The sequence below is a fragment of the Streptosporangium nanhuense genome (assembly GCF_059358815.1).
The window spans coordinates 170,641-215,507 of record NZ_JCADBG010000018.1 but is presented as its reverse complement, the minus strand read 5'-3'; the positions used below and the strand labels follow the sequence as shown (position 1 = coordinate 215,507).

At 70.7% G+C, this 44,867-nt stretch carries 40 protein-coding genes (1 of these 40 running past the window's edge); 24 read left to right on the top strand and 16 right to left on the bottom strand.

The window, feature by feature from the left end; genetic code table 11:
* A partial coding sequence (locus tag AC5L38_RS30960; RefSeq protein ID WP_495246331.1) for a DUF4240 domain-containing protein occupies positions 1-483 on the top strand: 483 nt, incomplete at its 5' end.
* A gap of 1,046 nt (positions 484-1,529) precedes the next feature.
* On the opposite strand, the gene AC5L38_RS30955 is transcribed toward AC5L38_RS30960, so the two are convergent.
* Positions 1,530-2,000 carry a DUF5946 family protein gene (locus AC5L38_RS30955; protein WP_495246330.1) on the bottom strand — a complete coding sequence of 157 codons (471 nt, stop codon included), beginning with the start codon at positions 1,998-2,000 and terminating at the stop codon, positions 1,530-1,532.
* 539 nt (positions 2,001-2,539) lie between these two features.
* Between AC5L38_RS30955 and AC5L38_RS30950 the strand changes: the two genes are divergently transcribed.
* The 10 genes from AC5L38_RS30950 (at position 2,540) to AC5L38_RS30905 (ending at position 12,189) form a co-directional block, all read left to right on the top strand.
* Positions 2,540-3,676: a hypothetical protein gene (locus tag AC5L38_RS30950; protein ID WP_495246329.1), complete on the top strand. Its 1,137-nt coding sequence runs from the start codon at positions 2,540-2,542 to the stop codon at positions 3,674-3,676.
* A gap of 41 nt (positions 3,677-3,717) precedes the next feature.
* Positions 3,718-5,652 carry a glycosyltransferase family 2 protein gene (locus AC5L38_RS30945; RefSeq protein ID WP_495246328.1) on the top strand — a complete coding sequence of 645 codons (1,935 nt, stop codon included), beginning with the start codon at positions 3,718-3,720 and terminating at the stop codon, positions 5,650-5,652.
* Positions 5,653-5,721: 69 nt separating this feature from the next.
* On the top strand, positions 5,722-6,804 hold the full coding sequence (locus AC5L38_RS30940) for an energy-coupling factor ABC transporter permease (protein ID WP_495246327.1): 1,083 nt from the start codon (positions 5,722-5,724) through the stop codon (positions 6,802-6,804).
* Complete coding sequence (gene cbiQ, locus AC5L38_RS30935; RefSeq protein WP_495246326.1) at positions 6,804-7,568, top strand: cobalt ECF transporter T component CbiQ; 765 nt, start codon at positions 6,804-6,806, stop codon at positions 7,566-7,568. Before AC5L38_RS30940 ends, cbiQ begins: the two co-directional genes overlap by 1 nt.
* Complete coding sequence (locus tag AC5L38_RS30930; protein WP_495246325.1) at positions 7,565-8,344, top strand: energy-coupling factor ABC transporter ATP-binding protein; 780 nt, start codon at positions 7,565-7,567, stop codon at positions 8,342-8,344. The genes cbiQ and AC5L38_RS30930 overlap by 4 nt, the downstream gene beginning before the upstream one ends.
* A 111-nt stretch (positions 8,345-8,455) precedes the next feature.
* The gene (locus AC5L38_RS30925; protein ID WP_495246324.1) at positions 8,456-8,800 is read left to right on the top strand and encodes an STAS domain-containing protein; all 345 of its coding nucleotides are present in this window, start codon (positions 8,456-8,458) and stop codon (positions 8,798-8,800) included.
* 78 nt (positions 8,801-8,878) lie between these two features.
* Positions 8,879-9,652, top strand: a complete 774-nt coding sequence (locus AC5L38_RS30920) for an SDR family NAD(P)-dependent oxidoreductase (RefSeq protein ID WP_495246323.1) — start codon at positions 8,879-8,881, stop codon at positions 9,650-9,652.
* Positions 9,653-9,662: 10 nt separating this feature from the next.
* Positions 9,663-10,427 carry a crotonase/enoyl-CoA hydratase family protein gene (locus tag AC5L38_RS30915; RefSeq protein WP_362678315.1) on the top strand — a complete coding sequence of 255 codons (765 nt, stop codon included), beginning with the start codon at positions 9,663-9,665 and terminating at the stop codon, positions 10,425-10,427.
* Between the two features lie 155 nt (positions 10,428-10,582).
* Positions 10,583-11,233, top strand: a complete 651-nt coding sequence (locus tag AC5L38_RS30910) for a rhomboid family intramembrane serine protease (RefSeq protein WP_495246322.1) — start codon at positions 10,583-10,585, stop codon at positions 11,231-11,233.
* A 548-nt stretch (positions 11,234-11,781) separates the two neighbouring features.
* Entirely contained in the window at positions 11,782-12,189 is a 408-nt protein-coding gene (locus AC5L38_RS30905; protein ID WP_495246321.1) for a BlaI/MecI/CopY family transcriptional regulator, read from the top strand.
* Between the two features lie 158 nt (positions 12,190-12,347).
* Here the strand turns inward: AC5L38_RS30905 and serC are convergent, their stop codons facing one another.
* Together serC and AC5L38_RS30895 are read right to left on the bottom strand one after the other, a co-directional pair.
* Positions 12,348-13,457, bottom strand: a complete 1,110-nt coding sequence (gene serC / locus AC5L38_RS30900; protein WP_495246320.1) for a phosphoserine transaminase — start codon at positions 13,455-13,457, stop codon at positions 12,348-12,350.
* A gap of 193 nt (positions 13,458-13,650) precedes the next feature.
* Entirely contained in the window at positions 13,651-14,757 is a 1,107-nt protein-coding gene (locus AC5L38_RS30895; RefSeq protein ID WP_495246319.1) for a citrate synthase 2, read from the bottom strand.
* Positions 14,758-14,953: 196 nt separating this feature from the next.
* Between AC5L38_RS30895 and pdxH the strand changes: the two genes are divergently transcribed.
* From pdxH to AC5L38_RS30870, 5 genes are all read left to right on the top strand, one after another.
* On the top strand, positions 14,954-15,580 hold the full coding sequence (gene pdxH / locus AC5L38_RS30890; protein ID WP_495246318.1) for a pyridoxamine 5'-phosphate oxidase: 627 nt from the start codon (positions 14,954-14,956) through the stop codon (positions 15,578-15,580).
* A 57-nt stretch (positions 15,581-15,637) separates the two neighbouring features.
* The gene (locus AC5L38_RS30885; RefSeq protein ID WP_495246317.1) at positions 15,638-16,885 is read left to right on the top strand and encodes an MFS transporter; all 1,248 of its coding nucleotides are present in this window, start codon (positions 15,638-15,640) and stop codon (positions 16,883-16,885) included.
* Positions 16,886-17,044: 159 nt separating this feature from the next.
* Positions 17,045-17,749 (top strand): iron-dependent transcriptional repressor DtxR, encoded by a 705-nt coding sequence (locus tag AC5L38_RS30880; RefSeq protein ID WP_389917202.1) that lies wholly within the window; start codon positions 17,045-17,047, stop codon positions 17,747-17,749.
* A gap of 117 nt (positions 17,750-17,866) precedes the next feature.
* Positions 17,867-20,092 (top strand): ATP-binding SpoIIE family protein phosphatase, encoded by a 2,226-nt coding sequence (locus AC5L38_RS30875; protein ID WP_495246316.1) that lies wholly within the window; start codon positions 17,867-17,869, stop codon positions 20,090-20,092.
* Positions 20,093-20,144: 52 nt separating this feature from the next.
* Positions 20,145-20,918: an alpha/beta fold hydrolase gene (locus AC5L38_RS30870; RefSeq protein ID WP_495246315.1), complete on the top strand. Its 774-nt coding sequence runs from the start codon at positions 20,145-20,147 to the stop codon at positions 20,916-20,918.
* 110 nt (positions 20,919-21,028) lie between these two features.
* On the opposite strand, the gene AC5L38_RS30865 is transcribed toward AC5L38_RS30870, so the two are convergent.
* Positions 21,029-21,190, bottom strand: a complete 162-nt coding sequence (locus AC5L38_RS30865; RefSeq protein WP_495246314.1) for a hypothetical protein — start codon at positions 21,188-21,190, stop codon at positions 21,029-21,031.
* Between the two features lie 227 nt (positions 21,191-21,417).
* On the opposite strand from AC5L38_RS30865, the gene AC5L38_RS30860 reads away from it, so the two are divergent.
* The gene (locus AC5L38_RS30860; RefSeq protein ID WP_495246313.1) at positions 21,418-21,831 is read left to right on the top strand and encodes a hypothetical protein; all 414 of its coding nucleotides are present in this window, start codon (positions 21,418-21,420) and stop codon (positions 21,829-21,831) included.
* Positions 21,832-22,045: 214 nt separating this feature from the next.
* Here AC5L38_RS30860 and AC5L38_RS30855 read toward each other — a convergent pair whose 3' ends face one another.
* Complete coding sequence (locus tag AC5L38_RS30855) at positions 22,046-23,191, bottom strand: acyl-CoA dehydrogenase family protein (RefSeq protein ID WP_495246312.1); 1,146 nt, start codon at positions 23,189-23,191, stop codon at positions 22,046-22,048.
* Between the two features lie 423 nt (positions 23,192-23,614).
* Here AC5L38_RS30855 and AC5L38_RS30850 point away from each other — a divergent pair, with 423 nt between their 5' ends.
* The 4 genes from AC5L38_RS30850 (at position 23,615) to AC5L38_RS30835 (ending at position 29,203) form a co-directional block, all read left to right on the top strand.
* Positions 23,615-24,880, top strand: a complete 1,266-nt coding sequence (locus AC5L38_RS30850; RefSeq protein WP_495246311.1) for a hypothetical protein — start codon at positions 23,615-23,617, stop codon at positions 24,878-24,880.
* 12 nt (positions 24,881-24,892) lie between these two features.
* On the top strand, positions 24,893-25,726 hold the full coding sequence (locus tag AC5L38_RS30845; protein ID WP_495246310.1) for a class F sortase: 834 nt from the start codon (positions 24,893-24,895) through the stop codon (positions 25,724-25,726).
* Between the two features lie 1,309 nt (positions 25,727-27,035).
* A complete protein-coding gene (locus AC5L38_RS30840) occupies positions 27,036-28,310 on the top strand; it encodes a glycerophosphodiester phosphodiesterase family protein (RefSeq protein WP_495246309.1) in 1,275 nt (424 codons plus the stop codon).
* A 98-nt stretch (positions 28,311-28,408) separates the two neighbouring features.
* Entirely contained in the window at positions 28,409-29,203 is a 795-nt protein-coding gene (locus AC5L38_RS30835) for a class I SAM-dependent methyltransferase (protein WP_495246308.1), read from the top strand.
* A gap of 35 nt (positions 29,204-29,238) precedes the next feature.
* On the opposite strand, the gene AC5L38_RS30830 is transcribed toward AC5L38_RS30835, so the two are convergent.
* The 6 genes from AC5L38_RS30830 to AC5L38_RS30805 form a co-directional block, all read right to left on the bottom strand.
* A complete protein-coding gene (locus tag AC5L38_RS30830) occupies positions 29,239-31,341 on the bottom strand; it encodes a xanthine dehydrogenase family protein molybdopterin-binding subunit (protein WP_495246307.1) in 2,103 nt (700 codons plus the stop codon).
* Positions 31,338-32,420 (bottom strand): FAD binding domain-containing protein, encoded by a 1,083-nt coding sequence (locus AC5L38_RS30825; protein WP_495246306.1) that lies wholly within the window; start codon positions 32,418-32,420, stop codon positions 31,338-31,340. The genes AC5L38_RS30830 and AC5L38_RS30825 overlap by 4 nt, the downstream gene beginning before the upstream one ends.
* The gene (locus AC5L38_RS30820; RefSeq protein ID WP_495246305.1) at positions 32,417-33,007 is read right to left on the bottom strand and encodes a 2Fe-2S iron-sulfur cluster-binding protein; all 591 of its coding nucleotides are present in this window, start codon (positions 33,005-33,007) and stop codon (positions 32,417-32,419) included. The genes AC5L38_RS30825 and AC5L38_RS30820 overlap by 4 nt, the downstream gene beginning before the upstream one ends.
* A gap of 230 nt (positions 33,008-33,237) precedes the next feature.
* The gene (locus tag AC5L38_RS30815) at positions 33,238-34,263 is read right to left on the bottom strand and encodes an ABC transporter permease (RefSeq protein WP_495246304.1); all 1,026 of its coding nucleotides are present in this window, start codon (positions 34,261-34,263) and stop codon (positions 33,238-33,240) included.
* An 83-nt stretch (positions 34,264-34,346) separates the two neighbouring features.
* Positions 34,347-35,972 carry a sugar ABC transporter ATP-binding protein gene (locus tag AC5L38_RS30810; RefSeq protein ID WP_495246303.1) on the bottom strand — a complete coding sequence of 542 codons (1,626 nt, stop codon included), beginning with the start codon at positions 35,970-35,972 and terminating at the stop codon, positions 34,347-34,349.
* Entirely contained in the window at positions 35,969-36,643 is a 675-nt protein-coding gene (locus AC5L38_RS30805; protein WP_495246302.1) for a DUF2291 family protein, read from the bottom strand. The genes AC5L38_RS30810 and AC5L38_RS30805 overlap by 4 nt, the downstream gene beginning before the upstream one ends.
* Positions 36,644-37,481: 838 nt before the next feature.
* Here AC5L38_RS30805 and AC5L38_RS30800 point away from each other — a divergent pair.
* From AC5L38_RS30800 to AC5L38_RS30790, 3 genes are all read left to right on the top strand, one after another.
* Positions 37,482-38,399 carry a hypothetical protein gene (locus AC5L38_RS30800; RefSeq protein WP_495246301.1) on the top strand — a complete coding sequence of 306 codons (918 nt, stop codon included), beginning with the start codon at positions 37,482-37,484 and terminating at the stop codon, positions 38,397-38,399.
* A gap of 13 nt (positions 38,400-38,412) precedes the next feature.
* Positions 38,413-39,264 carry a class F sortase gene (locus AC5L38_RS30795; RefSeq protein WP_495246300.1) on the top strand — a complete coding sequence of 284 codons (852 nt, stop codon included), beginning with the start codon at positions 38,413-38,415 and terminating at the stop codon, positions 39,262-39,264.
* A gap of 182 nt (positions 39,265-39,446) precedes the next feature.
* Entirely contained in the window at positions 39,447-40,592 is a 1,146-nt protein-coding gene (locus AC5L38_RS30790; protein WP_495246299.1) for an acetyl-CoA C-acetyltransferase, read from the top strand.
* A gap of 134 nt (positions 40,593-40,726) precedes the next feature.
* Here AC5L38_RS30790 and AC5L38_RS30785 read toward each other — a convergent pair whose 3' ends face one another.
* From AC5L38_RS30785 to AC5L38_RS30765, 5 genes are all read right to left on the bottom strand, one after another.
* Entirely contained in the window at positions 40,727-40,927 is a 201-nt protein-coding gene (locus tag AC5L38_RS30785; protein WP_495246298.1) for a hypothetical protein, read from the bottom strand.
* Between the two features lie 380 nt (positions 40,928-41,307).
* Positions 41,308-42,717 carry a sensor histidine kinase gene (locus tag AC5L38_RS30780; protein ID WP_495246297.1) on the bottom strand — a complete coding sequence of 470 codons (1,410 nt, stop codon included), beginning with the start codon at positions 42,715-42,717 and terminating at the stop codon, positions 41,308-41,310.
* A complete protein-coding gene (locus tag AC5L38_RS30775) occupies positions 42,717-43,403 on the bottom strand; it encodes a response regulator transcription factor (RefSeq protein ID WP_495246296.1) in 687 nt (228 codons plus the stop codon). The genes AC5L38_RS30780 and AC5L38_RS30775 overlap by 1 nt, the downstream gene beginning before the upstream one ends.
* A gap of 154 nt (positions 43,404-43,557) precedes the next feature.
* The gene (locus AC5L38_RS30770; protein ID WP_495246295.1) at positions 43,558-44,067 is read right to left on the bottom strand and encodes a hypothetical protein; all 510 of its coding nucleotides are present in this window, start codon (positions 44,065-44,067) and stop codon (positions 43,558-43,560) included.
* A gap of 207 nt (positions 44,068-44,274) precedes the next feature.
* On the bottom strand, positions 44,275-44,867 hold the 3' portion of the coding sequence (locus AC5L38_RS30765) for a class I SAM-dependent methyltransferase (RefSeq protein ID WP_350970973.1). The gene runs 118 nt beyond the window's last position; only the last 593 of its 711 coding nucleotides appear in the window; its start codon lies off the right edge, out of view; it ends in the stop codon at positions 44,275-44,277.

The following is a 44,867-nucleotide window of genomic DNA, read 5'->3' as shown; positions in this document are numbered from 1 at the left end:
ATCGAACCTGCGTCTGGTCTCTCCCACGACCTAACCTTCTCCTTAGGTCAGGTCTCCACGCTAGAAGGGGAAGCCCACCTCACTCTTCCCCTGGGATCAGATGATGGCTTCCTATACTTCCGCTATTGGCTCGTCGGCCTCGGGCGCGGAACCTTCGAACGTGTGGTCGCCGAACCCGACACTCTGATAGAGGTCCCCGAGATCCTCCATCTCTGGAAGGTCATCCGGCAACGAGCAGGCAAGAAACGACTGTGGACCGATGACGAGTGGCCCGAATTTGAGTTGTTGGCTTACGTCGCGTGGGAGCCCTACGAGAAGCGCACCGGTCTGGATCTGACCACCCTGTACGACAAGGCGCACGCACGTACCGACCTGGATGATGACGGCTACGAAATACGCGGCGAGCAGTGGGTGATCGACAGCGAAGAAGAGCTAACGCGCAGATTTCCGCGTATCGCGCGTTACCTGGCGGGAAGCCCCTGAGGGATCCGGTGCAGAGACCAATGCCTCCGGCGGGGGCACTCCGGCTCCGAGACGATCGCCAGGGGCAAGAGCCGGGTTCGTAGGTGGCTGGGTGCCGGATCTTCCCGTCGCCGTCGTCCCAGGACAAGCCGAGCAGACCGGGGCCAGGGCGCCAAGGTCGTTCGTCCGGTAGGGCGCTCCACCTTGGCGCCCTGGCCCCGGCCCGCTCCCCCGAGGGTGGGACGACGGCGACGGGAAGGTCCAGCGGGCAGGGTGTGGGCGTCCACGCGGGGTTCTCAGGCCGTGCCCGTTGCGTGCCACTGGCCTTCTTCATGGTCGTCCCGCGTGCCACCTGGATTGCCTCGCCCAGAGTCTCCTCGATGGCCTTGTCACGGTCCTGGCCGGCGTGCTGGTAGATCAGCGCCGCCCGCGTGGAGGAGTGCCCCATCCGGGACATCAGCTCTTTGAGGCCCGCCCCGGTAGAGGCCGCGAGGGTGTTGCCTATGTGGCGAAGATCATGAAAGTGAAGGCTGGGAAGTCCGACAGCCTTACGGTCCTGTCCCACGTCCGGCGGAACCCGGAGTGCTTCAACGGCCCGCCGTCGGGACCGGTGAACACACGCCCGTACTCTCCCGGCTCGGCGAACATCTCCAGACGCACCCGCGGCTCAGGAACGGCCTCCGGAGGGATGGAGGCCACCCGTCGGCCGGCTCGCGACTCGGGGGAGTCGTCCGTCACCTTCCCGCCGCCGATCTCGATCAGGGCGCCGGCGACCCGAAGCACTCCCGCATCAAGCGGCGCCGCGCCGCGCCGCCGTACACCGGCCCAGCGTCCGCCTGCCGTCCGGGTATGCGGCCCGGGGGCCGGTCCCGGTCGGCAGCGGCTCGGGCCGCCCGCCGTACACCCACTCGCCGTACCGGGCGAACCCGCCGACCACAGCGCCACGCCGTCGCACAGAACCGACCGCATCGTCGTCGGCAGTGTCTCGAGAGGGGTTCACGTGTCGCTCTCCTGCGGGAGGTCGTTTTGTGTTTTCTGGGGTTGATGGTCACAGCTAGGGTCGAGGATCAGGTCTGGACGGATCTCCAGGACTCCACAGTCGCTTCGGCGATGGTTTCGATGCGGCGCCCGTACGCCAGATGGCCGTCAGAAACGAAGCTGCCGTCGCTGAACGGCAACCCGCAGAACGTGGCGCGGAAGTGCCCGGGAGGTCCGCCCGACGGGAGCGGCGCGTACGCCGCGAATGGCCTCATGTCGTAGCTCGACCGTGCTCCGTGCTTGTTCCGTGCCACCTGGTGAGCCGCTACGCGAAGCAGCGCGTCAATGCCCTTGTCCACGTAGAGCTGCAGCTGGCGGAACTGACCGTCGAGGTACTTCTCATGAGCTCTGGAAGGATGCTGCAGGAGATACGCGCAGACCACAGGCGCGTGCCACCTGTACATCTGAGGATCGGCCTGCTCTTCGGCCAGGATTCCATGGTAGTAGTCCGCGCACACGCCCAGCGGGCCGGCAATCGCACCGCAGTCACACTGATCCATGCTGGGACTATCTGTCATGGCCTGCAACGTAGGCGGCCGGCAACAGCCTTGTCGACGGCATTTCAGCGCTACCTCGCTGACAACGGGAGAGGAGCGCTCTATCGCAACCGCTCGTCGGCTCGCGTGTGAAAGGTCAGATCAACCAATATCCGGTGAACTGGCCTTTCGCCGTTCGGGGGATGTTGTGATCTTCCGTGCCCCTGGTGACTACTTTGTCCCGGTTCTAACGAGTGTGCTGTCGGATTGGCGCCGCCCGTTGGAGGAGTGCCCCATCCGGGACGTCAAACGCGGGCGACACATCCTCCCGGAGCTTGCGCCATCTGTGGTCAAATGACTACTATGCGTAAAAAAAATCTTGAAGGGGTCCGTGGGCGAGGGGTGTCCGGGATCCCGTCGGTGCTCGCGGGTGCGGTGGCGGCGAGTGCGGTGGCGGGCCGAGCGTCCGACGGGGTGTCCGGCCACGGCGTGGCCGCCCGGGCGGGTTCCGGCGGCGTTCCACGACGGTAGGGGGATGTGCGGTGGCCGGGAGGCTTCGGCGCGTGATCGTCGCGTTTCTCGTGGTGGGCGGCATCGCGCCGGTGACCGGGGGCGGGGCTTCCGGTGCGTCCGGGCTGGCCCCCGATCCGGACTTCTCCCTGACGGTGAGTCCGGCACGCCTGGTCGTCGGTCCGGAGGAGATCGGCGAACCCCGGTCGTTCCAGGTGGTCAACAGGGGGCGGTCGCCGGTCGACATGGTCGTCGACAAGGCGGGTTTCACGGTGGGCGGGACCGGCGAGATGGCCTTCGAGCGCGACGCCCCCGGCTCCGCCCCCGGCTCCGCCGCCGGCTGGCTGAGGGTCACGCCGCCGAACTTCCGTCTCGCGCCCGGTGCGGAGCGGCGCGTCACCGTGCGGATCGACCCCCCGCCCCGGCCCGAGCACGGCGGGCACCAGGTGGCTCTGCTCTTCGCCGTCCCCGCGGGCTCCGGCGGGGGCGACATCAAGCTCGACCGGGTGATCGGGGTGCCGATCTATCTCACGGTTCCGGGGCCGATCGACACTTCCGTGAAGGTCGGTGCCCTCACCACTCCCGGCGGCTTCACGACGGGCGGTCCCGTCGACTTCACCGTCACCGTCGACAACGTCGGGACCGTCCACCGCGACTTCCTCGCCCCGCGGAGCCTGACGGTCGGGGTGAACGGCCACGACGTGCCGTTCCCCGACTTCATCCTGCCCCGCGGGGTCGGCAGGAGCGTCACCGCCAGGTGGACGAACCCGCCGTTCATGTGCGTCTGCCGGGCGACGGTGTCGGTTCCCGGGGGCGGCGGGACCTCCCGGCGGAGCGTCACGTTCGTCATCTTCCCGCTGCATTTCCTCGGGGCGCTGACGGCGGTCGCGGCGGTCCTGTACGTCCTCGCCTGGCTGTCGCGCCGCAGACGCCGGACGGCACGCGCGCCTGAGGCGGTCCGGGTGCCGGGCGGTCGTGACGACCCCGCTCGGGAAGGTCGACACGGCGGCGACCCTGCCCGGGTCGGTGACGAGGTCCGGCGAGGTCCGGCGAGATCCGGCGCGGTCTGCGGTGCCCCGCAAGGCGTACGAAACGGTTGCTTCGCTCCCTATGTGGTCTCTCGACCCCGCAGATCGGGGAGGCAACCCTGTGGATTCGCCCCGTACGGACCGCTGTTCGTCACATACTGAGACGCTAGATAAGCGGAAAGTGACCGACGAGGGGCGCGGCGGTGACAGTAACGATCCTCCAGCGAGTCCGCACGGAGCGGGGCGGCTGCGATATCACGAGCACGGAGCGGGGCGGCCGTGACATCACGAGCGAGGAGGCGATCCGGTCCGACGTCGACGTCACCGTGATCGTCCCTCTCCACAACTGCGGGCCCTATCTCGACAGGTGCCTGACCTCGCTGCTGATCCAGCGCGTCGCCCTGGAGGTGGTGGTCGTCGACGACGGTTCCACCGACGGCGGCGCCGCGCTGCTCGACCTGTACGCCTCCTGCCACCGCGGGGTGATCCGCGTCGTCAGGCAGGAGGCGTCCGGCGGCGCGGGGCGCCCGCGCAACGTCGGTCTCTCCCACGCGCGCGGCAGATACGTCTTCTTCTGCGACGCGGACGACTACCTCGGCCCCCAGGCGCTGGAGCGGATGCTCGCGATGGCCGACCGCAACGGTTCGGACATCGTGCTCGGGAAGATCGTCGGGCATGACCGCAAGGTGCCGATCTCGATGTTCAAGGAGAACGCCGAGCGGGTGCCGCTCGGCGACAGCGCGGTCTACAACAGCCTGAGCTGCTTCAAGCTGTTCCGCAGGGAGATGCTGGAGCGGCACGCCATCCGTTTCGACGAGACGCTCCTGGTGGGGGAGGACGTCGTCTTCACCACCCACGCCTACTGCCACGCGGAAGTGATCTCGGTGGTCGCCGACTACGACTGCTACCACCTGGTCGCCCGGCCGGACGGCACCAGCATCATGCAGCGGGAGGGGAGCCGCGACCCGGTCTCCTGGCTGCGGATGATCAGGCGGCCGATCGAGCTGATGCTCGCCCACGTGCGTCCCGGGGATCTCCGTGACCACCTCCTGCGGCGTCACTTCCGGATGGATGCCTTCGGCAACCTCGGCAGGCCCTTCCTGGAGGCCGGGGAGGTCGAGCGCAAGGAGATCGCCGCCGAGGTGGCCGACATGTGCGAGCGGTGGCTGACCGACGGGGTCCGCGAGCGGCTCCCCGCGATCGACCGGAGCCGGCTCGCCGCGCTGCAGGACATCGACCGCCTGGTGCGGCTGGCGCACATCGAGTCGGCCTCGGTCCGCAGGGAGCTCACCGAGCTCCGCTGGGAGCGGGAGCGGGAGGGGCGGCTGGCGATCTCGGGCAAGGTGGCGCTGAGCACGCTGGAGCGCTACGACCGCCCGGAGATCGCCGGCGGGGACCTCGTCCTGGTGCTGCGGCGCCGGCACGTCGACCCCGGCCCGTCCGACGAGGTCGTGGTCCCGGTGACCGGCGACTGCGCGGGGTTCACCGGGATCGTCGACGTCACCACCCTGTCCCCCGGCATCTGGGACGTCCACGTGAGCGTCGCCTTCGAGGGCGTTCCCCGGCTCGCGCGCCTGGGCGCCGACGGGGAGGGGCTGATCGCGCCCCCCGCGCCGCGCGTGGTCGGCGACGTCGTCGCCCTCCCGTACTTCACCCACCCGTACGGCAACCTCAGCCTCGACATCGGCGGGTACGTCGTCGCGGTGCCGGGCAGCGCCAGGCTGGTGCGCGCCCGCTGGGCGGCCGGGCACCGGCTGGTGCTCGACGGCGAGGTCAGCGTGGGTGCGGCGGTCCCGGCGGCCGAAGCGGTGCGTTACCTGGTCTGGCGGGAGCGCGAGTCGAGCCGGGAGCGGCGCGAGCCGGTCACGGTCGGCGCGGGCGGCACGTTCACCGCCTCACAGGCGATGGGGAGGCTGGGGCCCGGCACCTGGGACGCCTACCTGGAGCTCGACCTGGGCGGGCCGCCCGCACGCTTCAGGATCGAGGCGGTGCCGGAGGTGATCGAGCATCCGCGCACGTGGTGGCGCGGCGCGATCCGGTGGAGCGTCAGACCCTACGCCACGGCGGGGAAGGGCCGGCTCAGCACGGTGGTCCGCACTCTCGGCCCCAGAACTTTCATCAGACGTATCGTTCGTTAATGCCACATTCTTGCAACTACAAGCCCATGGCCTAAAGTGAGGGGCAAATCCGCACTTCGGAGGCTTGTTGTGCACGTACCCGATGGCTTTTTCAACGCCGCCGTCTCGGTGTCCGCGGGAGTGGTGGCCGCGGCAGGTGTGGCCGTCTGCCTGCGCGGCGCCCGCCGCGAGCTCGACGACCGCACCGCTCCGATGGCCGGGCTGGTCGCAGCCTTCATCTTCGCGGTCCAGATGCTCAACTTCCCGGTCGCCGCGGGCACCAGCGGCCACCTCCTCGGGGGCGCGCTCGCCGCGATACTCGTCGGCCCGTACACAGCGGTGTTGTGCGTGGCCGTGGTCCTGCTGGTGCAGGGGTTCTTCTTCGCCGACGGCGGGCTGACCGCGCTGGGCGTCAACATCACGCTGATGGGCCTGGTCGCCGTGCTGGTCGGGTGGGGCGTCTTCCGCCTGATCACCCGGAGCGTGCGGAACAGGGGGGCCGTGGTGGCGGCCGCGTTCGTCGCGGCGCTGGTCTCGGTGCCCGCCTCGGCGCTGGCGTTCACCCTGCTGTTCTGGGTCGGCGGAACCGCGCCCATCGAGATCGGCACGGTCGCCGCGGCCATGGGCGGCGTGCACCTGCTCATCGGAGTGGGGGAGGGCCTGATCACCGCGGTCACCGTCAGCACCGTGCTGGCGGTCCGGCCCGACCTGGTCTACGGTGCCCGCGAACTCGTCGCGCCGCTGGTCCTGCGCGGCGCGGGCGGCGACGTGACCGTCACCCCCGAAGCCTCGAAGCCGGTCACGCCGGTCGCCGCCCGCCGTCCCGGCTGGTTCCTGCCCGCCGGGATCGCGGTGGCGGCGCTGCTGGCGGGCGTGGTGAGCTTCTACGCCTCCTCCTCGCCCGACGGCCTGGAGTCGGTCGCCGAGGACAAGGGCTTCATCGGGCAGGCGGCCGACCACGCGCTGGGCGAGCAGCCGCTCGCCGACTACGGGGACGTGGGCGGCATCCCGGTCGGCGTGGCCGGGGTGATCGGCGTCGGGGTGACCCTCGCCGTCGGCGGCGGGGTGTTCTACGCCGTGCGCCGCCGCGGCGACGGCGGGGACGGCGGGGACGGCGGGGACGGCGCTGACGTCCTCGTCAAGGACGACAGCGGCAAGAAGGGCCTCGACTAGTGGGATCGGGCCACCATCACCAGCTCTACCGGCCGGGCGACACGCTCGCGCACCGGTTGCCGCCCCAGTGCAAGCTGGTGGCGGTGGCCGGGTTCGCCCTGGTGGTGGTCGCCACGCCGCGCGAGTGGTTCTGGGCCTTCGGGCTGTACGCCGTGCTCCTGGCCGCCGTGGCGGCCCTCGCGCGCGTCCCGGTGGGGTTCGTGCTGCGGCGGATGGTGGTGGAGATCCCGTTCGTGGTGTTCGCGCTGGCCATCCCGTTCATCGGGTTCGGCGAGAGGGTGACCTTCATGGGCCTCTCGCTCAGCGTGGCGGGCCTGTGGGCCGCCTGGAACATCCTGGCCAAGGCGACCCTGGGCGTGGTCGCGAGCGTGCTGCTGGCGGCCACCACCGAGCCGCGGCTGATCCTGCTGGGCGCCCAGCGTCTGAGGCTGCCGCCGCTGCTGGTGCAGATCGCCATGTTCATGCTCCGCTACATGGACGTGATCCTGGACGAGATGCGCCGGATGCGGGTGGCGAGGGAGTCGCGCGGGTTCGTGGCCAGGGACGTGCGGCACATCCCGGTGATCGCCAGGTCGGCGGGGGCGCTGTTCATCCGCTCGTACGAGCGGGGCGAGCGGGTGCACCTGGCGATGCTCAGCAGGGGCTACACCGGCTCGATGCCGGTCATCCAGGATCTCTCCGCCGCTTCGCGGCAGTGGCTCGCCGCCGGTATGTTGCCGGGTGCGGCACTCGCCGTGCTACTCGGGAGCTGGGGGTTCGCATGACCGTGCCGTCCTTGCCGACCGCGCCGACCCCGGCCGCGTCTCCGCCGCCGCCCTCCCTCGAGGTGAGCCGCCTGGCGTACGCGTACCCCGACGGCACGCAGGCGCTGTTCGGCGTGGACCTGCGGGTGGAGCGCGGCGAGCGGGTCGCGCTGCTCGGGCCGAACGGCGCGGGCAAGACCACGCTGGTGATGCACCTCAACGGCATCCTGACCGCCGGGCACGGCACGGTGGCCGTGGCGGGGCTGCCGGTCGGCAAGGGGTCGCTCATGGAGATCCGCAGGCGGGTCGGGCTCGTCTTCCAGGACCCCGACGACCAGCTCTTCATGCCGACCGTCCGCGAGGACGTGGCCTTCGGCCCGGCCAACATGGGGGTCACGGGCGAGGCGCTGCGGCGCCGGGTCGAGGACGCGCTGGAGCGCGTGGGCATGCTGGAGACGATCGACCGGCCGCCGCACCACCTGTCCTTCGGCCAGCGCCGCCGGGTCGCGGTGGCGACCGTGCTGGCCATGGAGCCGGAGATCCTGGTCCTGGACGAGCCGTCGTCCAACCTGGACCCGGCCTCCCGGCGCGAGCTCGCCGAGATCCTGCGGGGGCTCGACGTGACCGTCCTGATGGTCACCCACGACCTGCCGTACGCGCTGGAGTTGTGCGAGCGCTCGCTCATCCTCTCCGGGGGCGTCATCGCCGCGGACGGGCCGACCCGCGAGATCCTCGCCGACGCGAGCCTTCTCGCCGCCCACCGGCTCGAACTGCCGTACGGTTTCGCCGCTCCCTGATTCCGGAATCCTCTGCCCCGGACGCGAACTTGCTGTGAACAGTCGCGCATGACCTCGCGTGGAGTGACGGCGAAGTAAAGTAGGTCTGCCCTTCGGGCGCGAGGAGGACTGATGAAGCTACGGCTGGCTCGCCGCGCCGTCGGGGACGCCGTGGTGGTGGCTGTCGAGGGCGAGCTCGACCTGTTCACCGCTCCCTTCCTGCGAGACGAGGTCCGTGACGCGATCAAGCTGGACGGCGCGCGGCTGGTCCTGGACCTCACAGCCCTGTCCTTCATGGACTCCAGCGGCCTCTCCGTGCTGATCGAGGCGTGGCGGCTGGCCACCAGCGAGGGCGGCGGGGTCTCGCTGGCGGCCCCCCAGGCGCCGGTGGCCCGGATCCTGCGCACGACGGGGCTCGACCGGCGGATCAAGGTCTACCCCGACGTGAGCAGCGCCGTCGGGGAGATCCAGCCGTGACGGCTGTGCACGCTGGTAACGGAGAGTTTTAGCCACCCCCAGTAGAACTTCATTCGGTCCGCGCGTTAAAGTCCGCTCATGGACCTGAACGGAGCAGCAGCAATCATCTCGGGCGGTGCCAGCGGCCTCGGCGAGGCCACGGCCCGCGACCTCGCCGCGCACGGCGCCACCGTCGTCATCGCCGACCTCAACGAGGAGCGCGGCAAGTCACTGGCCGACGAGCTCGGCGGCGTCTTCGTCAAGACCGACGTGTCGGACGAGGCGCAGGTGCAGGCGGCTGTGGACGCGGCCGTGGCGACCGGCAGGCCGCTGCGCGTCGTGGTGAACAGCGCGGGCATCGGCTGGGCCAGCCGGACCGTCGGCCGTGACGGCTCGCCGCACGACCTGGCCTCGTACCGCAAGGTCATCGAGGTCAACCTGATCGGCACCTTCAACCTCATGCGCATCGGCGCCGCCGCGATCGCGAAGACGGAGCCGGCCGACGGGGACGGCCAGCGCGGTGTGGTGATCAACACCGCCTCGGTGGCGGCGCTGGAGGGGCAGACCGGCCAGGTCGCCTACTCGGCCTCCAAGGGCGGCATCGTCGGCATGACCGTCCCGGCCGCGCGCGATCTCGCCGCCATCGGCGTGCGCGTCAACACCATCTGCCCCGGCATCATCGACACCCCGATCTACGGTTTCTCGGCCAACGCCGACGAGTTCAAGGCCAAGCTCGTGGCCCCGGTGGTCTTCCCCAAGCGCATGGGACAGGCCTCCGAGTTCGCGCACCTGGTCCGCTCGCTGATCGAGAACGACTACATCAACGCCGAGACGATCCGTTTCGACGGCGGCATCCGCTTCCAGCCCAAGTAGGAGTCACCCGGTGTCTGACGAGGTTCTGGTCGAAGTCGACGGCGGCGTGGCCGTCATCACGATCAACCGCCCCAAGGCCAGGAACGCCGTCAACGGCGCGGTCGCGCGGGGCGTCGCCGGTGCGCTGGACGAGCTGGAGGAGCGCAAGGACGTGGCGGCCTACGTCCTCACCGGCGCCGGCGGCACGTTCTGCTCGGGCATGGACCTGAAGGGGTTCCTGACCGGGGACTTCCCGGTCGTGGAGGGCAGGGGGTTCGGCGGCATCGCCGAGGCGCCGCCGAGGAAGCCGCTCATCGCCGCCGTCGAGGGCTACGCCCTGGCCGGAGGCTGCGAGCTGGCGCTGGCCTGCGACATCATCATCGCCTCCGAGGACGCCAAGTTCGGGCTTCCCGAGCCCAAGCGGGGGCTGGTCGCGGGGGCGGGCGGCGTGATGCGGCTGCCGAGGCGCATCCCGTACCACATCGCCATGGAGATCGCCCTGACCGGCGACCACTTCCCCGCCTCCCGGCTGTACGAGCTCGGCCTGGTCAACCACGTCACGCCCGCGGGCGAGGCGCTGGCCACGGCCGTCGAGCTCGCGAAGCGGATCGCCGCGAACGCCCCGCTGGCGCTCGCCGCGACCAAGCGCGTGATCGTCGAGTCGGCGGACTGGAGCCGCGACGAGATGTTCACGAAACAAGGGGAGATCATCAGCCCGGTGTTCAGTTCCAAGGACGCCATGGAGGGGGCGGCGGCCTTCGCCGAGAAGCGCGCCCCCCGGTGGAAGGGCGAGTAGCCCCTTTTAGGGAAAGCGAGAATTCGGCGGGCCGGGCGCGATCCAAGGGGTCGCGCCCGGCGCGTTCACGGCCAGGAGTGCGTACGGTAAAGGTGTGGACGGGTGCGGCGGGGGCACTTGACATCCACGCCACCGCTCCAAGGCCAGGAGAGTGCATGAACGACCACCCGACCGGTATGTCCCCCACCGGCCGATCCTCCGGTGATCTTCTGAAGCGCAGGGCGGGGAACCTGGCCGCGGGCGCGCTGGGTGCCGCGATCATCAACGTTCTCATGGTCGGTGCCATGTGGGTGATCGAGGTCGCCGACTACGTCCTGCCGGGCGAGTTCGACGTCTACGGCATCCGCGCCTGGGATCCCGAGGGTCTGGGCGGCATCTTCCTCGCCCCCTTCCTGCACGCCGGGTTCGGCCATCTGATGGCCAACTCGCTGCCCCTGCTGATCCTCGGCTTCCTCGCCGCGCTGCGCGGGATCGGCCGGTTCCTGGCCGCCAGCCTGATCATCGTCCTGGTCAGCGGTCTGGGCGTCTGGTTCACGAGCTCGCCGTTCGCCGTCACGGTCGGCGCCAGCGGCCTGGTCTTCGGCTACTTCGGATTCGTCGTCGCCCGCGGCCTGTTCGACCGTCGCGCCCTCGACATCGTGATCGGTGTCGGCGTGGCGATCGCCTACTACTCGATCATCTGGGGCGTGCTCCCCGGCGAGGAGGGCATCTCCTGGCAGGGCCACCTGTTCGGGCTGGTCGGTGGTGTCATCGCGGCCTGGGTGGTGCGCCGCAGGCGCCGCCGGGCCGTCACCCCCGCCTACTGAGGCATCCGCTCCCGGCCGTTTCCGGCCGGGAGCTTTTTCTCTTCGAACCTCCCGGCCGCCGAGCCTCGCTCACCGGAGCCGACGCCGGGCTTTTCCCGCCGCGCTTTTCCCGGCCGCCGGGCCTCGCGGAGCCCCGCCGTTCGCCGGTGTGACGCTTTTCCCGCCCCTCGTCGCCGGAACGTGGGGGGCTTCACCCGGAGATGGGGGCTGCATGGGGCTGTGGGCGCTATGTAGCGCTTCGTGGCGTAGCTGAATGACCCGGGGGCCGGGTCGGCCGGGATGTGGCCTCCAGGGGCGAATGAGGCCGATCCGGGACGCCGTCCAGCTGCGGGGGCCAGGGGCGGCGTGTTTCGGCCGGACGCCTTTTCCCGGCGCTTTCTTCCGTGATCGCGCAGCAGAAGATTCTGCTGGAATTGACCAGCTATGGCCGCATCGGTTGATTTAAGTGACAATATGACAAAATTTCATGTGTGAACCTGCCTGGCCGCGTGCCCGTACATGTTCCAGGGCCATCACAGCCGGGCGCGACCCTCGAAAGGTGGCCGCGGGTGAACCTGGGATCCCTGGAACGCGCGATCATGGACGTGCTGTGGGGCTGCAAGCAGCCGCTGCTGGTTCGCCAGGTGCAGGACATGCTGAACCAGGACGCGGAACGGAGCCTGGCCTACACCACGGTGCAGACCGTCGCCGAGCGTCTCGTCAGGAAGGGCCTGCTGGAGAGGGCACCCGTGCGCAACGCCTTCCGCTACACCGCCAGCCGCTCACGGGACGAGCACGTGGCCGGGTTGATGCTCGCGGCCCTGGCCGGTAGCCCGGATCGCGCTCCCGTGCTCTCGCGGTTCGCGGAGGGGGTGGATCCGGACGACGCCCTGCGTCTTCTGCACGAGCTGGCGCGGCGCGCGGGGGAGCGGGCGCACACCCCGGGGACGGGCGGGACCCCGAGCACGCTGCCCTAGGTTCCCGCCCCGGAGGCCGGGAGGCCGGCTTCCGGGGCGGGAACGGGGATCGCGGCCGTTCCCGCCGGTCGGGTGAGGACGGGTTCCCGGCTCCCGCGAGGGGAGCGAGGGCCGTGGCGGTGAGGACGGATTCCGGCTCCCGGGAGGGAGCCTGAGGACTACAGGCGCTCGACGACGTAGTCGACGCAGGTGGTCAGGGCCTCGACGTCGTCGGGGTCGATGGAGGGGAACATCGCGACGCGCAGCTGGTTGCGGCCGAGCTTGCGGTAGGGCTCGGTGTCGACGATGCCGTTGGCCCGCAGCACCTTGGCGATCGCGGAGGCGTCGACGCCGTCGGCGAAGTCGATCGTGCCGACCACGTTGGAGCGGAACTCCGGAGCCGCGAACGGGGTGGTGTAGGAGGTCTTCTCCGCCCAGGTGTAGAGGCGCTGGGCCGAGTCGGCCGTGCGGGCGGTCGTCCAGGCCAGGCCGCCGTTGCCGTTCATCCACTCGATCTGCTCGGCGAGCAGGAAGAGCGTGGCGACCGACGGGGTGTTGTACGTCTGGTCCTTGGAGGAGTTGTCGATCGCCACCGGGAGGCTGAAGAACTCGGGGACGTAGCGCCCGCCGGCGGCGATCTCGTCGACCCTGGCCAGCGCGGCCGGGGACATCAGGGCGATCCAGAGGCCGCCGTCGGAGGCGAAGCTCTTCTGCGGGGCGAAATAGTAGACGTCGAACTCGCTCGCCTCGACGGGCAGGCCGCCCGCGCCGGAGGTGGCGTCGACCAGCACGAGCGAGCCCTCCTCGCCCACGCGCCTGATCGGCATCGCGACGCCGGTCGAGGTCTCGTTGTGGGTGAGCGCGTAGACGTCGACGCCCTCCTCCGGCCGGGCCTCGGGGTGGCTGCCGACCTCCGACTTGATCACGGTCGGGTCGCCCAGCCACGGGGCCTTGGCCGCCACGGAGGCGAACTTGGAGGAGAACTCGCCGAAGTGCAGGTGCTGGGACCTGTCGCGGATCAGCCCGAAGGCGGCGATGTCCCAGAACGCGGTGGTGCCGCCGTTGCCCAGGACGACCTCGTACCCCTCGGGGAGGGAGAACAGCTCGGAGAGCCCCGCGCGCACGCGCCCGACCAGCGACTTGACCGGCTTCTGGCGGTGGGAGGTGCCCAGGAGACTGGATCCGGAGGCCGCGAGAGCCGACAGCTGCTCGGGGCGCACCTTCGAGGGCCCGCAGCCGAAACGGCCGTCGGCGGGCTTGATGTCAGAGGGAATCACGATGTCAGCCACCTGACCAGCCTACTGAGCCCGGGGATCGATCCTGGAAGGGGTCCGGATTTTGAGACGAGCCGTGGGAGGGATTTGGGCAGGGCCGGGTGATCGCGGGGGCCGGGCGGGGCGGGCCGGGGGAGGGGCACGGGGGGCCGGAACCGGCAACGGCTGCCGCGCGAGACGCCGCGCGACAGCCGTACAGGAAGGTGGTTCAGAGGGAGTGGACGACCTCGGTGGCTCCGGGGACGTCCTGAACCGAACGCTGGGACGGGCCCACGTAGTCTGCGCTGGGGCGGACGAGCCTGCCCGTGCGCTTCTGCTCCAGGATGTGGGCGGCCCAGCCCGCGGTGCGGGCGCAGGTGAACATCGAGGTGAACATGGACGAGGGAACCTGGGCGAAGTCCAGGATGACCGCGGCCCAGTACTCGACGTTGGTGGCGAGCACCCGGTCGGGCTTGCGGGCGTGCAGTTCCTCCAGCGCGGCCTTCTCCAGCGCCGCGGCGACCTCGTAACGCGGTGCGTCGAGCTCCTTGGCGGTGCGGCGGAGCACGCGTGCCCGGGGGTCCTCGGCACGGTAGACGCGGTGACCGAAGCCCATCAGGCGCTGGCCCTTGTCGAGCTCCGACTGGACGTACTTCTTGGCGTCGCCGACCTGCTCGACGCCTTCGATCATGTGCAGCACGCGCGCGGGCGCACCGCCGTGGAGCGGCCCGGACATGGCGCCGACCGCACCGCTCAGCGCCGCGGCGACATCGGCTCCGGTGGAGGCGATGACCCTGGCGGTGAAGGTGGAGGCGTTCATGCCGTGCTCGGCGGCGGACGTCCAGTAGGCGTCGATGGCCTTGACGTGCTTGGGGTCGGGCTCGCCCTGCCAGCGGATCATGAACCGCTCGACGATGCTCTCACCCTTGTTGATCTCGCTCTGGGGGACCATCGGCTTCCCCAGGCCGCGCGAGGACTGCGCGACGAAGCTCAGGGCGTTCACACTGGCCAGGGCCAGGTCGGCGCGGGCCTGCGCGTCGTCGATGTCGAGCAGCGGCTTGAAGCCGTACGCGGGGGCCAGCATGGCCACCGCGCTCTGCACGTCGACGCGGATGTCACCGGAGTGGACGGGGATGGGGAAGGGCTCCGCCGGGGCCAGGCCCGGCTGGAACTCGTTGTCGACAAGCAGGCCCCACACGTGTCCGAAAGAGACGCGGCCGACCAGCTCTTCGATGTCGACGCCCCGGTAGCGAAGGGCGCCCCCTTCTTTGTCCGGTTCCGCGATCTCCGTCTCGAAAGCTACAACGCCTTCGAGCCCGGGTTTGAAGTCGGACATTCTCGGCTGCCTCCCTTTCTTGAAGTCAAAGCCTTGATGTCGAGATACCGGCGGGTCATATTCAACCCCCTGGGCCGAGACGGTGTGCCGCCGGACCCGCCGGAACGCGATCGCCCCAGGTGGGGGGCGCCGCGCGGGCTTCCGGCTCGGCACGCGAGAATACCGTCCCGTGGATGCCACATCGCGACCGCCTTCGATGGCGGGCCTTCGACGTACGTACCAGGGGCTGCCCCTGATCGAGGCAGACCTCGCCGCCGACCCCTTCTCGCAGTTCGCCCTCTGGTTCGGCGACGCCGTGGACGCCGGGCTTCCCGAGCCGAACGCGACCGTGCTGGCGACCGCCTCGGCGGGCGGGCGGCCGACGGCCAGGACCGTGCTGCTCAAGGGCTACGACGAGAACGGGTTCGTCTTCTACACCAACTACGAGTCGCGCAAGGGCCGGGACCTGGCGGAGAACCCGCGGGCCGCCCTGCTGTTCCCCTGGCACTCCATCCGCCGCCAGGTGCGGGTGGAGGGCACGGTGGTGCGGCTGCCGCGCGAGGAGTCGGCCGCCTACTTCAAATCCCGGCCCTACGGGTCGCGGATCGGCGCGTGGGCGTCGCGGCAGTCGGCCGTCGTGCACTCCAGGGACGAGCTGGACGCCCGCTACGAGGAGCTGGCGGAGCGCTGGCCGGAGGATCCGCCGGTCCCCGATTTCTGGGGCGGGCTGCGCGTGGTGCCGTCCGAGGTGGAGTTCTGGCAGGGACGCACCGACCGCATGCATGACCGCCTCCGTTACCGGCGCTCCGGCGCCACCTGGGTCGTCGAACGTCTGGCTCCCTGAGGAGCCTGCCCCCTCTTTACTGATATATCCATGTATGTCTGGTAGAGAGGTAACGGGGTGGGTTTCGGGGATTTCGTCCGCAGGCACGCGGCTGACACGCGCCCACTCGCCATTCCCGCCTACCGGCGGCTGTGGGCCGGGCAGGGCGTGTCGTTCATCGGGTTCCAGCTCACCTCCGTGGCCGTCAGCGCCCAGATCTACGACATCACGAAGTCGTCGTTCTGGGTCGGCATGCTCGGCCCCGCCAACCTGATCCCCCTGGTCGTCTTCGGGCTGTGGGGAGGCGCGATCGCCGACGCGGTCGACCGTCGCAGGCTTCTCATGATCGGCGCGCTGATCGCCTGGAGCGGGACGCTCGCGCTCCTGGTCCAGGCCGCCCTGGGCTCGACCAGCGTCGGCCTGCTGCTGGCCACCGTGGCCGTGCACGCCACCGGGTTCGCCATCACCGGGCCGACCAGGGGCGCGATCATCCCCAGGCTGGTCCCCGCCGACCTGATCCCCGCGGCCAACACCCTCAACTTCCTGGTGGGCGGCCTCGGCACCGTCATCGGCCCCCTGGTCGCCGGGGTCGTGCTCGCCCAGAGCGGCTTCGCCACCGCCTACCTGATCGACGCGCTGCTGTTCGGCGCCGGTTTCTACGCCGCGGTACGGCTTCCCAGGCTCGAACCGGTCGGCGAGGTGACCCGCCCGGGACTGCGGTCGGTCGTGGACGGCCTGCGCTACGTCTCCGGGCACCCGGTCGTGCTGATGTCGTTCGTCGTCGATCTCATCGCCATGGCGTTCGCGCTGCCCAGGGCGCTGTTCCCGGAGATCGTGGCCGAACGGTTCGGCGGCTCCCCGGTCGCCTTCGGGTGGCTGTCGGCCAGCGTCGCCATCGGCTCGGTGCTCGGCGGCGTGCTGTCGGGCTGGGTGGGCCGGGTGCGGCGCCAGGGACTGGCGCTCACGTACGTGATCGCCGCGTGGGGGCTCACCGTCGCCGCGGCCGGACTGGCCGGCCAGCTGTGGCTGATGGTCGCCCTGCTGGCGTTCGGCGGGGCCGCCGACCTGATCTCCGCGGTGTGGCGGCAGACGATCCTGCAGACCCACGCGCCCGACGACATGCGGGGCAGGATGCAGGGGGTCTTCATGGTCGTCGTCGCGGGAGGCCCCAGGCTGGGAGATCTGCGGGCGGGGGCCACCGCCTCCTGGTTCGGCGCCACCGGCGCCTGGGTGGGCGGCGGGATCGCCTGCGCGGTGGCCGTGGTCGCCGTGGGACTGGCCGTCCCCGCCTTCAGAAAATATCGTCCGCTCGCGCGGAGCGTTTGAGCAGCTAGGGAAGGATTTGGCGTCCTGGCGCGTTGCCGACCTTTGTCATCGTGGGCTGTTCTCCCAATAGGGTCGTCTTCTCAAACTTCCAAGGTCCCGCGCCGCCCTCCCGGGAACACCGCGCGATGGACGTAGCATCGAGAGAGGACGGGAGGAACCTTGACCGCACACGGCCTGATCGACACGACGGAGATGTACCTTCGTACGATCTTCGAACTGGAGGAGGAGGGCATCGTCCCCCTGCGCGCCCGCATCGCCGAGCGCCTCCAGCAGAGCGGCCCCACCGTCAGCCAGACGGTCGCACGGATGGAGCGCGACGGGCTGGTCCGCGTCGAGGGCGACCGCCACCTGACCATGACCGACCTGGGGCGCACGCTCGCCATCCGCGTCATGCGCAAGCACCGCCTCGCCGAGTGCCTGCTCACCCAGGTCATCGGCCTGCCCTGGGAAGAGGTGCACATAGAGGCGTGCCGCTGGGAGCACGTCATGTCCGACTCCGTGGAGTCCCGGCTCGTCAGCCTTCTCAACAACCCCACCGAGGACCCGCACGGCAATCCGATCCCCGGCCTCGAGGAACTCGGCGTCGTCGGCGCTCCCGGCGGGAGGCCGGAGTCGCTGCCGTCGATGGCGGCGATGGCCGGACCCAGAGATATACCCGTTGTCGTGCGGCGAATTAGCGAACAAGTGCAAAGCGATCCGGCTGTGATGCTTAAACTCAAGCAAGTTGGGATACAACCCGGACGCGAGGTGACGCTCGCGGCGAGCGACGACGGTGTGCGGGTGACAGGTGACGACGAGGCGGACAATTTTCTTGCGGATCTCCCGCGAGAGATTGCCGCGCACGTTTTCGTCTCCACACGCTGACCGAGGCCCCTTAGCTCGGTTGGATCCCGTTCGGGAGTCCCTCCGCTCCCAGGCCGAGACTGCAGGAGCAACCGTGGTTCGCTTTGCACACACCCGCCCACGACGGGCGGTCACCGGATGAAGCGGTGGGGGGATGTTTCCCAGGACGCCGCTGATCACCTTACGGCCGGTTCCGTCCTGGATCACGCTGAGATGGCGGTGGTCGTCACCGACAGGTTCAGCAACCTTCTCTACTGGAACCCGTTCGCGGAAAGGCTGTTCGGGCGCCCCGGCACCTCGGGGCCCCGTGACCAGTCCCTCTCCCTGGGCATCATGGAGAAGGATCACCCGCTCGCCGTCGAGCTCTCCAAGCACGTCCTCAAGGGCGGAGTCTGGGAGGGCACGTTCGACGTCAGGCGCGGGGACGGGACGATCATCTACGTACGCGCGCAGGCCGTGCCGCTGCGGCATCCCTCGGGAGCGGTGACGGGCATCGTCATCACCGCCCGCGAGGCGATGCGCAGCAACGAGCGGGAGAAGGACCGCTTCGGCCTGCTGGAGCGGATCGGCGAGCGCCTCGCCGGGTCGCTCTACGTCGAGGAGACGCTCAAGCGCGTCGCCGAGATGCTCGTCCCGCAGTTCGCCGACCACTGCTTCATCGAGCTGATGGAGGAGGGGCGGCTGACCCGGAGGGTCTCCACCCACGTCCAGGGCTGGAGCCCGCCGCCCAACACCTGGGCGCCGCTGGGGGCGGAGATCCGCTACCCGGTGGGGCACTACGCCGAGATCGCGCTGCGCCGCCAGGAGACGATCCTCGTCGAGGACTTCTCCCAGACCAACTACCCCAGCCCCGGTGAGGCCAACACCCGCCTGGCCGCCGAGATCGGCATGACCTCGGCCATCGTGGCGCCTTTGTGCGTGCGCGGCGAGACCCTCGGGCTGATGTATCTGGGGCTGTCCAACCTGACCGACCGGCGCAGCCCGCACTACGACGCCTTCGACCGCGACTTCGTGGGGGCCATCGCCACCCGGGTCGCCCTCGCCGTCGACAACGCCCTGCTGTTCGAGGAGGAGCGGCACACCGCCGAGTCCTTCCAGAAGCACCTGCTGCCCCGCGCGCTGCCGCAGCTCGACGGGCTGGACATCGCGGTCCGCTACTACCCGGCCGCACCCCTGGCCAGCCACGGGCAGGGCATCCAGACCCAGGTCGGCGGCGACTGGTACGACGTCATCCCGCTGTCGGCGGGCCGGGTCGGCATCGTCATCGGCGACGTCGAGGGCAGGGGGGCCAAGGCCGCGGCGGTCATGGGGCAGCTGCGGGCGGCCCTGCGGGCCTTCGCCCAGGACGACAAGCCGCCCGCGGAGATCCTCGCCAGGCTCGACGAGTGGACGCGCATCATCGCCACCCCCGAGCAGGACGAGAGCGGCACCGACATCAGCGTCCCGCCCATCGTCACCTGCCAGTACCTGGTCTACGACGCCTGGTCGCGGCAGCTGTCGTTCGCCAACGCCGGTCACGCCCCCCCGCTGCTGCTCATCGGCGACACCTGCACCGAGCTCGACATCCACGAGGTCGGCCAGCCGCTGGGGGTGCGGGCCAAGGGCATGCACGCCGACCTGGTCTACAAGGAGGAGACGCGGACGCTGCCCCCCGGGGCCGCGTTGCTCCTCTACACCGACGGGCTCGTCGACCGCCGCCCCATCCGCGACGCCGACGGCAGGCCGCCCAACGTCGAGGAGACGCTGGCGCAGCTCTGCGGCAAGCTCATCGAGATCAGTGACGCCTCCGTCGAGCGCATCGCCGACGCCGCCACCGTCGCGGTGCCCGGCGAGATCGACGACGACATGGCCATCCTCGTGCTCAGGTCCGCCTCCGAGGACCTGGCCGTCGAGGAGCGCACCTTCCCCGCCCAGCCGATCATGGTCGGGGAGGCGCGCCGGATGGCGTCGGAGGCGTTCGTCGGCTGGAACGTCCCCGAGGAGCGCGCCGAGCTCGCCTGCCTGCTGGTCTCCGAGGTCGTCACCAACGTCGTGCTGCACGCCGCCAGCGCCAGCATCCCGCGCAGGGAGCTGACGATGGACGGCCCTCCGCTGCCGTTCGACGAGTCCTGGGACGTCCCCGGCTTCGAGGACGAGGTCGTCAACGAGAAGGAGTTCACGCTCAGGCTCCGCCGGGGCCGGGAGTCGGTCTGGGTCGAGGTCTTCGACCAGGATCTCCGGCTGCCGCGCATCCGCAGCGCGGGGGAGAACGACGAGGGCGGGCGGGGCCTCTACCTCGTCGACCAGCTCGCCAAGCGCTGGGGTTCACGCCCGACCAAGGAGGGCAAGGCCGTCTGGTTCGAGATCCCCACCAGATCGCGCTGAACCACCCGCCGCAAGGCTGGAACACGTCCCCGATCGGTGGTTGACTCGGGGCATGGAGCTGGCGTTCGAACGGCGCGGGACGGGTCCCTCCCTGGTCCTGCTTCACGGTATTGGGCATCACTGGCAGGCATGGCTGCCAGTGCTCGACCGCCTCGCCGCCGAGCGAGACGTGATCGCCGTCGACTTCCCCGGCTTCGGCGTCTCGCCGCCGCTGCCGTCCGGCACGCCGTACACGGCCGAGAGCCTGGCGGACGCGATCGAGTCCTTCTTCGCGGTGCTCGACCTGCGCGACCCTCACGTGGCGGGCAGCTCCCTGGGCGGTTACGTCGCCCTCGAACTGGCCTCGCGCGGGGTGGTCCGCTCGGCCGCCGCCCTCTCTCCCGCCGGGTTCTGGAACCGCAGCGAGCTCGTGTACGCGCGAGCCGTCCTCCGCTTCACCAGGGCCTCCGCCCGCCGGATGTCTCCCGAGAAGGCCGCCGCGATGGCCGAAGATCCGCTGAGCCGCGCTCTCAGCGGCGGCGTCATGACGGCCCATCCGTCGAGGGTCACGCCCGAGGCGATGCTCGCGTCCCTCCAGGCGCTCAAGGACGCCTCAGGTTTCGACGAGACCCTCGCCTCGTTCGCGGGGCTGATGCCTCCCGCGCCGCCGAAGGCGCCGGTCACGATCGCCTGGGGCGAGCACGACCGGCTGCTCCTGCGCCGGCAGGCCGTGCGGGCGGCCAGGTGGTCGGGGCAGCGGGTGAAGCTCCTCAAGGGCTGCGGGCACCTGCCGATGACCGACGACCCCGAGCTGGTCGCGAGGGTGCTGCTGGAGGCGTCCCGGTAGGGGGCCGCCGTACGGTCGGGCCTGCGGGTGGCGTCCCGGCAGGGGGCGTCGTACGGGGGCGGACGGCCGGGTGTGGCCGGTCCGGGGCGTCCGGGGTCGCGCGGAAGGGGTCAGCGGATGGTCTGTCCCCAGACGGCGAGCATCACGATGACGAACGCGACCATGACGCCGACGTAGGCGATCGGGCCGAAGCGGAAGGCGCGGCGCACCCGGTTCAGGCCCCAGGCGAACAGGAACGCCAGGAAGATCAGCAGAATCAGCCCGCTGTCCATCGTCACCACCTCGGGGGAGTCTCCGTTGACCAGTATGCGTCGGCGAGGCCGCCCGTGCGGCCGGTGAACGCAATCCCCAACCCATGGGATCGTTACCTTTCGTGAACAGAACATCGAAGGTAACGCGTGCCCTGCTGGTGGCAGCCCTGGGCGCAGGCCTCTCCGCATGTTCGGGCGGGAGCATCGCACCCGGGCCGTCCGGCACGCCGGCCGTCGCCACCGTTACGGTGACAGCGTCCCCGTCCGCCGTGGCCTCCGCCACGCTTTCCCCGTCCGCTTCCGCTTCCCCCTCGCCGTCCTCGTCCCCGTCCGCTTCCGCGGACGCCCTCGGCACGGCGTCGCCGTCCCCGAGCGTTCCCGGGGGCCGGGGCGTCGACACCACGGTGAGCGGGCAGATCGCCCTGCGCGGGGTGGACGCGATCACCGTGACCTCCGAGAGCGACCAGGAGGTGAAGGCCCTCCTGCTGCCGTTCACGGTCGTGCGCGACGCGCGGGGGCTGGTCTGCGACGGGGGCGCGGCCCCGAACAGCTGCTCGGTGGAGGAGCTGCAGAAGGCGATCAAGAAGGGGGGTGTCCTTTTCGCCAAGGTGACGATCAAGGACGGGGTGGCCGTCCAGATCGAGGACATCGGCGAGAAGTGACGACCCCGGCCGGTTGGCGGTAACCGCCGTCCCGCGGGCGCGTGGACGGCGGTTTTCCGGTGGGGACGCACCGGCGGAGGGGGCTCTCGGAAGCCGCGCCTGGGTCTTTCCCGGAAGCCCGTGAGTCCTTCTCGGAGCGCGCGGGCGTTCCCCGGAAACCTGTGTGGTTCCCGAAGGGCCGGTGTGCCTCTCAGAAACCGAACCGGTGTGCCTCTCAGAAGCCGAAGGAGCGGCCGATGATCTCTTTCATGATCTCGGTGGTGCCGCCGTAGATGGTCTGGACGCGGCTGTCGACCCAGGCCTTGGCCACGGGGTACTCCATCATGTAGCCGTAGCCGCCGTGCAGTTGGAGGCAGCGGTCGATGACCTTGGTCTGCAGCTCCGTGGTCCACCACTTCGCCTTGGCGGCGTCCACGGCGGTGAGCTCCCCGGCGTTGAGGGCCAGGATGCACTTGTCCACGTAGAGGCGGGCGATGTCCACCTCGGTGTCCAGCTCGGCCAGGACGAACCGGGTGTTCTGGAAGCTGCCGATGTTCCGGCCGAAGGCCGTGCGGCTCTTGCAGTACTCGATGGTCGTCCGCAGGACCGTCTCCGCCGCCGCCACGGCCATCACCGCGATCGACAGGCGTTCCTGCGGCAGGTTGGCCATGAGCTGGAAGAAGCCCTGCCCCTCCTCGGGGCCCAGCAGGTTGGCCGCGGGGACCCTGACGTTGTCGAAGAACAGCTCCGCCGTGTCCTGGGCGTGCATGCCGATCTTCTCCAGGTTGCGGCCCCGGCTGAAGCCCTCCATGCCCCGCTCGACGACCAGCAGCGAGATCCCCCGGGCGCCCGCCGCCGGGTCGGTCTTCGTGACCGCGACGACCAGGTCGGAGTTGATGCCGTTGGTGATGAAGGTCTTCTGGCCGTTGACCACGTAGTCGTCGCCCTCGCGCACGGCGGTCGTCCTGATGCCCTGCAGGTCGCTGCCCGCGCCGGGCTCGCTCATCGCGACGGCCGTGATCAGCTCGCCGGAGGTGAACCCGGGCAGCCAGCGGGCCTTCTGCTCGTCGCTGGTGAGGTCCACGAAGTACGGCGCCATGACGTCGTTGTGCAGCGAGTAGCCCAGGCCGGACGCGCCGATCGCGATGACCTCCTCGACGATCACCGCGTTGTAGCGGAAGTCCGTGATCCCGGCCCCGCCGAACTCCTCGGGCACCCCGAAGCCGAACATCCCGATCTCCCCGGCCTTCTTCCACACCTCGCGGGGGACGATGCCGTCCTTCTCCCACCGGTCGTGGTGGGGCGCCACCTCGCGGGCCAGGAACTCGCGCACGGTCTCTCGGAAGAGCTGGTGCTCCTCCTCGAAGAGGTCTCGCTGCATGGTGTGCCTCCTAGGGACTCGTGGCCACGCGTGACGGCTCGTGACACAGAATACGATTCTGTTACCAGCAGGTACACCCGACCCCTTGGCGTTCGTACGTCTTGCGGAGGTATGTGGAGGTACATCCAGATCACAAGTGCGCCACGGTCTTCGGATCCACCCGCGATCTCGCTGCGGCGAAGACGGTAGAAACCGTACGATCTACCCTCGGTGTGCTATGGGTATGCCCGTTGACGGCAGCCTTCGTGATCGGAGTGTGTGGTGGTTCGGTGGCGATCTGGGCTCCGTAGGTCTCTCACGGTTTCGGCCCTGTGCCTTTTCGGCGGTGCGCTGGTCGCGCTGCCCACCGGTGCGTCCGGTGCCAGCAATGCCGAACTCGTGGTCGACTACAGCTGTACCGGGGGGATCGCCCTGGGAACCAGCGTGGTGAACCTCCGGACCAAGGTGTCGATTCCCACGACGCTCACGGTCGGGCAACCGCTCAACATCGGCTGGGCCCTCAACTACAAGAACGGCGACCCGACCAGGTTCGGCTCGCCGGGCTACTTCGGTCCCGGGGGCAAGGTCCTGGTCACCGGGAACGTGCAGCTCTCCGGGAGCTGGACCGGCGTCCTCCAGCCCAAGGGCCTCGTCGAGCAGCCGGGCAAGCTGCAGCCGGGGGACATCCTGAAGCTCCCCGACGGGATCTCCGACTCCGCTCACACCGACCGGGCGGGCACGCTCAAGGTCTCCCCCCGGAGGCTGTTCGTGGACTTCACGCCTCCGGCCGGCGAGGTCATGGTCAACAACGACGACCCCCGAGTGGGCTACCACGCGGCGGCCGACTGGTACGAGCTGAACGACCAGGCGCTGAGCATCGGCGACTACGGTCGTGACCTGCACCGTACGGACAGGGTCAACTCCTTCGCCACCTTCAAGTTCACCGGCACCGGGATCGAGTACATCGCCCGGCGCAGCAAGGAGGCGGGGCAGGTCGGGTTCAAGATCGACGGCGTGGACGCCACGCCGTCCTCCGTCGACGCCTCGAAGGAGGCCGACGGCACGCCGACGAACGCCGCCCACGACGGCGGGCTCACGCTGTGGAAGTTCAACGGCCTCAAGTACGGTGAGCACACCCTCCAGGTCACGAACCTGGAGGCAGGCAAGTTCGCGCAGGTCGACGCCTTCCGGGTGATCACGAGGGAGCTGGCGAACCCGCCGGCCGACTACAGGGCCGTCTGCACGCTCGTCAGCGCGCCGGTCTCGGTGGACGTCACCATCTCCGAGCCGGGCGGATCCGGCTCGCCCAGCCCGACGATCACCGACACCCCGGACCCCTCCTTCACCCCCACCGTCACCCCTTCCGTCACCCCCAGCGTCACCCCCACGCCCACGGTCACCCCGAGCTCGAACGGCAACCAGAACGGTGGCCAGAACGGGACGAACAGCACCACCAGGAGCACGACCACCTCGACGCCCAAACCGACCCTGACCGCCACCGTCACCGTCACCCCCACCAGGCCCACCCCCACCGCGCCGCAGGTGATCATCACGCCCAGCGGCGGGGCGCAGACCGGTGAGGCTCCGGGGGGAGGCTCCGGGCTGGGGCTTCTGAGCGCGGGCACGGCGATGGTGACGGGAAGCGCACTGGGCGGTGTGGTCTTGATGAGGCGGCGTGCGGCACACGCTCGCGGCCAGAGGGACAGCTGAAGGAGGCGCCGGATGTACCAAGGACCCGTGCAGGGCGGTCCCGACCCCTACCAGGGGCGGGGCCCGGCTCCCAAGCCCAAGGGAAGCATGCTGATGGCCGGGCTCCTCGTGGCCGGTTCGCTCGGCGGGGTGGCCGCGATCATGGCGGGCCTGCTCGCGTACCTGTCCCCGGTGCCGGACGACGCGCCGTACGGCCCGCCCGTACCGCAGGCGGCCGACAGCAACATCCAGATCCAGCAGGTCCCGGCCGCGGGCCAGCAGCCGGTGGGGGTGACGCCGTCATCGGTGGGGCCGGGCGGCCTGGACGCTCCCCTGACGGCCGCCGCGCCCACGGCCGCGCCGCCGCTGCCGGTGATCATGCCTCCGGAGCCGTTGAAGAGCGACGGTGTGAGGCCGCGGCGGCTGGCCATCCCGAAGATCGGCGTGCTGGCCCCGCTGATGGCGCTCAGCGTCGACGCCAAGCGGGAGATCCAGACGCCTCCGCTGAGCAGGCCCAACCAGGCGGGCTGGTACAAGCACGGCCCGATTCCCGGGCAGCAGGGGCCCTCGGTGGTTCTCGGACACGTGAACACCAAGAAGGGCGCGGCCGTCTTCAGCAGGCTGAAGGAGATCAGGCGGGGGGACAAGATCAAGGTCTCCCGTTCCGACGGAAGCCTCGCGGAGTTCACGGTCGACGGTGTGGAACAGGTCAGCAAGGCGGCCTTCCCGTCGAAGCGGGTGTACGGCAACACCGGTGAGGCGACCCTGCGGTTGATCACCTGCGGTGGTGTCTACAACAGCAGGACCGGTCACTACACCGACAACATCATCGTCTACGCGACCCTGTCGAAGACCCGTCGCGCCTGATCGCGCGTAGTACCCGATGAACGTGCAGGTCACGGCCTTCGTCGCCCGTCTCTGATCGTTAGCCTCCCCGGCAATCCGGGTAGGGATTCGTTCAACAGGAGACAACCCCCCGAATGATCAGAAGGCGGGGGTGTGCCCAGGTGAGCATCGTGCGGGCCGGGGTCGTAGCCGTACTCATAGGGGTGGCCGCTCTCGGCGCCGTCCAGCACCCGAAGTCGGGGAACGAGCGATCCACGGGCTGGGGTGCCAAGCGTCCCGCGCACTCGACGCCGAAGCACGCCGGGGGCTGGACGACCAAGAACTGGGGCAACGGGGGGCGGACGGCCGAGCGCTCGGAGACGAGGATCGAGCGCGGGGGAAACTGGGGACTCGGGCGGCCGAGGCATTCGGGCGGCGGGCGGCACAGGGCCGGGGAGGCCGGCCGGCGGGGGCCGGAGCGGGAACGCCACGGGAACCGCTGGTTCGGCCGGCGTGATCCGGGGGGCGGGCGCGGCGAGAGGTGGGGGTCCGGGCGTCACCGGGATCGGGACCTCGGACGGTCGGGGTCGGACGCCGGGAGCGATGACGACCGGGACCGTGCGTGGCCGTACAGGGGAGCCCGGTCGGAGGAGCGCGGGAGCGGATGGGGATTCGGGCGTTCGGGGGACCGGGAGTCCGGACGGCCGGAGAGACCGGGATTCGAGCGGTACGAGGAGGAGTTCGGGTTCAGGCGGGGCGTTCCGGGCGGTGCGCGCGGCTGGGGCCGGGACCAGGACCGGTACCGGGAGCTCGGGGGGAGAGGCCCGGAGGCCGGGTGGCACGGGGACCACAGGGACCACGGGTTCGGACGGTACGGGTCCGACGCCCGGCGCCACAGGGAGCGGGCCAGGCCCGGCGCGCGGCACCATCGTCACGGGCACGAATACAGGCGCGGGCACGGATACAGGAACGGGCACAGACACGGGCACGGATACAGGAACGGGCACGGATACAGGAACGGGCACGGGTCCCGGCATGGGTGAGGGGCTCCGCGAGCCGGTCCGCCGCCCGAGGCCGGCGCGGCGATTCGAGACAGGGACCGGAACCGGGGGGCGCGTGGCCGTCCGTTGACCCCGGTTTCCCTTTCCCGCACCGAGGAGTGAGCGATCGATCGCTCACTCTTTTTTGATCGACGACATCGGGAAACACTTAGGGAAATGTCCCAAGAGACGGTCATATGGTGTTATCTCAGTGATAATCGCTTCTGATCGTTAATCGCATCTCCGGTACGGGTATAGCCGTTTATGCGAATGTGTCTCCCCCGCTGAACCGGAGCGAGGGGTGTACACAGGTGAGCAAGGCGCGGGCCGGTGTGCTGGCCGTATTCATAGGTATCGCCGCGATCGGCGCCCTCCACCACGCCGATTCGACGGGCACCCGATCCGTGAGCCCCTCGGACGAACGATCCGGTGGTTCGACGGCCGGGCGGCACGCGGATCCCACGGGCGGCCGGGCCGCGAGTTCCACGGACACCTCCGCGGACAGTTCCACGGACAGGCGGGTCGCGAGGTCCGCGGCTGAGCGTCTCGCGAACCCCGAGGCCAGGCATTTCGGCCGCCACGAGATCGGGCCGATCGTCATCGCGCACCGTGGGGCGAGCGCGTTCCGGCCCGAGCACACGCTTCTGGCCTACACGGTCGCCATCTCGATGGGCACCGACTACATCGAGCCCGACCTCGTCTCGACCAAGGACCACGTGCTGGTCGCCCGGCACGAGAACGAGCTCTCGGCGACGACCGACATCGCCAGGCACCCCGAGTTCGCCGACCGCAGGACGTCCAAAGTCATCAACGGCATCCGGCACACCGGCTGGTTCACTGAGGACTTCACGCTGGAGGAGCTGCGTACCCTCCGCGCCAGGGAGCGCTTCCCCAAGGAACGGCGGGACAACACGGCGTACGACGGGACGGAGCGGATCCCGACGCTCGACGAGGTGATCCAGCTCGCGCAGAAGCACGGGGTGGGCGTCTACGCCGAGACCAAGTTCCCCACCTACTTCTCCTCGATCGGGCTGCCGCTCGAGGAGCCGCTGCTGGAGGCCTTCGCGCGCCACGGCTGGGACGACGAGCGGGACCCGGCCTTCATCCAGTCCTTCGAACCCGGGAACCTCAAGCGGTTGCGTCCTCTCACCCGGCTGCGGCTCATCCAGTTCGTCGGCGCGACCGGCGCCCCGTACGACCTCGCGAGCGCGGGTGACTCGCGCACCTACGACGACATGGTCACGCCGGAGGGGCTGCGGGAGATCGCCGCGTACGCCGACGGCATCGGGGTGGTCACCAAGCGGATCGGCCCCGGCGATCCCGGAGGTCTCGACGGGAGGCCGGTGTCGCCCGCGGAGCTCGTCAGGAACGCCCAGCGGGAAGGGCTCCTGGTCCACGCCACGACGGTTCGCAAGCTCGCCGCGCGGCTCCGGGCGGAGCTCAGGGGCGACGCCTCCGGCGGGCGGGCCGACGAAGAGGTGAGGAAGTGGCTGCAGCGCCTGTACCGGCTCAGGGTGGACGGAGTGATCGCCGACGACCCCGGCCTGGCGCGCGCCGTACGGGACCGGCTGCGCACCGGAGGCTGACGCACGCCGACCGGCCGCCGCGGGTGCCACCGGGGCCGGCGCCGCGCGGACGGCCGCCCGGTCCCGGCGATGCGGGGACCCCGGACTACCGTGGGTCTGTGAACGGTTCCTCTCCTTTCCGGGACGTCGATCCCGAGGTTCTGGCGACGCGGGCCTCCTCGTTCGGCAGCGAGGCGGAGGCGTACGCGCGGGAGCGGCCCGACTACCCCGGCGCGGCCGTGCTGTGGGCCCTGGAGCCGGTACGCGGGCGCGAACCGCTGCGTGTCCTCGACCTGGCGGCGGGGACCGGGAAACTGACCACCGTGCTGTCGCGGTACGTCGCCGACGTCGCCGACCTCCTCGCGGTGGAACCCGACCCCGCCATGCTCGGCGAGCTCCGCCGCCTGCTGCCCGGCGTCCGGACGGCGGCGGGTACGGCGGAGGAGATCCCGCTGCCGGACGGGTCGGTCGACGCGATCCTCGTCGGGCAGGCACTGCACTGGTTCGACCTCGATCGGGCACTGCCCGAGATGGCGCGGGTGCTGGCCCCGGGCGGGGTGCTGGCGGGCCTGTGGAACCTCGACGACGACGAGGTTCCCTGGGTGAACGGGCTGAAGGAGGTCTCGAAGAGCTCGGTGTCGTTCCGCCGCTGGCGGCCCGAGTCGATTCTCGGGCAGGGGCCGCTCTTCCCGGTGATCGAGCACACCCGGTTCCCGCACAGCCAGCGCCGCACCGTGGAGTCGATGGTGGCGACGATCCGCACGCACTCGCACGTGCTGACCCTCCCCGAGGCCGAGCGGACCGAACTGTCGGACCGGGTCGCCGGTTACCTGCGCTCCGTCCCCGAGACCGCGAGCGGCGAGTTCGATCTCCCGATCGTCACCGCCGCGGTCCGCGCCGTCCGCCCGGTCTGAGGAGAGCGGGACGAGTCCTGGGCGAAGGTGTCCCGTCACCCGGCGCGCATGGCCGCCCGTACCCGCTCAAGGGTGATCGGCAGGTCGCGCTGCCGGAAGCCGGTCGCGTGGAAGACGGCGTTGGCGATCGCCGCTGCGGTGCCGACGATCCCGATCTCACCGATGCCCTTGGCACCGACCGGGTTGAGCTCGTCGTCCTGCTCGTCGATCCAGTGGGCCTCGATCCCGCGGACGTCGGCGTTCGCCGCGATGTGGTACCCGGCCAGGTCGTGGTTGACGAAGTCGCCGAACCTGGGGTCCAGCACCAGTGCCTCGTGCAGGGCCATGGAGATCCCCATCGTCATGCCGCCGAGGAACTGCGAGTTCGCCGTCCTGGCGTTGATGATCCGGCCGGCCGCGAAGATCCCCAGCAGCCGCCCGACACGCACCTGCCCGCTGTCGATGTTCACCATGACCTCGGCGAACTGCGCCCCGAACGAGTGGCGTGCGAGACGCTTCCACGCGGCGAGGTCCTCGGCGGTGTCCGCCCGTGCCTCCAGGCCCTCCGGGGGGACCAGGCCGGACCGCTCGTCGAGATCCTTGACCAGCGCCCGGCAGGCCTTGCTCACCGCCCAGCTCCAGGAGGCGGTGCCCATGGACCCCCCGGCGAGCGCGGCGGGGCCGAAGACGCTGCGGCCCACCCTGACCGTGACCCGGTCCATCGGCACGCCGAGCTCGTCGGCGGCCACCTGGGTGAGCGCGGTGCGGGCGCCGGTGCCGATGTCGGCCGCGGCGATCTCGACCACGAACCTGCCCGTGGGCTCGGCGTAGGCGGCCGCGGTGGACGCCCTGGTGTAGACGGGGTAGGTCGACGCCGCGACGCCGGTCCCGACGAGCCACCGGCCTTCCTCGCGGACGCCCGGCGTGGGGTCGCGGTCGGCCCAGCCGAAGCGCGCCGCCCCCTCACGCAGGCAGGCGACCAGGTTACGGCTGCTGAACGGGAGTCCCGACCCGGGGTCGACCGAGGGCTCGTTGACGATCCGCAGCTCGACGGGGTCCATCCCGAGGGCGTACGCCAGCTCGTCCATCGCCGACTCCAGGGCGAACATCCCCGGAGCCTCGCCGGGGGCGCGCATCCAGGAGGGAGTCGGCACGTCCAGCCGCAGCAGCCGGTGGGCGGTGTGGCTGTTGGGCGCCGCGTACATCATGCGGCTGGGCGTGACCGTCTGCTCGGTGAACTCGACGAGCTTCGAGCTCTGCTGGAGCGCGTCGTGCCACACCGCGGTCAGCCTGCCGTCGCGCTCGGCCCCCAGGCGTACGCGCTGCACGGTGGGCGTCCGGTAACTGACGAGCGGGAACATCTGCTGCCGGGTCATCGCCACCTTGACCGGTCGCCTGACGGCGCGGGCGGCCAGTGCCGCCAGCACGGTCGGCGGGCGGGGCGCCCCCTTCGACCCGAAACCGCCGCCGACGTGGTCCGCGACGACGCTCACCGCGCTCTCGGGCAGGCCGAACAGCCGGGCGATCGCGGTCGCCGACCCCCACGGGGCCTGGTCGGCGTTGTAGAGCGTCAGGGTCTCGCCCTCCCAGAACGCGATCGTGGCGTGCGGCTCCATCGGGCTGGCGTGCTCGGCCGGGGTCGTGTAGGCGGCGTCCACGCCGACCGGCGCCGCCGCCAGGGCGCTCTCGGCGTCGCCCCGGTCGACGGTCCCCGCGAAACCCGCGTTGACCTTCTCTGGGGAGGAGATCCGCGGGTTGCCGGTATCCAGCACGACCTCGTACTCCTCCTCCTCGTAGTCCACGCGCACCGCCGACGCCGCCTCGCGGGCACCCTCCAGGGTCTTCGCGACCACGGCCGCGACGATCTGCCCCCGGTAGGCGACGTCGGCCGACTGCAGGACGGCCAGCTCGGCGTCCTGCACGGGGCGCAGCCGGGAGACGTTGCCGCTGTCCAGCACGGCGACCACCCCCGGCATGGCCAGCGCGGCGGCGCCGTCGACGGAGCGGACCCGCCCCCGGACGATCGTGGACTGCACCGGCCAGACGTAGAGGGCGTCCGGTACGGGGTACTCGTACGCGTAGCGGGCCACGCCGGTGACCTTGTCGCGTCCCTCGATCCTGACCGGTGTCCCGCCCACCACCTTGTCGAGCGTGGTCATCCTCGCTCCTCCTCGCCGAAGTCCCCGGTGAAGTCGCCGGTGAAGTTCCTGGTGGAGCCCCCGCCGGGATCCCCGTTGAGGTCCCCGCCGGGACCCCCGGTGAGGTCGCGGACGCTCGCCGCGATCAGGTCCCCGGCCAGATCGATCTTGAACTCGTTCTGCGGGAGGGGACGCGCCGCCGCGAACTCCGCCTCCGCGGCGGCCAGCAGCAGCGCCCTGGTCGGCCTGTGGCCGGCCAGCATCCCCTCGGCGTCCCGGGCCCGCCACGGCACGGGGGCCACCCCGCCCAGCGCCAGCCGGATCTCCCGCAGCGAACCGCCGGCATCCGTCGCGACCACCGCCGCGACCGAGACCACCGCGAACGCGTAGGACCAGCGGTCGCGGACCTTGCGGTACAGCATGGCCGCGCCGTCCGGGGGCGGGGGCAGCTCGACCCCGGTGATCAGGTCGCCGGGCTCCAGCACCGTCTCCCGCTCCGGGGTGTCGCCGGGCAGCAGGTAGAAGCGGGAGAGGGGCACCGCCCGCTCGCCGCCCCCCGCGAGCCTGATGTGCACCACGGCGTCGAGGGCGGCCATCGCCACCGCCATGTCGGAGGGATTGGTGGCCACGCAGGAGGCGGAGGTGCCGATCACCCCCAGGTCGCGGTGGGCGCCGCCGATCGCCGAGCAGCCGGTGCCGGGCTCGCGCTTGTTGCACGGCCTGGTGACGTCCTGGAAGTACAGGCAGCGCGTGCGCTGCAGCAGGTTCCCGCCGGTGGTGGCCATCGACCGCAGCTGCCCGGAGGCCCCGGCCAGCACCGCCTGCGAGAGCGCGGGAAAGCGTTCCCTGATGCCCCGGTCGCCGGACAGGTCGCTGTTGCGGACCAGCGCGCCGATGAGCACGCTCCCGTCGGCCCGGTGCTCGATCCGGTCGTACGGCAGCCCGGTGACGTCCACCAGCGTCGCCGGCCTGGCCACGCCGAGCTTCATCAGGTCCACGAGGTTGGTGCCGCCGGCCAGGAACATCGCGTCGGTGCCGTCGAGGACGGCGGTGGCGGCGGCGCCGGGGTCGGTGGCGCGCTCGTAGGTGAAGGGCCTCATCGCGCGCCTCCGGGATCGCGTCCGGACAGGATCGGCTCCGGGCCTCCCTCGCCGGCCACGTCGAGGACGGCCTCGACGATCCCGGCGTAGGCCCCGCAGCGGCAGAGGTTGCCGCTCATCCGTTCGCGGACCTCCTCGGCGTCCAGGGCGCCGCTGGAGGCGACGCCCGCGGCGACGTCCGCGGTGACATGGCTCGGCCAGCCCCGTTCCGCCTCGTCGAGCGCGCCGATGGCCGAGCAGATCTGGCCCGGCGTGCAGTATCCGCACTGGAAGCCGTCGTGTTCGAGGAACGCCTGCTGCAGGGGGTGCAGATCGTCCGCGCCGGCCAGGCCGGCCACCCCCTCGATGGTGACGATCTCCTGCCCGGCGGCCATGACCGCGAGTGTCAGGCAACTGTTCACCCGGCGGCCGTCCAGCAGGACCGTGCAGGCCCCGCACTGCCCGTGGTCGCATCCCTTCTTCGTCCCGGTCAGCCCGAGATGCTCCCTCAGCGCGTCCAGGAGGGTCACCCGGTTGTCCAGGGAGACGGAGTGGTCGGCACCGTTGATGCGCAGCGTGACATCGCTGCTGAACGCTTCGACTGCCATGCGTTTATCCTGTCAATTCCCCGACAATGGGGGGATTTCTAGTTAATCTGAAAATCAAAAAGAAGCGGCAATCGTGGTGCTTCGAGAATCACGGCGGAACCAAGACGGCACCAAGAGCGGGGATACCCGTCCAGGGCCGTCCCGGCCCCTTCCGTGCCGGTGAGCCGGGACGCGCGACCGCGACCACGGGCTCGGGCCACGGGTCACGTCTCGATGGGAGAGCGGGCCGGTCAGCCCGGCCGCCTGCCCGCGGCCATCGCCGACACGGCGGCCCCCCGGCGCTGGAACCGCCGCCGGCCCTGATCCAGCATCACGACGAGGACGAGCACGGTCCCCTTGACGACGATCTGCCAGAACGCCGACACGTCCATGAGCATCAGGCCCTCGGCGAGGAGGGCGACGACGCAGGCGCCGACGAGGGTGCCCCACACCGTGCCGCGCCCCCCGCCCAGCGCCGCGCCGCCGAGGATCACCGCGGTGATCGCGTTGAGCTCGTACGTCTCACCGGCCAGCGGTGTCGCCGAGGTCAGCTCCGAGGCGATGACGAGCCCCGCGAGCGCGGCGCAGGCACCGGAGATCACGTACACGGCCGTCCTGACGCGGTCGACCGGGACCCCGGAGAGCTCCGCGGCCCGCTCGTTGCCGCCCGTGGCGTACAACCACCGCCCGAACGGCGTCCTGGTGAGCAGCAGCGCGACGGCGGCGGCGAGGATGACCGCGATCCAGATCGCCAGCGGGAGGCCCAGCGCGCGCCCGTTGCCGAGCACCTCGAAGCCGGTGTTGCCCAGCTCGGGGTTGCCGCCCAGGTTGGGATAGGTCAAGCCGCCGGAGATCAGCAGCGCGATTCCCCGCGCCACGTACAACATGCCGAACGTCGCGATGAACGGCGGCACCTTGAACCGGGTGATGACGACGCCGTTCACCAGGCCGGCGAGCATGCCGACCGCGACGCAGAGCACGATCACGCCCCACACGGGCGGGTAGGCGACGGCGTCGGCGAACCTGAGTTCGAGACCTTCGAGCAACTCGCCTGCGACGACCCCGGAGAGCCCGGCGATCGATCCCACGGACAGGTCGATGCCGCCCCTGATGACGACCAGCAGCACGCCGAGCGCGATCACCGCGTTGATCGCGACGTGCTTGGCCGTCATGACGAGGTTGGGCACGGAGAGGAACGCGTCCGACAGCAGGCCGAAGACCACGACCAGGGCCACGAGCGCGATGACCGCCCGCAGCTCGAACAGGCCGTTCACCACGGAGAGACGGCGGGCCTCGGCCGCGGTCCTCCCCGGCGGGGAGTGGCCGGGCGACGCCGGTGCGGGGGGTGTTTCCCGAGGTGTCACCCCGCACCGCCCCTGTCCGTGCCGATGTCCAGGTCAATGTCCGGGTAGACGTACGTGCCCGGGTAGACGCCCGTTTCCCCGCCGTACTCGTCGCCCTCGTCGATGGAGGTGCCGTCCGCCACCTTCAGCAGTTCCTCCCGGGTCGTCGCGCCACGCCGGAACTCGCCGGCGAGAACCCCGTGGGAGAGCACCAGCAGGCGGTCGGGGACGCGCAGGGCCTCCTCGGCGTCCGAGGTGGCGAAGAGGACGGCCAGGCCGCGTTCCGCCTGCGCGGCGATGAGCTCGAAGATGTCCGTCCTGGCGCCGACGTCGACGCCGAGCGAGGGCTCGTCCAGCAGGAGCACCCGGGGGTCGGTCAGCAGTGCCCTGCCGATGACCACCTTCTGCTGGTCGCCGCCGCTCAGCGACGCGACGGGCGCCTCCGGACCGCCGGTCCCGACGTTGATGTCGGTGATCGTCCGGCGGACGGCGTCCCGCTCGCGGTCACGCGAGACGAGCAGCCGCCGGACGAACGCGCCCAGTCCGGCCAGGGAGAGGTTCTCCCCGACCGACATCGTCCGGACGAGTCCGTCGCGCCACCGGTTCCCCGGGACCAGGACCACGCCCCTGGCGACGCGGTCGCGGATTCCCATGCCCTCCAGCGGGGTGCCGGAGAGCAGGATCCGGCCCGACTGCGCGGGGATCCGGCCGGCGAGCGCCTCCAGCAACTCGGTGCGGCCCGAGCCCGTCAGGCCGTAGATCCCCACGATCTCGCCCTCCCTCACGGTCAGGGAGAGGTCGTCGACGGCGAGGCGGCCGGGGTTGGCCGGGTCGGCCACCACCAGGCCCCGCAGGGCCAGCACTTCCTCCCCGGTGACCGGGACGTCGCGCGGGAACCGGTCGTCCCGGCCGCGGTCGGACATCCGCTCCACGATCCACCGGACGCCGACGTTCTGGGCGTCCGCCGTGGCGACCGGCCGCCCGTCACGCAGCACGACGACGTCGTCGGCGATCTCCAGCGCCTCCTCCAGGTGCGAGGAGACGTAGACGATCGCCACGCCGTTGGAGGTCAGCTCCTTGATGACCCGGAACAGGACCCTGACCTCCGGGGCGGTGAGCGCCGAGGTGGGCTCGTCCATGATCAGCACTCGCGCCTCCTGGAGGAGCGCCCGCGCGATCTCGACGATCTGCTGCTCGCCCGGGGTCAGGTCGCGGACCAGCAGGTCGGGATCCAGGTACTCCTCCAGGCTGTGCAGGATCGCCGCGGTGGTGGCCCGCTGGGACGAGCGGTCGATCAGCCAGGGGCCCCCGCGGATCTCCCTGGCCAGGAACAGGTTGTCCTGGATGCTCAGGTTGGGGCAGAGGCTGAGCCCCTGATGGACGATCGCGACGCCCCGGTCGGCGGCGTCGCGGGGCGACGCGAACCTGACGGGCTCCCCGTCGAGCTCGACGTGGCCGGTGGTGGGGTGCTCGATCCCGGACAGGATCCTCATCAGGGTCGACTTGCCCGCCCCGTTCTCGCCGAACAGCGAGGTCACCCGGCCGGCGGCGACGTCGAAGTCGACCTCCCCGAGCACTTGCGTGTCCCCGTACACCTTGGTGACGTCGCGGGCGCTCAGGACGGTGGCGGTCAGGATCCTCACGAGATCTCCCTGATCGAGACCGGGGTGATGGTCACGACGGAGGGGGTGAGGAAGCTGAAGGCCCCGACGAAGGAGATCTCCTTGCCCTTCAGCCGTGGCACGTCCAGGTTCCCGAGCAGCTTCTCCCGCATCCGCTCGTTCAGCGCGGTCGCGGCGTCGGCGTACTCCACCTGGTCCATGAACTGCCCGAAGCTGATGAAACCCACCACGTCACGCAGCGCCGTGCCGTTGATGACCGGGCCGACCTGCAGCGAGACCCGGGTGTCCGGGGGAAGGCCGGGCACGGTCACGTGCATCAGCCCCGACGTCACCGGGCCTGCCTTCCCGGTGCCCTTGACCGCGAACGTGTAGGGGCCGGTGCCGTGCCGGACGCCGTAACGCTTCCCGGCCTCCTCCATGTCGGCGTGCATGGCCCTCACCAGTACGGGCAGCTCGACGGCCTTCCTCTCGACCGCGGGCACGACCCTGTCCTCGTACACCCGCGCCCCGTACTCGGCCGGGTCGAAGCGCCGCTGACCCGCCGCCGCGACCGACTCGGCCGAGCGGTACTGGGTGCTGAGCCCGACAGCCGCCAGGATCGCCACCGCCAGGGCGACGGCGATCCATCCCGCCGGGATCCGCCGGCGGGGCGCCTGCCCGCCGCGCGCCCGGGATGCGGCCGGCGTGCTCATCTCAGTCCTTCCAATGGGGAAACCTCACAGGTGATCGCTGATCCATCCGCTGGGAGAGCCCCGGAAGGGACTCGTGGCCGGGCGGGGGGAGGGTTTCCGGGAGAGCCCCGGGGATGATCGTCGCTGGTCGGAGGGCGTTCGGCGGAGCCCTCCGGACGGCGCGCCGTACCGCCGGGATGTCCTCGCGCCCGCGGCCCGCCGGGACGGGGCACCGTGGGTGCCCTTCATGACCCGTATACCCGTTCGCACGTCTTCCACCGATTCCTCTCCGAACGGGAACCGGTCGAGCCGTCCGGCGTCGTCCACCCCGCCCGGTGGGCTCACGGGCGGGCACGGGATCCCGGCCGGGTGGACCGGGTCGATGATCACGGCGTCTGTTCCGCCGAAATATTTCAAGAACCCATAGTGATATTCGGAGCGTCCGAATCGGGCCCACCGTAGGTTCCACCCTGCCCGATGACGCGCCCAAAGGGTGATCTTTAAGCGTGGCCGCACCATGTTTGACCTGGTTTTTTCTATATATCCAGGCTCTGATTGCCAACTCCGGTCCGGCTGCCCGCCAGGCGGCCGGATTCGCGAGGGGACCCCCGTCCGGGCTCCGTGAGGTGCCCGCCGCGCGTTTCGCGTCCGGATGGAGGCCCGCCCGACCCACCGTCACGGGCTTTACCGATGTACGGTGTCGTTTGCTGTGAGATAGATGGGAATTTATGTCCGTTTAGCCGACTTGCTCGCGCGCCAGGGTCTCTGTTCGTAGGATCTATGCCGAACCTTGACCACGACGTGTAAGCCTCGGCGGCCGGTGTGAGGCCGGTCGATCAAGCTGGAACGAGGAGAAACTGTGCTGAAGTCCAAGACGCGGCTGCGCGTCGCGGTCAAGACGGCTGTGGTCGCCGCGGCGGGCGCAGGCATCTTCGGTGCGTTTCCCGCGCTCGCCTCCATCTACGCCGCTCCCAAGCCGGTGGCCTACACCTGCACGCCCGCCGCCGGTGGGGCGCCGGCGACGTACACGCTCCAGATGGACCTCACCGGCCCGACGGCGGCGACAACGAACTCGCCCGTGGTGGCGACGTGGAAGATCGCCCCGTCCCCCTCCCTCAGCGCGCCCGTGGCCGTGACCACGCCCCTGTCCGTCGCCGTCGACGCCGAGATGCGGATCGAGTCGACTCCCACGATGCCCGCCGCGGTCCCCTCGGAGATCCGCGCGGTCACCGCCAGCGCTCCCGCCGCGACGATGTCGGCCGGCCAGCCGCTCACCCTGCCGACACTGCTGGTCACGGTGACTCCCACCGCGACCGGCGTCGTGGCCTTCAAGCCCGACGCCTTCACCGTGTTCCTCGACTCCGCGACCGGAACCTCGCCCACCGAGGTGTTCGACTGCTCCCTGGTGGTCGACGCCGCGGCGTCGGCCCAGGTCTCCGCCGCCGCGCTGCGGGTGACCGTGGGGACGGCCAGCCCCAGCGCCAGCGCCAGCCCGAGTGCCAGCCCGAGTGCCAGCCCGAGCGCGACCCCGTCCAACTCGCCCTCCGCGACCCCCACGCCGACCCTCACCGTCACCCGGACCAAGACCGCCGATACGAGCCCCGACCCCGACTCCGACGAGCAGATCGACGAGACCCCCAAGGGCGCCGCCTCCACGGGCGGCGGCGGCGACGCCGGGCCCGACGCTCGAATGATCATGTTCAGCGGTGTGCTGATGGTGGCCCTCGCCGGAGTCGGCGGGCTCGTGCTGCGGCGTCGCACCGCCGGTCGCGGTTGATCGGGGTGGCCGGATGACCACCCCACCTCAGGGCGGCTGGCCGCCTCCCGGGCCTCCCCAGGGGCCGGTGCCCCACTACCGGCCGGTCCAGCCGCCGTACCCGCCGCCGGTCCACCCCCAGCAGTACGGCTCGCCGTACGAGGAGTGGCCCGGGCAGGCGCCCGCCGGGGGCGGCCGGATGATGCGGTCGGTGCTCATCCTGGCCGGTATCGCCGGAGTGGTCACGGTGCTGGTGGGCCTGCTCTACATGCTGGCCTCGCCCGAGGAGTACGGCCTGGCCGACCAGCGCACCACGCTGCCGCCCCGCGACCTGGCCGCCGCGGCGCCGGCGAACCCCTACTTCCAGGCGCCCCCGACCGTGCCGCCGCCCCTGCCCAGCCTGCCCCCGGCCCCGGCCATGCAGCCCTCGTCCCCGGTGCGCCTGGTCATCCCGCGGCTCGGGGTCAACTCTCCGGTCAGGTCGGTCGGGCTCGACAGGAAGGGCGCCATCGAGGTGCCGCCGGTCGGCAACCCGAACCTGGTCGGCTGGTACCGCTCGGGTCCCACCCCCGGTGAGGCGGGTCCCGCGATCATGCTCGGGCACAAGGACACGCGCTCGGGCAGCGCGGTGTTCAGCCGCCTCGACGAGATCCGCCACGGCGACGTCATCGAGGTGCACCGCAAGGACGGGATCATCGCCGTCTACACCGTGGGCGGCCTGGAGCAGGCGGAGAAGTCGGTCTTCCCGACCCAGCGGGTGTACGGCCGGTCGCCGACCCCCCAGCTGCACCTGATCACGTGCGGCGGCACCTACGACCGCTCGACCGGCCACTACACCGACAACGTCATCGCCTACGCGACCATGACGAGCACCAGGAAGGCCTGAGCGGACCGCTCGGGCCTCGGGGCCGTCTCCGGTTCCCCCCGGCGCTCCGTTCCGGAAAAGCCCGATGCCGTCGCGGGGGGCGGCTCCCGCTTCGGGCGCAGGCGAAAGTTCTGTTGTAACCTCCTACTAACCGAACATTGCTCGGTTTCGCAGGCAGCTCGGTTCCGTAAGCAGGAGGCACTGTGGCAGAGGCGTACATCGTCGGGGCGGTCCGCACCCCCGTCGGCAAGAAGAAGGGCGGTCTGTCCACCGTCCACCCCACCGATCTGGCCGCGCACACCCTCGGCGCGCTCATCGAGCGTACGGGCGTCGACCCGTCCGCGGTCGAAGACGTGATCATGGGCTGTGTCATGCAGTTCGGCCCGCAGAGCATGGACATCGCGCGCAACGCGTGGCTGTCGGCAGGCCTTCCGGAGAGCGTCGCCGGTGTGACCATCGACCGCCAGTGCGGCTCCTCCCAGCAGTCGATCCACTTCGCCGCCCAGGGAGTGCTCTCCGGCACCCAGGACCTCGTCGTGGCCGCCGGGGTGGAGTCCATGAGCATCGTCCCCATGGGGTCGAGCATCACCGCCGCCCTGGAGAAGGGCATGCCCTTCCCGTTCGGGGAGAAGTGGGTGGAGCGGTACGGCAAGCAGGAGATCTCCCAGTTCCGCGGCGCGGAGCTCATGTGCGAGAAGTGGGGCCTCAAGCGCGAGGAACTGGAGCGGTTCGCGTACGAGAGCCACCAGCGGGCCTCGAAGGCCGTCGCGAACGGCTACTTCAAGGACCAGATCGCCCCGATCAACGGTGTCGAGGACGACGAGGGGCCACGTCCGGACACCACGCTGGAGAAGATGGCGTCGCTGAAGACGCTGAAGCCCGACGGCATGATCACGGCCGCCACCTCCTCGCAGATCTCCGACGGCTCGGGAGCGCTCCTGATCGCCTCCGAGCAGGCCGTACGCGACCACAACCTGACCCCCAGGGCGCGCATCGTCACGCTGGCGCTCACCGGCGACGACCCGGTCTACATGCTGACCGCGCCGATCCCGGCGACGCAGAAGGCGCTGAAGAGGGCGGGCCTGTCCATCGAGGACATCGACGTCACCGAGATCAACGAGGCGTTCGCCCCCGTCCCGCTGGCGTGGATCAACGACCTGGGCGCCGACCCGGCCAAGGTGAACCCGAACGGCGGCGCGATCGCCCTGGGCCACCCGCTGGGCGGCACCGGCGCGATCCTGATGACCAAGCTCCTGCACGAGCTGGAGCGGACCGGCGGCCGGTACGGGCTGCAGACGATGTGCGAGGGCGGCGGCCAGGCCAACGTCACGATCATCGAGCGTCTGTGACCCCGACGCCCGGGCGTCCGTGAAGGTGCCGGTGAGACGGGGAAGGCCCCGGTCCTGGATTCCAGGACCGGGGCCTTCCGCGTCTCCGTGAGTTTCCGCGGGTTTCCACGGGTTTCCGCGAAGGGACTCGCGGGTCAGCGGCCACCCCTGCCGGGGATCCGGCGCGGCTGCTGGGTCGGCCTCATCGGCGTCGGGGGCATCGGCAGGTGCCGGGGAGCCGGGGGCACGACGTGCTCGGGGAGCGGGGTGCCGGTCTTGGTGGTCTTGGCGGGCTTGGCGGTCTTGGACTTCCCGCCGCGCTTCTGCGCGAGTTTGTGAGCAGGGTGAATTCGCATATGGACTCCTTGAGGAATGCGACGACGCGGTGAGAACCCGGGTCGGAAAACTCAGCTGCCGCGTCGGACGAACGGGGCCGGAAGGCTGAGTGCGGGCGGATCGGCGAGGGCCGATCGACGCCGGCTCTTAGGAGTTAATCCACATGCGGACGAACATACGGCGCCCCTCGGAGGCGTGCAACCGATTTATCGGCGACCGGTTCCGGGCCGCGCTCACCCGTCGAAACCGGCCGGTCCGGTCAAGGGCCCGGTCCGGTCAAGGGCCTGGTCCGGTCAAGGATCCGGTCCGGTCAAGGATCCGGTCCGGTCAAGTATCCGGTCCGGTCAAGGGCCCGGTTCTCTCAAGACCCACTCCGTGAGACCCGCGGATCCCGTCGGAACTAGGCGGCGGGACCGGCCGGCCCCGCCGGAGCGGGGCGCTCGGGAAGCTCGACGTGGACGCGGGTGCCCTCTCCGGGGGCCGAGGTGATCCGGCAGTCGCCGCCGTGCGCGTCGGTGATCGCCTTGACGATCGACAGCCCCAGCCCGGCACCGTCGGGCAGCCGCTCCCCGCCCCGGTGAAAGCGGTCGAAGGCCCTGTCCACCTGCTCGGCGGACATCCCGGGGCCGTCGTCGGAGACCTCGATCAGCGCACCGCCGGGTGTCCGCCGCGCGACCCGCACGGTGGCCGTGGTCCCGGCGGGTGTGTGCGTCCGCACGTTCGCCAGGAGGTTGACCAGGACCTGCCGGATCCTGGCCTCGTCGGCGACGACGGTCAGCGACTCCGGGGCGTCCACGACGATCAGCGACTCCGGGTCGATGGCCGTGCAGTCCGCGCTCACGTCCCACGCCACCGAGGCCAGATCGGTCTCCGTGAGCTGGAGCCCGGCGTTCCTGTCCAGGCGGGCGAGGTCGAGCATCTGGCTGACGAGATCGCCCATCCGGGTGGCCTCGGCCTCGATCCTGCCCATGATCCTGGGCAGGTCCTCGGCGCGCAGCGCCCCGGTCCGGTAGAGCTCGGCGTACCCCCGGATGGTGGACAGCGGGGTCCGCAGTTCGTGCGAGGCGTCGGCGGCGAAGCGGCGGACACGCTCCTCCGACGCCCAGCGGTCCCTGAAGGCCTCCGCGATCCGGTCGAGCAGCAGGTTCACGGCCGTGCCGATCCGCCCGACCTCCGAGGGGCCCTCGGGCATCCGTACCGACAGGTCGCCCTCCCCGGCCATGTGGTACGCCGCCCCGGCGATCCTGGCCAGCGGTGCGAGACCCCTGGTGATCAGGGCGCGGCCGGCGAGCGCCAGCACCAGGATCAGCGCGCCGCCGGTGAGCAGTTCGGCGATGACGAGCCGGCGGATCGGGGCCTCGACGGACTCCAGCGGGACGGCGACGATCACCAGCCGGTTGCCCTGCCTGGCCTCGGCCACCCGCGCGATCATGCCGTGGTCGCCCGTCGTGCCGAGGTCGAACGCCTCCCCGCTCTCGGCCAGGGCCCTCAGGTGGGCGACACCGAGACTCTCCACCAGCCGCGGTACGGTCGTGGCGGCGGGCGCGTCCCCGTTGACGAGCCTGGCCCGGCCCGTGTTGAGGTTCATCGCGGCCACGGCGTAGGTGGACCCGGTCAGGGTCTGCGCGAGGTGGCCGCCGGGGGCGGCGACGATCCGCTTGGCGGCGGTCGTGGTGGCCGCCCGCAGCTGCCCGTCGAGCCTTTCCATCAGGTGCTCGCGCAGGACGAGGACGCTCACGAGGGACAGCGTCACCAGCAGGGCCGCGCTCACCGCGAGCAGGCCCGCGAGCAGCCGCGCCCGCAGCGACATCAGGTGCCCTGGGGCGGACGTAGCGCGTAACCGACCCCGCGCTGGGTGTGGATCAGCGGCGGGCCGAGCGGGTCGAGCTTGCGGCGCAGGTAGGAGATGTACGTCTCGACGACCTGCGACGACCCCCCGTAGCCCCAGACGTGCTCCAGCAGCTGGCGCTTCGTCAGGACCAGGCCGGGATGTTCCATCAGGAAGGCGAGCAGCCGGAACTCGGTGGGGGAGAGGTCCAGCGCGACCCCGGCCCGCCGCGCCTCCCAGCGCGACTCGTCGAGCTCCAGGTCCGCCACCCTGAGCGTCCCGCCGGGGTCGTCGGAGACGGCCGTCCTGCGGAGCACCGCCCGCACGCGGGCGACGAGGGCCTCGACGGAGAAGGGTTTGGTGACGTAGTCGTCGCCGCCCAGGGTGAGGCCGCGCACGGTGTCGGTGGGGGTGTCCCTGGCCGTCAGGAAGATCACCGGGGTGTGCAGGCCCGCGGTCCTGATCCTCCGGCACACCTCGAAGCCGTCGACGTCGGGGAGCATCACGTCGAGCACGATCAGCGCGGGGGGATCGCCCTCCACCGCGTCGAGGGCCTCCCTGCCGGTCGCCACGCCCGTCACCCCGAAGCCGTGGAAGCGCAGGGCGACCTCGACGATGTCACGGATGTTGGGGTCGTCCTCGACGACAAGGATGCTGCGCTCGTTCATGGGGGCCCCATTCTTGCCTACCGGCCCGTGCTTCGTCCTGTTTCGTAGCTGTTAATCCTCAATCAGAGGCCGCCGCGAAGCGGTGGAATCCCGGCGCATCTCGGTGATCCCACCGCTTCACGGTCGGCTTCCGCCAAGCCTCCGGGGTCCCCGGTCAGCTCCCCGGGGTGGTGGCCGGCGGGTCCAGGAGGGCGCGGTTACGCGGTACGAACACCGCGGCGGCCGTCGGGTCGGTGGAGGTGGGAACGCCGATCACGAAGACCCCGTCGCCGACGACCAGCTTGGAGAGGTCGGCGCGGACGCCGAGCCTGCGGATCCTCGTGGACGTGTCGAGGTTCCAGTTCCAGACGAGGCCGTCCTTGCTCTTGACGGTCAGCCTGTTCTCGCCCTTGGCGGTGATCACACCCCGCTGCCAGGTGTAGTCGATGAACGTGGCCTTCCTGTCCCTGACGGTGGCCCGCCCGTGGACGCCGACCACCCACAGGCTGTAGTGGGAGCGCAGCCGCGGCCCGTGAAGCGTGGAGTCGGCCTTGAGCAGCTGGTCGGCGATGGCGGTCACGCCGGTCGGCACCGGGGCGGTCGTGTCGGTCGCCCAGGCCGTGGAGCCCGTCAGCATGATCGACGCCGTAATGGCCGCGGCGCCGAGTGCCAGTTTCCTCTTCATGATGGTCCTTCCGGGAACGTCTCCCGGTGGGGGAGACGCCGACCAGGCAATCGCCCCGGACTGTGATCTTTGGGGGAGGATCCTGGGAATTCCCTGAGAGCCGTGAAAAGGCGAGGGTCGTGAAAAGGCGGCGCGCGGTGCCGCTCCCCTTTCCGGGAGCGACACCGCGCGCGGGTCGTTGTGGGTCGTGCGGGCGCCTGCCCCGGCCTACTTGGGCACGCGGGCGACGCAGAAGACGGTCTGCCCGAACGGCGGGCGGACGAAGCGCTCGATGAGGCGGGTCAGGGGGACCACCGTACGGTCGTAGATCTTGACCAGGCGGGGGTCGGGGTAGCCGACGCCGCCGCGGCGGACGGCGGCCCACCAGGCGATGCCGCCCAGGAAGTTGATCGGCTTGAGCACGTCGATGTCCAGGCCCGCCTTGGAGACCGTGCTGCGCAGGGTGGCGGGGGTGTAGCGGGTGACGTGACCGACCTTGCGGTCGAAGTCTCCGTACAGCTGCATGTAGCCGGGCACCCAGATGACGATCCGGCCGCCGGGGAGGGTGACCTTGGCGAGGGAGCGCAGGGCCTCGACGTCGTCCTCGATGTGCTCCAGGACGTTCATCATCACGACGGTGTCGACCTTCTCGCCGATCGGGATCTCGGTCGGCAGGCCGAACTGGAGCACGTCGATCTCGTCGCGCCCCTCGAAGCGCTTCTGCAGCTGCTCCACGCAGTAGGGGTCGAAGTCACTGACCACCAGCCGGTCGAGGCGAGGCAGGAACGCCTCGGCGAAGTGGCCCAGCCCGGAGCCGATCT

Bases quoted from the DNA above. Each gene is read 5' to 3' on its own strand.
- AC5L38_RS30955 (WP_495246330.1), bottom strand. From the start codon at position 2,000: ATGGATCAGTGTGACTGCGGTGCGATTGCCGGCCCGCTGGGCGTGTGC.
- AC5L38_RS30930 (WP_495246325.1), top strand. From the start codon at position 7,565: ATGACCGTGCCGTCCTTGCCGACCGCGCCGACCCCGGCCGCGTCTCCG.
- AC5L38_RS30925 (WP_495246324.1), top strand. From the start codon at position 8,456: ATGAAGCTACGGCTGGCTCGCCGCGCCGTCGGGGACGCCGTGGTGGTG.
- AC5L38_RS30920 (WP_495246323.1), top strand. From the start codon at position 8,879: ATGGACCTGAACGGAGCAGCAGCAATCATCTCGGGCGGTGCCAGCGGC.
- AC5L38_RS30910 (WP_495246322.1), top strand. From the start codon at position 10,583: ATGAACGACCACCCGACCGGTATGTCCCCCACCGGCCGATCCTCCGGT.
- AC5L38_RS30895 (WP_495246319.1), bottom strand. From the start codon at position 14,757: ATGTCCGACTTCAAACCCGGGCTCGAAGGCGTTGTAGCTTTCGAGACG.
- pdxH (WP_495246318.1), top strand. From the start codon at position 14,954: ATGGCGGGCCTTCGACGTACGTACCAGGGGCTGCCCCTGATCGAGGCA.
- AC5L38_RS30875 (WP_495246316.1), top strand. From the start codon at position 17,867: ATGAAGCGGTGGGGGGATGTTTCCCAGGACGCCGCTGATCACCTTACG.
- AC5L38_RS30870 (WP_495246315.1), top strand. From the start codon at position 20,145: ATGGAGCTGGCGTTCGAACGGCGCGGGACGGGTCCCTCCCTGGTCCTG.
- AC5L38_RS30865 (WP_495246314.1), bottom strand. From the start codon at position 21,190: ATGGACAGCGGGCTGATTCTGCTGATCTTCCTGGCGTTCCTGTTCGCC.
- AC5L38_RS30855 (WP_495246312.1), bottom strand. From the start codon at position 23,191: ATGCAGCGAGACCTCTTCGAGGAGGAGCACCAGCTCTTCCGAGAGACC.
- AC5L38_RS30845 (WP_495246310.1), top strand. From the start codon at position 24,893: ATGTACCAAGGACCCGTGCAGGGCGGTCCCGACCCCTACCAGGGGCGG.
- AC5L38_RS30830 (WP_495246307.1), bottom strand. From the start codon at position 31,341: ATGACCACGCTCGACAAGGTGGTGGGCGGGACACCGGTCAGGATCGAG.
- AC5L38_RS30825 (WP_495246306.1), bottom strand. From the start codon at position 32,420: ATGAGGCCCTTCACCTACGAGCGCGCCACCGACCCCGGCGCCGCCGCC.
- AC5L38_RS30820 (WP_495246305.1), bottom strand. From the start codon at position 33,007: ATGGCAGTCGAAGCGTTCAGCAGCGATGTCACGCTGCGCATCAACGGT.
- AC5L38_RS30805 (WP_495246302.1), bottom strand. From the start codon at position 36,643: ATGAGCACGCCGGCCGCATCCCGGGCGCGCGGCGGGCAGGCGCCCCGC.
- AC5L38_RS30795 (WP_495246300.1), top strand. From the start codon at position 38,413: ATGACCACCCCACCTCAGGGCGGCTGGCCGCCTCCCGGGCCTCCCCAG.
- AC5L38_RS30785 (WP_495246298.1), bottom strand. From the start codon at position 40,927: ATGCGAATTCACCCTGCTCACAAACTCGCGCAGAAGCGCGGCGGGAAG.
- AC5L38_RS30780 (WP_495246297.1), bottom strand. From the start codon at position 42,717: ATGTCGCTGCGGGCGCGGCTGCTCGCGGGCCTGCTCGCGGTGAGCGCG.
- AC5L38_RS30775 (WP_495246296.1), bottom strand. From the start codon at position 43,403: ATGAACGAGCGCAGCATCCTTGTCGTCGAGGACGACCCCAACATCCGT.
- AC5L38_RS30770 (WP_495246295.1), bottom strand. From the start codon at position 44,067: ATGAAGAGGAAACTGGCACTCGGCGCCGCGGCCATTACGGCGTCGATC.